General features: G+C 56.2%; 55 protein-coding genes, 1 tRNA gene and 1 other annotated feature (2 of these 57 running past the window's edge). Of the genes, 26 read left to right on the forward strand and 30 right to left on the reverse strand.

The annotated features are described in order from the left end of the window. From hisH to hisL, 6 genes are all read right to left on the reverse strand, one after another. A protein-coding gene (gene hisH, locus Q1L34_RS08295) for an imidazole glycerol phosphate synthase subunit HisH (protein WP_266280178.1) crosses the window boundary here: on the reverse strand, positions 1-482 show its 5' portion. Its footprint begins 109 nt before the window's first position; only the first 482 of its 591 coding nucleotides appear in the window; its start codon is at positions 480-482; the stop codon falls past the left edge of the window. Continuing rightward, on the reverse strand, positions 482-1,549 hold the full coding sequence (gene hisB / locus Q1L34_RS08300) for a bifunctional histidinol-phosphatase/imidazoleglycerol-phosphate dehydratase HisB (RefSeq protein WP_044348430.1): 1,068 nt from the start codon (positions 1,547-1,549) through the stop codon (positions 482-484). The genes hisH and hisB overlap by 1 nt, the downstream gene beginning before the upstream one ends. Beyond that, positions 1,546-2,607 carry a histidinol-phosphate transaminase gene (gene hisC, locus Q1L34_RS08305; RefSeq protein ID WP_032717877.1) on the reverse strand — a complete coding sequence of 354 codons (1,062 nt, stop codon included), beginning with the start codon at positions 2,605-2,607 and terminating at the stop codon, positions 1,546-1,548. The genes hisB and hisC overlap by 4 nt, the downstream gene beginning before the upstream one ends. Further along, positions 2,604-3,908, reverse strand: a complete 1,305-nt coding sequence (hisD, locus tag Q1L34_RS08310; protein WP_048023833.1) for a histidinol dehydrogenase — start codon at positions 3,906-3,908, stop codon at positions 2,604-2,606. Before hisD ends, hisC begins: the two co-directional genes overlap by 4 nt. A gap of 56 nt (positions 3,909-3,964) precedes the next feature. Next, the gene (gene hisG / locus Q1L34_RS08315; RefSeq protein WP_015583940.1) at positions 3,965-4,864 is read right to left on the reverse strand and encodes an ATP phosphoribosyltransferase; all 900 of its coding nucleotides are present in this window, start codon (positions 4,862-4,864) and stop codon (positions 3,965-3,967) included. Positions 4,865-4,910: 46 nt separating this feature from the next. After that, positions 4,911-5,033, reverse strand: a sequence feature (His leader region). Continuing rightward, complete coding sequence (gene hisL, locus Q1L34_RS08320) at positions 5,009-5,059, reverse strand: his operon leader peptide (RefSeq protein WP_099130698.1); 51 nt, start codon at positions 5,057-5,059, stop codon at positions 5,009-5,011. (Overlaps the previous feature by 25 nt.) Positions 5,060-5,234: 175 nt before the next feature. Between hisL and Q1L34_RS08325 the strand changes: the two genes are divergently transcribed. The 4 genes from Q1L34_RS08325 to Q1L34_RS08335 all read left to right on the forward strand — a co-directional run bounded on the left by Q1L34_RS08325 (position 5,235) and on the right by Q1L34_RS08335 (position 8,637). Then, a complete protein-coding gene (locus tag Q1L34_RS08325) occupies positions 5,235-6,059 on the forward strand; it encodes an SDR family oxidoreductase (RefSeq protein WP_044348434.1) in 825 nt (274 codons plus the stop codon). Between the two features lie 37 nt (positions 6,060-6,096). After that, positions 6,097-6,987 carry a LysR family transcriptional regulator gene (locus tag Q1L34_RS08330; protein WP_032717873.1) on the forward strand — a complete coding sequence of 297 codons (891 nt, stop codon included), beginning with the start codon at positions 6,097-6,099 and terminating at the stop codon, positions 6,985-6,987. Positions 6,988-7,223: 236 nt separating this feature from the next. Beyond that, positions 7,224-7,289, forward strand: a complete 66-nt coding sequence (yoeI, locus tag Q1L34_RS28410) for a membrane protein YoeI (protein ID WP_099002043.1) — start codon at positions 7,224-7,226, stop codon at positions 7,287-7,289. Continuing rightward, positions 7,279-8,637: an APC family permease gene (locus Q1L34_RS08335; protein ID WP_004864512.1), complete on the forward strand. Its 1,359-nt coding sequence runs from the start codon at positions 7,279-7,281 to the stop codon at positions 8,635-8,637. Before yoeI ends, Q1L34_RS08335 begins: the two co-directional genes overlap by 11 nt. A 108-nt stretch (positions 8,638-8,745) precedes the next feature. Here Q1L34_RS08335 and Q1L34_RS08340 read toward each other — a convergent pair whose 3' ends face one another. Further along, positions 8,746-9,045: an ArsR/SmtB family transcription factor gene (locus tag Q1L34_RS08340; protein ID WP_004864510.1), complete on the reverse strand. Its 300-nt coding sequence runs from the start codon at positions 9,043-9,045 to the stop codon at positions 8,746-8,748. Positions 9,046-9,285: 240 nt separating this feature from the next. On the opposite strand from Q1L34_RS08340, the gene fusA reads away from it, so the two are divergent. Continuing rightward, entirely contained in the window at positions 9,286-11,388 is a 2,103-nt protein-coding gene (gene fusA, locus Q1L34_RS08345) for an elongation factor G (protein WP_015583943.1), read from the forward strand. A gap of 114 nt (positions 11,389-11,502) precedes the next feature. Here the strand turns inward: fusA and sbcB are convergent, their stop codons facing one another. Further along, positions 11,503-12,927, reverse strand: coding sequence for an exodeoxyribonuclease I (sbcB, locus tag Q1L34_RS08350; RefSeq protein ID WP_306125076.1), 1,425 nt, complete (start codon positions 12,925-12,927; stop codon positions 11,503-11,505). A gap of 110 nt (positions 12,928-13,037) precedes the next feature. Further along, positions 13,038-13,208: a hypothetical protein gene (locus Q1L34_RS08355; RefSeq protein WP_223306675.1), complete on the reverse strand. Its 171-nt coding sequence runs from the start codon at positions 13,206-13,208 to the stop codon at positions 13,038-13,040. Between Q1L34_RS08355 and dacD the strand changes: the two genes are divergently transcribed. The 5 genes from dacD (at position 13,138) to cobT (ending at position 17,780) form a co-directional block, all read left to right on the forward strand. Further along, positions 13,138-14,274: a serine-type D-Ala-D-Ala carboxypeptidase DacD gene (dacD, locus tag Q1L34_RS08360; protein ID WP_225612343.1), complete on the forward strand. Its 1,137-nt coding sequence runs from the start codon at positions 13,138-13,140 to the stop codon at positions 14,272-14,274. The two genes, Q1L34_RS08355 and dacD, sit on opposite strands and share 71 nt — an antisense overlap. Positions 14,275-14,420: 146 nt before the next feature. Beyond that, entirely contained in the window at positions 14,421-14,894 is a 474-nt protein-coding gene (sbmC, locus tag Q1L34_RS08365) for a DNA gyrase inhibitor SbmC (RefSeq protein ID WP_015583945.1), read from the forward strand. Between the two features lie 112 nt (positions 14,895-15,006). Beyond that, positions 15,007-16,065 carry an FUSC family protein gene (locus Q1L34_RS08370; RefSeq protein WP_004864501.1) on the forward strand — a complete coding sequence of 353 codons (1,059 nt, stop codon included), beginning with the start codon at positions 15,007-15,009 and terminating at the stop codon, positions 16,063-16,065. A 168-nt stretch (positions 16,066-16,233) separates the two neighbouring features. Further along, complete coding sequence (locus Q1L34_RS08375; protein WP_004864499.1) at positions 16,234-16,557, forward strand: DUF496 family protein; 324 nt, start codon at positions 16,234-16,236, stop codon at positions 16,555-16,557. A gap of 164 nt (positions 16,558-16,721) precedes the next feature. Then, complete coding sequence (cobT, locus tag Q1L34_RS08380; RefSeq protein WP_032717871.1) at positions 16,722-17,780, forward strand: nicotinate-nucleotide--dimethylbenzimidazole phosphoribosyltransferase; 1,059 nt, start codon at positions 16,722-16,724, stop codon at positions 17,778-17,780. 43 nt (positions 17,781-17,823) lie between these two features. Here cobT and Q1L34_RS08385 read toward each other — a convergent pair whose 3' ends face one another. Further along, on the reverse strand, positions 17,824-18,933 hold the full coding sequence (locus Q1L34_RS08385) for an adenosylhomocysteinase (RefSeq protein WP_327204450.1): 1,110 nt from the start codon (positions 18,931-18,933) through the stop codon (positions 17,824-17,826). Positions 18,934-19,140: 207 nt separating this feature from the next. Between Q1L34_RS08385 and Q1L34_RS08390 the strand changes: the two genes are divergently transcribed. After that, positions 19,141-19,872: an HPP family protein gene (locus tag Q1L34_RS08390; RefSeq protein ID WP_004864493.1), complete on the forward strand. Its 732-nt coding sequence runs from the start codon at positions 19,141-19,143 to the stop codon at positions 19,870-19,872. Positions 19,873-19,892: 20 nt separating this feature from the next. On the opposite strand, the gene Q1L34_RS08395 is transcribed toward Q1L34_RS08390, so the two are convergent. Further along, positions 19,893-20,282, reverse strand: coding sequence for a tautomerase family protein (locus Q1L34_RS08395; RefSeq protein WP_004864491.1), 390 nt, complete (start codon positions 20,280-20,282; stop codon positions 19,893-19,895). Positions 20,283-20,398: 116 nt separating this feature from the next. On the opposite strand from Q1L34_RS08395, the gene Q1L34_RS08400 reads away from it, so the two are divergent. Then, a complete protein-coding gene (locus tag Q1L34_RS08400) occupies positions 20,399-21,322 on the forward strand; it encodes a LysR family transcriptional regulator (RefSeq protein ID WP_015583950.1) in 924 nt (307 codons plus the stop codon). Here Q1L34_RS08400 and Q1L34_RS08405 read toward each other — a convergent pair. Further along, positions 21,315-22,055: a lipoyl protein ligase domain-containing protein gene (locus Q1L34_RS08405; protein WP_004864487.1), complete on the reverse strand. Its 741-nt coding sequence runs from the start codon at positions 22,053-22,055 to the stop codon at positions 21,315-21,317. The two genes, Q1L34_RS08400 and Q1L34_RS08405, sit on opposite strands and share 8 nt — an antisense overlap. 44 nt (positions 22,056-22,099) lie before the next feature. After that, positions 22,100-23,422, reverse strand: a complete 1,323-nt coding sequence (gene shiA / locus Q1L34_RS08410) for a shikimate transporter (RefSeq protein WP_004864485.1) — start codon at positions 23,420-23,422, stop codon at positions 22,100-22,102. A gap of 291 nt (positions 23,423-23,713) precedes the next feature. Here shiA and Q1L34_RS08415 point away from each other — a divergent pair, with 291 nt between their 5' ends. The 5 genes from Q1L34_RS08415 to Q1L34_RS08435 all read left to right on the forward strand — a co-directional run bounded on the left by Q1L34_RS08415 (position 23,714) and on the right by Q1L34_RS08435 (position 28,224). Next, positions 23,714-24,211, forward strand: a complete 498-nt coding sequence (locus Q1L34_RS08415) for a putative pterin-binding protein (RefSeq protein ID WP_004864483.1) — start codon at positions 23,714-23,716, stop codon at positions 24,209-24,211. Between the two features lie 10 nt (positions 24,212-24,221). After that, positions 24,222-26,144, forward strand: coding sequence for a putative bifunctional diguanylate cyclase/phosphodiesterase (locus tag Q1L34_RS08420; protein ID WP_004864480.1), 1,923 nt, complete (start codon positions 24,222-24,224; stop codon positions 26,142-26,144). Between the two features lie 209 nt (positions 26,145-26,353). Beyond that, entirely contained in the window at positions 26,354-26,686 is a 333-nt protein-coding gene (locus Q1L34_RS08425; RefSeq protein ID WP_004864478.1) for a TehB family protein, read from the forward strand. A 10-nt stretch (positions 26,687-26,696) separates the two neighbouring features. After that, positions 26,697-27,035 carry a DUF1869 domain-containing protein gene (locus Q1L34_RS08430; protein WP_004864476.1) on the forward strand — a complete coding sequence of 113 codons (339 nt, stop codon included), beginning with the start codon at positions 26,697-26,699 and terminating at the stop codon, positions 27,033-27,035. Positions 27,036-27,390: 355 nt separating this feature from the next. Next, on the forward strand, positions 27,391-28,224 hold the full coding sequence (locus tag Q1L34_RS08435; RefSeq protein ID WP_004864474.1) for a sugar phosphate isomerase/epimerase family protein: 834 nt from the start codon (positions 27,391-27,393) through the stop codon (positions 28,222-28,224). Between the two features lie 56 nt (positions 28,225-28,280). Here Q1L34_RS08435 and Q1L34_RS08440 read toward each other — a convergent pair whose 3' ends face one another. Continuing rightward, positions 28,281-29,444 (reverse strand): dihydrodipicolinate synthase family protein, encoded by a 1,164-nt coding sequence (locus Q1L34_RS08440; protein ID WP_069475792.1) that lies wholly within the window; start codon positions 29,442-29,444, stop codon positions 28,281-28,283. A 277-nt stretch (positions 29,445-29,721) separates the two neighbouring features. On the opposite strand from Q1L34_RS08440, the gene Q1L34_RS08445 reads away from it, so the two are divergent. Continuing rightward, positions 29,722-30,855, forward strand: a complete 1,134-nt coding sequence (locus Q1L34_RS08445; protein ID WP_327204451.1) for an acyl-CoA dehydrogenase family protein — start codon at positions 29,722-29,724, stop codon at positions 30,853-30,855. 143 nt (positions 30,856-30,998) lie between these two features. On the opposite strand, the gene Q1L34_RS08450 is transcribed toward Q1L34_RS08445, so the two are convergent. The 5 genes from Q1L34_RS08450 to Q1L34_RS08470 all read right to left on the reverse strand — a co-directional run bounded on the left by Q1L34_RS08450 (position 30,999) and on the right by Q1L34_RS08470 (position 37,602). Continuing rightward, positions 30,999-32,660 (reverse strand): electron transfer flavoprotein-ubiquinone oxidoreductase, encoded by a 1,662-nt coding sequence (locus Q1L34_RS08450; protein WP_327204452.1) that lies wholly within the window; start codon positions 32,658-32,660, stop codon positions 30,999-31,001. A gap of 24 nt (positions 32,661-32,684) precedes the next feature. Next, a complete protein-coding gene (locus Q1L34_RS08455; RefSeq protein ID WP_015583955.1) occupies positions 32,685-33,614 on the reverse strand; it encodes an electron transfer flavoprotein subunit alpha/FixB family protein in 930 nt (309 codons plus the stop codon). A 1-nt stretch (position 33,615) separates the two neighbouring features. Then, positions 33,616-34,365: an electron transfer flavoprotein subunit beta/FixA family protein gene (locus Q1L34_RS08460; protein WP_004864465.1), complete on the reverse strand. Its 750-nt coding sequence runs from the start codon at positions 34,363-34,365 to the stop codon at positions 33,616-33,618. Between the two features lie 111 nt (positions 34,366-34,476). Continuing rightward, entirely contained in the window at positions 34,477-36,063 is a 1,587-nt protein-coding gene (locus Q1L34_RS08465) for a GMC family oxidoreductase (protein ID WP_032717866.1), read from the reverse strand. A 21-nt stretch (positions 36,064-36,084) separates the two neighbouring features. Continuing rightward, on the reverse strand, positions 36,085-37,602 hold the full coding sequence (locus tag Q1L34_RS08470) for an aldehyde dehydrogenase family protein (protein ID WP_015583957.1): 1,518 nt from the start codon (positions 37,600-37,602) through the stop codon (positions 36,085-36,087). 332 nt (positions 37,603-37,934) lie between these two features. Between Q1L34_RS08470 and Q1L34_RS08475 the strand changes: the two genes are divergently transcribed. Beyond that, complete coding sequence (locus Q1L34_RS08475; RefSeq protein ID WP_004864459.1) at positions 37,935-38,579, forward strand: TetR/AcrR family transcriptional regulator; 645 nt, start codon at positions 37,935-37,937, stop codon at positions 38,577-38,579. A 21-nt stretch (positions 38,580-38,600) separates the two neighbouring features. Here Q1L34_RS08475 and Q1L34_RS08480 read toward each other — a convergent pair whose 3' ends face one another. Then, a complete protein-coding gene (locus tag Q1L34_RS08480; RefSeq protein ID WP_004864457.1) occupies positions 38,601-40,109 on the reverse strand; it encodes an acyl CoA:acetate/3-ketoacid CoA transferase in 1,509 nt (502 codons plus the stop codon). Positions 40,110-40,291: 182 nt separating this feature from the next. Here Q1L34_RS08480 and Q1L34_RS08485 point away from each other — a divergent pair, with 182 nt between their 5' ends. Then, positions 40,292-41,320, forward strand: a complete 1,029-nt coding sequence (locus tag Q1L34_RS08485; protein WP_004864455.1) for an aldo/keto reductase — start codon at positions 40,292-40,294, stop codon at positions 41,318-41,320. A gap of 117 nt (positions 41,321-41,437) precedes the next feature. On the opposite strand, the gene Q1L34_RS08490 is transcribed toward Q1L34_RS08485, so the two are convergent. The 5 genes from Q1L34_RS08490 to Q1L34_RS08510 form a co-directional block, all read right to left on the reverse strand. Beyond that, positions 41,438-42,481, reverse strand: a complete 1,044-nt coding sequence (locus Q1L34_RS08490; RefSeq protein ID WP_327204453.1) for a zinc-dependent alcohol dehydrogenase — start codon at positions 42,479-42,481, stop codon at positions 41,438-41,440. A 12-nt stretch (positions 42,482-42,493) separates the two neighbouring features. Next, positions 42,494-43,510 carry an ABC transporter permease gene (locus tag Q1L34_RS08495; RefSeq protein ID WP_004864451.1) on the reverse strand — a complete coding sequence of 339 codons (1,017 nt, stop codon included), beginning with the start codon at positions 43,508-43,510 and terminating at the stop codon, positions 42,494-42,496. Positions 43,511-43,529: 19 nt separating this feature from the next. Beyond that, the gene (locus Q1L34_RS08500) at positions 43,530-45,035 is read right to left on the reverse strand and encodes a sugar ABC transporter ATP-binding protein (RefSeq protein ID WP_004864448.1); all 1,506 of its coding nucleotides are present in this window, start codon (positions 45,033-45,035) and stop codon (positions 43,530-43,532) included. A gap of 5 nt (positions 45,036-45,040) precedes the next feature. After that, the gene (locus Q1L34_RS08505) at positions 45,041-46,006 is read right to left on the reverse strand and encodes an ABC transporter permease (RefSeq protein WP_327204454.1); all 966 of its coding nucleotides are present in this window, start codon (positions 46,004-46,006) and stop codon (positions 45,041-45,043) included. Positions 46,007-46,073: 67 nt separating this feature from the next. After that, on the reverse strand, positions 46,074-47,189 hold the full coding sequence (locus Q1L34_RS08510; RefSeq protein ID WP_004864444.1) for a sugar ABC transporter substrate-binding protein: 1,116 nt from the start codon (positions 47,187-47,189) through the stop codon (positions 46,074-46,076). A gap of 485 nt (positions 47,190-47,674) precedes the next feature. On the opposite strand from Q1L34_RS08510, the gene Q1L34_RS08515 reads away from it, so the two are divergent. Genes Q1L34_RS08515 through Q1L34_RS08525 form a run of 3 tightly spaced genes read left to right on the forward strand, consistent with a single transcriptional unit; the run spans position 47,675 to position 50,433 of the window. Next, on the forward strand, positions 47,675-48,454 hold the full coding sequence (locus tag Q1L34_RS08515) for a 3-ketoacyl-ACP reductase (protein ID WP_004864443.1): 780 nt from the start codon (positions 47,675-47,677) through the stop codon (positions 48,452-48,454). A gap of 18 nt (positions 48,455-48,472) precedes the next feature. Continuing rightward, positions 48,473-49,651 carry a glycerate kinase gene (locus tag Q1L34_RS08520; RefSeq protein WP_004864441.1) on the forward strand — a complete coding sequence of 393 codons (1,179 nt, stop codon included), beginning with the start codon at positions 48,473-48,475 and terminating at the stop codon, positions 49,649-49,651. Next, a complete protein-coding gene (locus tag Q1L34_RS08525) occupies positions 49,648-50,433 on the forward strand; it encodes an aldo/keto reductase (protein WP_004864439.1) in 786 nt (261 codons plus the stop codon). The genes Q1L34_RS08520 and Q1L34_RS08525 overlap by 4 nt, the downstream gene beginning before the upstream one ends. A 58-nt stretch (positions 50,434-50,491) precedes the next feature. Here Q1L34_RS08525 and Q1L34_RS08530 read toward each other — a convergent pair whose 3' ends face one another. The 4 genes from Q1L34_RS08530 to Q1L34_RS08545 form a co-directional block, all read right to left on the reverse strand. Further along, on the reverse strand, positions 50,492-52,015 hold the full coding sequence (locus Q1L34_RS08530) for an MFS transporter (RefSeq protein WP_491546669.1): 1,524 nt from the start codon (positions 52,013-52,015) through the stop codon (positions 50,492-50,494). 155 nt (positions 52,016-52,170) lie between these two features. After that, positions 52,171-53,367 (reverse strand): MFS transporter, encoded by a 1,197-nt coding sequence (locus tag Q1L34_RS08535; RefSeq protein ID WP_004864434.1) that lies wholly within the window; start codon positions 53,365-53,367, stop codon positions 52,171-52,173. Next, the gene (locus tag Q1L34_RS08540) at positions 53,364-53,759 is read right to left on the reverse strand and encodes a GlcG/HbpS family heme-binding protein (protein ID WP_004864432.1); all 396 of its coding nucleotides are present in this window, start codon (positions 53,757-53,759) and stop codon (positions 53,364-53,366) included. Before Q1L34_RS08540 ends, Q1L34_RS08535 begins: the two co-directional genes overlap by 4 nt. Before the next feature lie 97 nt (positions 53,760-53,856). After that, positions 53,857-54,561, reverse strand: a complete 705-nt coding sequence (locus Q1L34_RS08545; RefSeq protein WP_183114566.1) for an IclR family transcriptional regulator — start codon at positions 54,559-54,561, stop codon at positions 53,857-53,859. 290 nt (positions 54,562-54,851) lie between these two features. Here Q1L34_RS08545 and Q1L34_RS08550 point away from each other — a divergent pair, with 290 nt between their 5' ends. Beyond that, positions 54,852-55,745 (forward strand): alpha/beta hydrolase, encoded by an 894-nt coding sequence (locus tag Q1L34_RS08550; protein ID WP_165458758.1) that lies wholly within the window; start codon positions 54,852-54,854, stop codon positions 55,743-55,745. Between the two features lie 187 nt (positions 55,746-55,932). Here the strand turns inward: Q1L34_RS08550 and Q1L34_RS08555 are convergent. After that, a tRNA-Asn gene (locus Q1L34_RS08555) sits at positions 55,933-56,008 on the reverse strand. 6 nt (positions 56,009-56,014) lie between these two features. On the opposite strand from Q1L34_RS08555, the gene Q1L34_RS28415 reads away from it, so the two are divergent. Next, positions 56,015-56,194: a DUF5951 family protein gene (locus Q1L34_RS28415; protein WP_219173556.1), complete on the forward strand. Its 180-nt coding sequence runs from the start codon at positions 56,015-56,017 to the stop codon at positions 56,192-56,194. A gap of 8 nt (positions 56,195-56,202) precedes the next feature. Further along, positions 56,203-56,775, forward strand: the start of a protein-coding gene (locus Q1L34_RS08560) for an EmmdR/YeeO family multidrug/toxin efflux MATE transporter (protein WP_064359032.1). The gene runs 864 nt beyond the window's last position; only the first 573 of its 1,437 coding nucleotides appear in the window; the start codon lies at positions 56,203-56,205; its stop codon lies off the right edge, out of view.

Genomic DNA, 56,775 nt, shown 5'->3' on the forward strand with positions numbered 1-56,775 from the left:
TCGCCGTAATGACACTGGGCGATGGTGTAAGGATTCACCGGCATGGCATAGCTGTGAACGAAATAAAAATAAGCGCCGTCATCGATACCGTGGAACAGACGATTCCCGGCTTTCGGATAGACCCGGTTCCAGCCCATATGCGGCAGCGGCAGCCCGTGGTCGGTCATTTTAGGCACGTCTTCTTCGATAATGCCCAGCAAATCCACGCCGTTGCTCTCTTCGCTACGCCGCCCCAGCAGCTGCATGCCGAGGCAGATGCCGAGCACCGGCTGGGTGCAGGCTTTCACCAGCTCAATCAGCTCGCGTTCGCGAATCTGGTCCATGGCCGCCTGCGCGGTACCGACGCCGGGTAAAAACAGTTTATCGGCGCGCAGCACCACATCCGGATCGCGGCTGACCGCCGGCTCATAGCCGTGGCGGCCGATTGCCGACTTTACCGAATTGAGGTTGGCGCAGCCGGTGTCGAGGATCACCACGTTCATCACAGGACTCCTTTCGACGAGGGCAGCGTATCGCCCTGCACGCGAATGGCCTGACGCAGCGTACGGCCAAAGGCCTTAAACAGGCTTTCGACGCGATGATGGTCGTTCTTGCCCTTCGTTTTCAGGTGCAGCGTGACCGCCATGGTGTAGGAGAGCGAGCGGAAGAAGTGCTCAACCATCTCGGTGCTCAGATCGCCGACGCGCTGATAGGCGAAGTCGGCTTTATATTCCAGGTGCGGGCGACCGGAAATATCCAGCGCGCAGCGGGCCAGACATTCGTCCATCGGCAGCACAAACCCAAAACGGTTGATCCCGCGCTTATCGCCCAGCGCCAGCCTCAACGCCTCGCCCAGCGCCAGACCGGTATCTTCCACGGTGTGGTGATCGTCAATATAGAGGTCGCCGCCAACGTTAATTTCAAGACGGAAGCCGCCGTGGGTGGCGATTTGATCGAGCATATGATCGAAGAAGCCGACGCCGGTGTGGATTTTGCTGCCGCCTTCGCGATCCAGCCAGACTTTGACATCCACCTGGGTCTCTTTGGTGTTGCGCTCAACGTGGGCATAGCGGTCGCGGCGAGTCAGCTGTTCGCAGATAGTCGGCCAGTTCAGCGTCTCGCGATCATAGCGCAGGCCAGTAATGCCCATGTTATCCGCCAGCTGGATGTCGGTGGCGCGATCGCCGATAACGTAGCTGTGGGCTTTATCCATGACGTCTTCTTCCAGCCACGGCAGCACCAGCTGGGTTTTCGGCTTACGGCATTCGCAGTTGTCAGCCGGCAGATGCGGACAAATCAGCACGTCGTCGAAACTGACGCCCTGGGAAGAGAACACCTGCATCATCAGATTGTGCGGGCCGTCAAACTCCGCCTGCGGCAGACTGTCGGTCCCCAGACCGTCCTGATTGGTGATCATCACCAGTTTGTAACCTTCCTGCTGCAGTTTCAGCAGGGCCGGGATCACCTGCGGCTCAAAGGCCAGTTTTTCAAAGCGGTCTACCTGAAAATCAACCGGTGGCTCGGAAATCAGCGTACCGTCACGGTCAATAAAGAGAAACTTCTGGGTCATACATTCTCCGCAGTCAAAGCGTCAATCACGCGCTGGCTCTCTGCACGGGTACCGATAGTGATACGCAAACAGCCGCTTAATGAGGGTTGTTTATTCTGGTCTCGTAAGATAATGCCCTGATCCCACAAAGATTTAAACACTGCGCTGGACGCTTTAAAGCGCACGAGGACATAGTTAGTCTCGGAGTCAAAGACCTGTTCAACGCACGGGATACCGCGCAGCTGGCCGATCAGATACTCGCGCTCGTCGAGAATCTGCGCCACGCGCGCGCGCATCGCGGCGATACCCTGCTCGTTGAGCGCCTGGGCGGCAATGTCGGCTACCGGCGTTGACAGCGGGTAGGGGGCGATGACCTTCATTAACAGGCTAATCACCTCGGCGTTCGCGAGGGTAAACCCACAGCGCAGCCCGGCGAGGGCAAAGGCTTTTGACAACGTGCGCAGCACCACCAGGTGCGGATAGTCGCTCAGCCAGCCGGCCAGCGTCGCCTGCGGGCAGAATTCGATATAGGCTTCATCGGCCACCACGATCGCCTTCCCGCGGGTCATCTCCAGCAGCTTACGCATGTCGTCGGGATTGATAATCTGTCCGGTCGGGTTATTGGGGCTGCAAACAAAAACCACCTTCACACCGTCGAGATTGGCGGCAATACCGGGCAGATCGAGCTGCCAGTCGCTCAGGGCCGGCACGGTACGACAGGCCACGCCGATGGTTTCGGCGCTGACGCTGTACATGCCGTAGGTTGGCGGGCAATAGAGCACCGCATCTTGTCCCGGTTCGCAGAAGGCGCGGATCAGCAGCTCGATACCTTCATCGGCGCCGCGGCTGACCAGAACCTGCTCCGGCTTAACGCCGGCATAGCGGGCATAATTCTCAATCACCGCCTTGGGCTGGCATTCCGGATAGCGGTTCAGCGTCTGCTGGGTCAGCTGAAATTCGACGGCGGTCGGGAATTCATTGGCGTTCAACCAGACATCGCCTTTGCCGCCCAGACGGCGAGCAGACTGATAAGGCGTCAGATCGCGCACGTTAGCGCGGGCTAAATCTTCGATGCTCATGCTTGCTCCTTAAGGGCTGCAACGCGCAGCGTAACGGCATTTTTGTGGGCGGTCAGGCGCTCTGCGGCGGCGAGGATCTCAATGGTCGAGGCGAGGGCGGCAAAACCTTCGCGCGACAGCTCCTGCACGGTCATTCGTTTCTGGAAGTCCGCCAGTCCCAGACTTGAACAGGTGGCGGTATAGCCATAGGTCGGCAGCACGTGGTTGGTGCCGGAGGCATAATCACCGGCGGACTCCGGCGACCAGTCGCCGAGGAACACCGAACCGGCGCTGGTAATGCTGTCAACCAGTTCACGGGCGTTACGGGTCTGGATAATCAGGTGTTCCGGACCGTACTGGTTGGAGATTTCTACGCACTGGGCGAGATCGCGGGCCACGATAATACGGCTGGCCGAGAGCGCTTCCCGGGCGGTCTCCGCCCGCGGCAGCTCCGCCAGCTGGCGCTCAACGGCGCGGGCGACCTGTTGCCCCATCGCCGCATCCGGCGTCAGCAGGATCACCTGAGAATCCGGGCCGTGCTCCGCCTGCGACAGCAGATCAGAGGCGACAAAGTCCGGCGTCGCGCCGCCGTCGGCAATCACCAGCACTTCCGACGGTCCCGCCGGCATATCGATCGCCGCGCCGTCCAGTCGCTGGCTGACCTGGCGCTTGGCTTCGGTGACGAAGGCGTTGCCCGGGCCAAAAATCTTATCAACTTTTGCCACCGACTCGGTGCCGAAAGCGAGGGCGGCAATCGCCTGAGCGCCGCCGACGTTGAAGATTGTGCGCACGCCGCAAAGCTGGGCCGCGTAAAGAATCTCATCGGCAATCGGCGGCGGCGAGCACAGAACCACCTGCTGACATCCCGCGATGCGCGCCGGCGTCGCCAGCATCAGTACCGTCGAGAACAGCGGCGCAGAACCGCCGGGAATATAGAGGCCGACGGAGGCGATAGGGCGAGTCACCTGCTGGCAACGTACGCCCGGCAGCGTCTCCACATCCACGCCCGGCAGTTTTTGCGCGTTGTGGAAGGTCTCGATATTGCTGACCGCGACCGCCATGGCTTGTTTCAGCTCATCGCTGAGGCGCGCGCCGGCGGCGGCAATCTCTTCTTCGCTGACTTGCAGCGTTTTGACGTCGGTTTTATCAAACTTTGCGCTGTATTCACGCAGCGCCGCGTCGCCATTGTTTTTGACGTTATCAAGAATGTCCGCCACCGTGCGGGTGATGCTGTCGGAGGCAGAAATCGCCGGGCGCATTAAGAGCTGCTGCTGCTGTTGTGCGCTACAGCTGTTCCAGTCGATGATGGTATTGAAGCTCATGGTCGTTTCCCCTGTCTAATCTCTGAGACAGACCCGTCGGGCCTGTTCCCCGTGGATTACTCCATCATTTTCTCGATGGGCAGTACCAGAATGGAGCTGGCACCCAGCGCTTTCAGTTTTTCCATGGTTTCCCAGAACAGGGTTTCGCTGCTGACCATGTGCATGGCAACGCGCTGTTTGTCACCTGCCAGCGGCAGAATGGTCGGGCGCTCAGCGCCAGGCAGCAGGGCCACCACTTCCTCCAGACGTTCGGTCGGGGCGTGCATCATGATGTATTTGGATTCGCGCGCCTGAATCACCCCCTGAATACGGGTCAGCAGGCGGTCGATTAGCTGCTGTTTGGCATCGGCCATTTCGCCATCGCGCTGAATCAGGCAGGCTTTAGAGCGGAACATCACTTCCACTTCGCGCAGACCGTTGGCCTCCAGGGTCGCGCCGGTGGAGACCAGGTCGCAAATGGCGTCGGCCAGGCCAGCGCGCGGGGCGACTTCAACGGAACCGTTCAGCAGACAGGATTTAAAGGAGATGCCTTTCTGATCGAGGTAGCGCTTCAGCAGGTGCGGGTAGGAGGTGGCAATACGTTTGCCGTCCAGCGACGCCGGGCCGTCCCAGCGTTCATCCGCCGGAGTGGCCAGCGACAGGCGGCAGCCGCCAAAATCAAGACGACGCAGAGTGAAATAGCGCGGGTCTTCACCCTGAGCGCGACGGCTCAGCAGCTCTTCTTCCAGCACGTTCTCGCCAATGATGCCCAGATCCACCACGCCGTCCATAATCAGGCCCGGGATATCGTCATCGCGGACACGCAGAATGTCGATCGGCATATTTTCCGCCAGCGCAATCAGACGCTGGGTGTGCAAATTCACTTTAATGCCACAACGGCTCAGTAATTCGCGTGAATCTTCACTCAGGCGGCCTGATTTTTGAATAGCTATGCGTAAACGGCTGTTGTCTAACATTCTTGTTTCCTCTTAATTCCTGTCTGAATCTGTCCGAATTTGGTTCAAAAAAAAGCCCCCGGAAGTAAATCTTCCGGGGGCTCTATTCGCGCTCATGCACCTCTGGAAGATCTAAACGTCTTCCAGCACACATCGCCTGAAAGACTAGTCAGGATGATGGTGATGATGATGGTGTTTAAATTGAACGCTGTTCATAAAATTCTCTTTGAATGACTATGCATTTGATGCCTTTTAACCTAAACCACTTCAAGCGCAGAAAGCAAGGGCTTTTTACCATCATTAATTCATTTCATCTTCACTGAAGAAATTGTCAGTTGCCGCTGGCTGGCGTAGCCTTAAGTCAGCACAGCGAAAGAGTCAGGAGCCAGGTATGAAAAAGGTCGCAATTGTCGGTTTAGGATGGCTGGGCATGCCGCTCGCTTTGTCATTGAGCGCGCGGGGATGGCAGGTTACCGGCAGCAAAACCACCCAGGACGGCGTGGAGGCGGCGAGGATGTGCGGTATCGACAGCTTTCCGTTACGCCTGGAGCCGCAGCTGGTCTGCGATGCCGAAGATCTGGATGCATTGATGAACGTGGATGCGCTGGTGATTACGCTGCCGGCTCGCCGCAGCGGGCCCGGGGAGGATTTTTATCTGCAGGCGGTACAGGAGCTCGTCGATACGGCGCTGGCCTACCATATCCCGCGGATCGTCTTCACCAGTTCCACTTCCGTATACGGCAATGCCAGCGGGACGTTAAAAGAAAATTCGCCGCGCGATCCGCAAACCGCCAGCGGCAGGGTGTTGAAGGAGCTGGAGGACTGGCTGCACAACCTTCCGGGTACCTCGGTGGATATTTTGCGTCTGGCCGGACTGGTAGGGCCCTCTCGTCATCCCGGGCGTTTCTTTGCCGGGAAGTCCGCGCCGGACGGTCAGCACGGCGTGAACCTGGTACACCTGCAGGATGTCATTTCAGCAATCGAGCTGCTGCTGCAGGCTCCGAAGGGCGGACACATCTATAATATATGTGCGCCCAAACATCCGGCGCGCGGCGTGTTCTATCCGCAAATGGCCCGTGAACTTGGCTTACCGGCCCCGGTGTTTGCCGATAGCCCAAACGGCGGCGCCGGAAAAATTATTGATGGTAACCGTATCTGCTATGAACTGGGGTTTGACTATCAGTACCCCGATCCGCTGGTGATGCCGATGGAGTAATCCGCCAGCGGGGAATCGCGAACCTAAGGGGGCGGCGATGAAACCACTGCTGGATGTCCTCGTCATTCTGGATGCGCTGGAAAAAGAGGGGAGCTTTGCCGCGGCGTCGGCAAAGCTGTACAAAACGCCTTCTGCGCTGAGCTATACCATTCATAAACTGGAAAGCGATCTCAATATTCAGCTGCTTGACCGCAGCGGCCATCGGGCGCGCTTTACCCCCACCGGACAGATGCTGCTGGAAAAGGGGCGCGAAGTTCTGCATACCGTCCGCGAGCTGGAAAAACAGGCGATTAAACTGCATCAGGGCTGGGAAAATGCGCTGGTGCTGGCGGTGGATAACACCTTTCCCTTCTTTTTACTGGCGCCTCTGGTGAGCCGCTTCTATCAGCAGCATACCGCTGCCCGACTGCGTTTTGTCCGCGATACGCCGGCCAGCGGCTGGAGTGCGCTGGTGGAAGGGCGGGCTGATATCGTCGTAGGGGTCTTAAGCGACCCGCCGGCGCTCGTCGGCTATGGTTTTAGCCCGCTGGGCGAGCTGGCGCACATCTTTGTTATCGCGCCGCAGCACCCGCTGGCAAAAATGGATGCGCCGTTAAGCTGGCGGGCGATGAAACACTATCGGGCTATCGTCAGCGGGGGAGAATGGCCGCCGGTTGACGATCAGGAAAGCCTCGTGACGTACGATTTTGCCGGCCAGCTGATGTTGATTAGCGCGGGGCTCGGATGGGGATATGTGCCCAGGTATCTGGTGCAGGATCAGCTGGAAAGCGGTGAGCTGATAGAGAAAGAGGTGGCCTCTCATTTACCCGCGCATCGGGCATGGCTTGGCTGGAATGAAGACGCCGCCGGACTCTCTTGCGCATGGTGGCGCAGCGAGATTTTAGCAAATAATGCTATCCATACGATCTATGATATTAAAATTGTATAAATATTAATCTGTTAAGTAATTGTGGCGACGATTTGCCGCTTCAACATCTTGTCATTTGGCCAGTAAGTGTTGCAAAATACGCGGCCTGAAAAAATAGAAACTAGCCGACGCTTTTTTAAAGTGTCGGTTATTTTTTTGCTTTAAAGACACATCATTCAATACCAAGAGGCCGGGCTTCGTACCGGATAGATATTTACTAAAAACCGACAGTCGTTGTCGCTGAGGAATACACTAAAATGGGGCAATTTTTTGCTTACGCGCTGGCCTTCGCCGTAAAAGGGGATAACCACCATGTCGCATAACGCTACTCCAAAAACCTCTCGCGTGGAATTACGTAAAACGCTTACGTTGATTCCGGTTGTAATGATGGGCCTGGCCTATATGCAGCCGATGACGCTGTTCGATACGTTTGGTATCGTCTCTGGTTTGACCGACGGTCACGTCGCGACGGCTTACGCCTTCGCGTTGATCGCCATTCTCTTTACGGCACTCAGCTACGGTAAACTGGTTCGTCGTTTCCCGTCAGCGGGTTCCGCTTACACCTACGCTCAGAAATCCATCAGCCCGGCCGTGGGCTTTATGGTGGGCTGGTCATCGCTGCTGGACTATCTGTTCATGCCGATGATCAACATTCTGCTGGCCAAAATTTACTTTGAAGCGCTGGTGCCTTCTATTCCTTCGTGGATCTTCGTTGTCGCGCTGGTGGCCTTTATGACCATCTCTAACCTGCGCAGCATCAAGACCGTAGCAAACTTCAACACCCTGATCGTTATCCTGCAGATGGGGATCGTGGCGGTGATTGTTGGGCTGATTATCTACGGCGTGATGCACGGCGAAGGCGCAGGCACACTGACCAGCACCCGTCCGTTCTGGTCTGAAGGGGCGCACGTGGTGCCGATGATTACCGGTGCGACCATTCTGTGCTTCTCGTTCCTGGGCTTCGATGGCATCTCTTCGCTGTCTGAAGAGACCAAGGACGCTGAGCGCGTGATTCCGAAGGCTATTTTCCTGACTGCGTTGATTGGCGGCCTGATTTTCATCGGTGCCTCTTACTTCCTGCAGCTCTATTTCCCGGATATCTCGCGCTTTAAAGATCCGGACGCATCGCAGCCTGAAATTATGCTGTACGTCGCGGGTAAAACCTTCCAGTGGGGCGTGCTGATCTTCTCCAGCGTGACCGTGCTGGCTTCCGGCATGGCCGCGCATGCAGGCGTTTCTCGTCTGATGTACGTCATGGGCCGCGATGGCGTGTTCCCGACCCGTTTCTTCGGCTACGTACACCCGAAATGGCGTACTCCGGCGTGGAACGTGCTGCTGGTTGGCGCGATTGCTCTGCTGGCGATTAAATTCGACCTGGTGACGGCGACGGCGCTGATTAACTTTGGTGCGCTGGTGGCATTTACCTTCGTTAACCTGTCGGTCATCTCCCAGTTCTGGATCCGTGAAAAGCGTAACAAGACGCTGAAAGATCACTTTAACTACCTGATCCTGCCGGTGTGCGGCGCCCTGACCGTGGGTGCGCTGTGGATTAACCTGGAAGAGAGCTCAATGATTCTGGGCCTGATCTGGGGCGGTATTGGTCTGGTGTACCTGGCCTGCGTGACCAAAAGCTTCCGCAACCCGGTACCGCAGTACGAAGACGTAGCGTAACCATCGCCCGTTGTGATTAAAAAAGCCGGAGGGAAACCTCCGGCTTTTTTGTTTTTGTCCTCTGCCGTTCCCGGCCTGACTGCGGCTGATAACCCGAATCACGCCTTCCTACATCACCTTCAGAAGCGCATCCAGCAGCCCGGGAAAGCGCGCGTCGAGATCCTCCCGGCGCAGGGAAATCATATTCTCCCGCCCCTGAGGGCGCTGCCAGATGACGCCGCTATCGCGCAGGACGCGCCAGTGGTGGGTCATCGTCGACTTGGCGATGTCTTCATGACGCAATGCGTTACAGCTCTGCTCGCTGCCGTCGGCCAGGATGCGAACGATCTCCAGGCGCATCGGGTTACCAAGGGCAAAAAGAACATTTTCCAGGCGAATGTGTTCACGTTCGGGGTGATTGGCGATCATAATAATCCTGTGTCGGCGGTTGCGCGGCTCCCGGGAGTCGCGGCCCGTATCGGCGGCTGGCAGCTAATATATCCAAACTGAGGGTCTAACGCCACGCGTGCAAGCCGTCGCTTCACCAATGACAGTAATAGCAAAAATAGTTCGAATATACTCGTACAGTTGTACTATGATGACGGCAGTTAACCACTCTGCGGCACCATTTGGCCGCTTACTGACAGTCAAAATGACTAAGGACGCATCATGCCCCGACCCATCCCTCTCGAACGTTATCGCAACATCGGTATCTCCGCGCATATCGATGCCGGTAAAACCACCACCACCGAGCGCATTCTGTTTTACACCGGAATGAGCCACAAACTGGGTGAAGTACACGATGGCGCGGCAACCACTGACTGGATGGCGCAGGAGCAAGAGCGCGGAATTACGATTACTTCCGCTGCGGTGAGCTGCTTCTGGCCCGGCATGGACCGTAGCTTCGAGCCGCATCGTATCAATATTATCGATACCCCGGGCCACGTGGATTTCACCATCGAAGTAGAGCGCTCGATGCGCGTGCTGGATGGTGCGGTGATGGTCTATGACTCCGTCGGCGGCGTGCAGCCGCAATCGGAAACCGTGTGGCGACAGGCGAATAAATATCACGTTCCGCGGCTGGCCTTCGTCAATAAAATGGACCGTCCGGGCGCCGACTTCTTCCGCGTCGTGCAGATGATGATTGACCGCCTGAAAGCGAATCCCGTGCCGATCGTAATCCCCGTTGGTGCCGAGGAGCATTTCACCGGCGTGGTGGATCTCATCAAAATGCGCGCCATTTTATGGGATGACGCAACCCAGGGGATGACTTTCAGCTATGCGCCGGTACCGGACGAGCTGCTGGCAACCGCCCGGCAGTGGCGAGAAAAAATGGTCTCCGCAGCGGCGGAAGCTAACGATGAGCTGATGGATAAATATCTCGAGAGCGGCGAGTTGAGCGAGGCCGATATTGTGGCCGGGCTGCGTAAACGTACCGTCGGCGGCGAAATTCAGCCGGTGCTGTGCGGCAGCGCCTTTAAAAATAAAGGCGTGCAGCGGATGCTGGATGCGGTTATCGAACTGATGCCTTCGCCGCAGGATGTGCCGGCGATTGACGGCGTTGATGAGAAAGGGCTGCCGGCGGAACGCCATCCTGGCGACGACGAACCGTTCTCGGCGCTGGCGTTTAAACTGATGACCGACCCGTACGTCGGCCAGCTGACCTTTATTCGTGTCTATTCCGGCACCCTGAAAAAAGGCGATGCGGTCTATAATCCGGTCAAAGGCAAGAAAGAACGCATCGGGCGTATTGTGCTGATGCATGCCAACGATCGCCATGAAGTAGATGAGCTGCATGCCGGGGATATTGCCGCCTGCGTCGGGTTGAAAGATGTCACCACCGGCGACACCCTGTGCGATCCGAATGCGATCATTACCCTGGAACGGATGGAGTTCCCGGAGCCGGTGATTTCGCTGGCGATTGAGCCGAAAACCAAAGCGGATCAGGAGAAAATGGGGATTGCCCTACAGCGCCTGGCCTCTGAGGATCCCTCTTTCCGTCTGCATACGGATGAAGAGTCCGGACAGACAATTATCTCCGGGATGGGCGAACTGCACCTGGAAATTATCGTCGACCGGATGAAGCGTGAGTTTGGCGTTGAGGCGAATATCGGCCGTCCACAGGTCACCTACCGCGAAACACTGCGTAAAACGGTGAAAGAGGTGGAAGGTAAATTTGTCCGTCAGTCCGGCGGGAAAGGGCAGTATGGTCATGTTGTGCTGACCCTCGAACCGCTGGCGCCGGGGAGCGGTTTTGTGTTTGAAGACGCAACGAAAGGCGGCGTGGTGCCACGCGAGTACATTCCTTCGGTGGAGAAAGGCTTGCGTGAAGCGATGGGCACCGGCGTGCTGGCGGGTTATCCGGTCGTCGATGTCAAAGCGACCCTGACATTTGGTTCGTATCATGATGTCGACTCATCGGAAATGGCCTTCCGCATGGCGGCGATTTTTGGCTTCAAGGAGGGGGCGCGCAGAGCCGATCCGGTGATTCTCGAACCGGTGATGCATGTGGAGGTGGAAACGCCGGAAGAGTATGCCGGGAATATTATGGGCGATCTCTCTTCTCGTCGTGGCATGGTGCAGGGGATGGAAGAGCGATTCGGCAGCCAGATTATCCGCGCGGATGTTCCGCTGGCTGAAATGTTTGGCTATTCCACTACGCTGCGCTCGATGTCGCAGGGACGAGCGACCTACAGTATGGAGTTCCATCACTACGCGGAAGCCCCGCGCAACGTGGCTGACGCGATTATCGCCAGCCGCGCCAAAGGCTAAATCACCGTTCCCGGGTCGTGGCTCTTGCCTCACCCGGGAGACGGGAGCGTGCTGTATTGGGTTTTATCGCCCGGACAGGGCGCAGCAAGCGCCGCCTCCGGGCGCTCCCGCAAATTAAACAATCTCCTGCGCGTATTGCCACAGCGCCTTCAGCTGCGCGAGCTTTTCACTGTCCTGTTCATGCTGTTGATACAGCATCTGCAACTCATCGGCATAGGCCTGCAAAAACGCCGGCGTAAACACCTCGCGACGATGTTCTAACCAGCGCTGCTGCTCGGCCTCGTCAAGGCTGCCGGGGAAGTTGCGGGCGCGGTAGTTAAACAGCAGACTCTCGATCCGTTTGTCGGCAAAAGTAATATCCAGCGCCGGCAGGTTGCGCGGCTCGGTTTCCAGCACAATTTTCATCGCCGCGCGGTCGGCATCGCTGAAAAAGCCGTTATAGAGCTGAGTATCGACGTTGTCGGAGGGAACAAACGGCTCCGCTTCAGCGAAAATAGCCACCGCTTTTTCCCGCACCTGCGGATGACTGCGCAACAGCTGCAGGTTATCCAGACAGCGCTGGCGGTTAATCCCCAGGCGGTCGGCATCCTGCGGGCGTAGCGTATTATCCTGCGCCAGCACCGGGCATTTGTTGAGATGAACCAGCTTAATCGGTACCGCCGCCAGTTCGCCCAGATCGGCTTTTGGCGTGTACAGACGCTCGCGTAGGGTATCGGCATCCAGTTCCAGCAGCGGCGTCATATCGCCGGCCAGATCGACCATGATCACCGCATTGCGGTTATCCGGATGCCAGGCCAGCGGTGCCACCAGGCTGGTGTTGCCGCGCGCCGCGCCGAACATGCCGGAAACATGGACCAGCGGCTTCATTTGCGGAACGTCGATCAGTGTCGCCAGCTTGCGCTTGTTGCGATGACTATAGAGATAGTCAAACAGACGCGGTTGCCGGGCTTTGACCAGTTTTGCCATGGCGATGGTGGCGTAAACGTCGGCCATCGCGTCGTGGGCGTTGCTGTGTTCAATATCATTAGCGACAGTCAGATGCTCAAGGCGAAAGCTTGGCAGTCCGTCGTCGTTCTCCGGCCAGTTGATCCCTTCCGGGCGCAGGGCGTAACAGGCGCGCATCACATCCAGCAGATCCCAGCGAGAGTTGTCGTGCTGCCAGCTCCAGGCGTAGGGATCGTAAAAGTTACGATAGAAAATATTCCGGCTGACCTCATCATCGAAGCGCACGTTGTTATAGCCGACGATGCAGGTTTTCGGCACCGTGAACAGATCGTGAATCCGGCGGGCAAAGGCGGCTTCATTATCGCCTTTGGCGTTCGCTTCCTGCGGGGTGATCCCGGTTATCATCACCGCCTGCGGCTGCGGCAGATAGTCGTCGGCCAGTTTGCAGTAGAAAACCTCCGGCTCACCGATGATATTCAGTTCGGCATCGGTGCGAATGGCGGCGAACTGGGCCGGCCGATCGAGCGCAGGGTGGGTACCGAAGGTTTCGTAATCGTGGAATAAAAATCCGGGCTGGTTGGCGCTATCTTGCATAATCTGTTCATTTTCCATGGTGGCTGGCACCCGTTATGGTAAACGATTTACCTGGGCATCAGAAGGGCGTTGGCTGCGCGGCGCTTTTGCCGTGTCATATTTTCTTGCAATTAAACCCTGATTTGAAAGGAGAACTTCCGTAAAAAGGACGGCGAATCTGTCAATTTAGAGGATATGCCGTTGAAAGGCCGTTTTTTTATTGCTGTAACTTTGCTCGCTTCGAGCGTTTCTTGCGCATTTGCTGCCAATGATTTCCCCGTCACCGTGCCGCCACCGTCCATTCAGGCGGGCTCCTGGGTACTGATGGATTACACGACCGGACAGATCCTGACTGCGGGTAATGAACACCAGCAGCGCAACCCTGCCAGCCTGACCAAACTCATGACCGGATACGTCGTCGATCGCGCCATCGACAGTCATCGTATCTCCTTTGACGATATTGTGACCGTCGGCCGCGACGCCTGGGCGAAAGGCAACCCTGTCTTTGACGGCTCGTCGTTGATGTTCCTTAAGGCCGGCGATCGGGTCAGCGTCCGGGATTTAAGCCGCGGCCTCATCGTCGACTCCGGCAATGATGCCTGCGTGGCGCTGGCTGATTATGTCGCAGGCGGCCAGCCGCAGTTCGTGGCCATGATGAATGAGTACGTAAAAAAACTGCATCTGCAGGATACCCACTTTGAAACCGTGCATGGCCTGGATGCGCCGGGTCAACACAGCTCGGCGTACGATCTTGCGGTGCTGTCGCGGGCGATCATTCACGGCGAGCCCGACGTTTATCACATGTACAGCCAAAAAAGCCTGACGTGGAACGGGATCACCCAGCAGAACCGGAACGGGCTGCTGTGGGATAAGACCATGAATGTTGATGGATTAAAGACCGGGCATACCTCCGGCGCCGGCTTTAACCTGATTGCCTCCGCGGTGGACGGCCAGCGGCGCCTGATTGCCGTAGTGATGGGTGCCGATAGCCCGAAAGGGCGCGAACAGCAGGCGGCAAAACTGCTGCACTGGGGCCAGCAAAATTTCGACACCGTTCAGGTGCTGCAAAAGGGCAAAAAGGTCGGCAGCGAACGTATCTGGTACGGTGATAAAGAACAAATCCAGCTGGGTACCGATCAGGATTTCTGGCTGGCGCTGCCGAAGTCGGAAGTGCCGCGTATTAAAGCCAAATATGTGCTGGATAAAAAAGATCTTGAGGCGCCAATTGCCGCAAATCAACGGGTCGGGGAAATCTCACTCTATGACGGCGACAAAGTGGTCGCTCACTGGCCGCTGGTGACGCTGGAAAGCGTCGGCAAGGGCGGGGTGTTCTCGCGGATGAGCGATTATCTGCATCACGCGCTGTAACCGCAACGCCCCGCACGGGGCGTTTTTTTTGCTCATTTTTCGCCCCCCTTCATTGGCCACTCTGTGAATCAGCGCACATACTGATGTGCATCACCTGGCTACAGTATATGTACATTTATACAGTTGTTATCACTGGTGGAGGCAATATGAACTACAGCGTGAAGTCCGTCGGCAAACGAACCATTGCCGGTTTTCATATGGTGGGGCCCTGGGAGCAGACCGTTAAACAGGGTTTTGAGCAGCTTATGGCGTGGGTCAGCGGCCGTCAGATTCCGGCACAGGAGTGGGTGGCCGTTTACTATGACAATCCCGATCAGGTTCCACCGGAGAAGCTGCGCTGCGATACGGTGGTCACCGTAGCAGACGATTTCGTCATTCCGCCCAATAGCGAAGGGGTTATTCTCACTGAGATTGCCGGGGGAGAGTATGCAGTCGCCAGCGCGCGGGTGGAAAATCACGACTTCTCGACGCCGTGGCTGGCGTTCTTCAATAGCCTGGTGCAGAGCAAGGCGTATCGGCTGGCGGAAAAACCCTGTTTTGAGGTCTATCTCAACGACGGCAATCAGGACGGTTACTGGGACATCGAAATGTATGTCGCGGTGGAACGGGTGGCGAAATAAGCGCTTACCCCTGCAGTGGACAAGGTTTTTTACATTAGCGTACTGCTTACATTGAAAAAGCAGTTACAATTGGCCTTTGCTTCCTGCCGCCGTTTGCTTGCTGGAGAGGTCTGTGCGCGCTGATAAATCACTTAAGCCTTTCGAAATCCGTCTGTATCGCCACTATCGCGTGGTGCATGGTATTCGAATTGCTCTGGCCTTTGTCCTTACCTTTTTGCTGGTTCGTTTGCTGAATGTACCGGAAGGAACGTGGCCTCTGATCACTCTGGTGGTGGTGATGGGGCCGATTTCGTTCTGGGGCAACGTGGTGCCGCGCGCCTTTGAGCGTATCGGCGGCACTATCCTGGGCTCGGCGCTCGGGCTGGTGGCGTTAAAGCTTGAGCTTATCTCCTTACCCGTCATGGTGCTGTGGTGCGCGGTGGCGATGTTCCTCTGCGGCTGGCTGGCGTTAGGGAAAAAACCGTATCAGGCGCTGCTCATCGGCATTACGCTGGCGGTGGTGGTGGGCGCGCCGCCAGGGGATATGCACACCGCGCTATGGCGAAGCGGCGATGTTATCTTTGGTTCCCTGCTGGCCATGCTGTTCACCGGCATCTGGCCGCAGCGGGCGTTCCTGCACTGGCGAATCCAGATGGCAAATTACGTCACCGCCTTCAACCGTCTTTATCAGGCCGGGTTCTCCCCCAATCTGGTGGAAAGACCGCGGCTGGAAAAACATCTGCAAAAAGTGCTTAACGATGTGGTGAAGATGCGCGGGCTGATTACCCCGGCGAGTAAAGAAACCCATATCCAGAAAGCCATCTTTGAAGCTATTCAAACCGTGAGTCGTAACCTGGTCTGCATGCTGGAACTGCAGATCAATGCATACTGGAGCTCGCGTCCCGGCCATTTTGTGATGCTGAACGCCCACACGCTGCGCGAGACCCAGCAGATGACCCAGCAAACGCTGCTGACGATTGCGCATGCGCTGTATGAAGGTAATCCGCAGCCGATTCGCGCCAACACGGAAAAACTCAATGATATCGTCGCCGAACTGCGCGAACTAATGAAAGAGCATCAGGGAGATAGCCTGGCGGAAACCCCGATCCACGGCTACGTCTGGCTGACGATAGAACTGGCGCGCCAGCTTGAACTGCTGTCGAATTTAATCTGCCGGGCTTTGCGTAAATAAAAACCAGATGCGCGCAATTTGCCCACAGGTTGCTTCGATTCAGCAGCATTTAGGGTTATGATAAACGTAAAGGAAAAAACATTGTCATCCGCGGCTGCTAACAGTTATGTTAGCCCTATATAGCAGTCGCTTTAGCGAATCCGAATCTCAAATATTAGGGGTGTAAAAATGGAAACAACTAAGCCTTCTTTCCAGGACGTACTGGAGTTTGTTCGTCTGTATCGTCGTAAGAACAAATTGCAGCGTGAAATTCAGGACGTTGAGAAAAAGATCCGTGATAACCAGAAGCGCGTACTGCTGCTGGACAACCTCAGTGACTACATCAAACCGGGCATGAGCGTTGAAGCTATTCAGGGCATCATCGCCAGCATGAAAAGCGATTACGAAGATCGTGTTGATGACTACATCATCAAAAATGCCGAACTGTCGAAAGAACGTCGTGACATTTCCAAAAAGCTGAAAGTCATGGGCGAAGCGAAGGTCGAAGAGTAATCGCATCGTACCTGCCCGGCGGCGGCTCTCGCCGTCGGGAATTATCCCCTCTCTGATTTATCTCCTTCTCCCGGTGGCGAACCGCTGCGTCACGCCAGCTTTCATGCGCGACGGCGTTCACGACGGGCTATGGCAAATCACCTGCAAGTGCTACGAGGAACATGATGGACAATCTTTCGGCCTTCATCGCCGACATTCCGCTGCCGGACCGCGCGGCGATGGCTCAGGCGCAACAACATCTGGATGGGTTATTGAAACCCCCGGGCAGTCTGGGACGACTGGAGGCGCTGGCAGTACAGCTGGCCGGAATGCCAGGGCTGCAGGGACAGCTGCAGCTGGCGGAAAAAGCCATTGTGGTGATGTGCGCCGATCACGGCGTCTGGCACGAAGGGGTGGCGATCTCGCCGCAGGCCGTTACGGCGATTCAGGCGATAAACATGACCCGCAAGAATACCGGCGTCTGCGTGCTGGCGGCCCAGGCGGGCGCGCAGGTGCATGTAGTCGATGCCGGTATCGACGCGGATCCGATCCCTGGTCTGGTGGATATGAGAGTGGCGCGCGGCAGCGGTAATATTGCCCGCACGGCGGCAATGAGCCGGGAACAGGCGACGGCGCTGCTACTGGCCAGCATTCGCTATACGCGAGAACTGGCGTCGCAGGGCGTACGCGTGTTCGGCGTTGGCGAACTGGGGATGGCGAACACCACGCCGGCGGCGGCGGTCGTCAGCGTTCTTACCGGGAACGACGCGCAGGATGTGGTGGGCATCGGCGCTAACCTGCCGGTCTCGCAGCTGGGTCACAAAGCCGATGTCGTCCGTCGGGCGATTGCTGTGAATCAGCCGCAGGCCGACGATGGTCTTGACGTGCTGGCGAAAGTCGGCGGATTTGATTTGGTGGGGATGACCGGCGTGATGCTGGGCGCCGCCTCCTGCGGACTGCCGGTTGTGCTGGACGGTTTCCTCTCCTATGCCTCCGCACTGGCAGCCTGCCGTCTGGCTCCAGGCGTGCATTCGTATCTGATCCCTTCACATCTGTCGGCGGAAAAAGGGGCGCGTATTGCGCTGGAACATCTGCAGCTGAAGCCCTATCTGGATATGGATATGCGGCTGGGAGAGGGGAGCGGTGCCGCGCTGGCGATGCATCTTGTGCAGGCGGCGTGCACCGTATTTAACGAAATGGGCACCCTGGCGGAGAGTAATATCGTGCTGCCGGAAAGCCGCTAAGCCAGATTCAGGGCGACGGCCGTCGCCCTGAATTTTTGCGGATTTACAGCGCTTTTTGCCATACGCTCTGCGGCAGCAGATAGACATTCGCTTCCGCGTTCATGCCGTCCGTGACGATGTGATGAATCCCGCTGGCCATGACGGCGAGGGTTACGTCAAAGGCGTTCAGGCTGTCACCAAATCCCGCAGTCAGGTTCAGCATTGAGCCGTTGGCCATCAGGTAGACGGTTTTATCGCTCACCCGGTACGCATTAATATACGGCATCACCTCATCGTGGCTGAACTGACGCAGGTAGCCGCAGTCGATCTCTTCCGCAACGTGGCCGACATTGAGAATAAAGACGCCATCTTTGGCGTTATCCAGCGCCGTACTATTGACCACTTTTTTCGCACCGGTTGCCGTAGCGACCACATCTGCCGAGGCGATGGCATCCTGTAAATCAACAACATGCCAGCCATCATAGGCCGCCTGCAGGCGACGGGCGGGATCGATCTCTGCCACCATCACCTGTCCGCCAAAGGCTTTTGCTGCGGCGGCAACGCCTTGTCCCACCAGACCGTAGCCAATGACCAGCACTTTCTTCTCATGCAGCGTCAGGTGAGTCGTCTGGAAGAAGGTGTGCCAGGCCGTGAGACCCACCATATGGCGGTTATGCAGTCCCTCTTTAACAGGGAGATCGTCCCAGTTAAAGATAGGGTAGCCGGGACGAATATCGCCCAGGCGGCTGACGCCGGAGCCGGTTGCTTCCAGACCGGCGACGATGTTGCCAAATTCCCCGCGCTGGTGCAGCAGGGTGGTGATATCGGCGCCCATTTCACACAGATGGGTCGGGCCCCAGGCGATCGCTTTTTCCCAGGACTGCTGCCAGTCGGCATCGCTCATATCGCGCCAGGCGCAGGCTTGTGCACCGCGCTCTACCAGCCAGGCGACAACGTCGTCCTGAACGGTGGTGGGGTTACAGGTGGTCAGAAAGACTTTCGCTCCTTTCTCCAGTATCCCCTGCACCAGCGGAATCATTTTCATATCCAGATGCATGCAGCAGGCCAGGCGGACATGGCTCAGATCGGGAAGGGCGGCGACCTGACGCAGCGTGCGCGGCATATTCTGGCTGGCCCATGCCACGTCTTTCACTAAATTTGTCTTATTATTCACTGTATTGTGACCTTCAATCCGTAGAGTGGGTTAAATCCCGGTGGGGAAATGATTCTAACGTAGTGTCCCGGGATCACATAACGGCGGCGCATCGCTAAATTCAGGGGGGGGGAGGGAAGTAGCCCTTCGAAAGATATGGTTGTTAAAATATGGTTAAAAAATGAAAATAAAATATAAGTAATTTATATGACGTGAGTGAGCCGTTCGATGTTAAGCGTTTTACCGACCGCACTGTTTTCGCGGGTCCGCATTTTTCTTGGCCGATTAAAGCCGCATGCTCTGCCCGTTGCCCGAAAACATATCCTCCTCGGCTCGATAGGTGCCGGTACGGGGCTGGCCGTCACCAGTATGTTCAGCCACTGGCTGCTGGGTGAGATGAATCTGTGGTTTATTGCGCCGATGGGGGCCTCTGCAGTGCTGCTGTTCGGCGTGCCGAGCAGTCCGCTGGCGCAGCCGTGGTCAATCGTCGGGGGGAATGTGGTTTCGGCGTTGATCGGTGTTACCGTCGGGATGTGGGTGCCTCAGCTTGCCCTGGCCTGTGGTCTGGCAGCCGGACTGGCTATCGCCGCCATGTACTTCCTCCGCTGTCTGCATCCGCCCGGCGGTGCCGTTGCGCTGACGGCTATCCTCGGCGGAGCGGGCGTACACAGCGCGGGATACCACTTTGTGCTGACGCCGGTACTGCTAAATTCGGCGATGCTGGCGCTACTGGCAATCATCTTCAACAACCTGGTCGGGCGCCGCTATCCCCACCCTCTGGCGGCTGAAGAGGTCAAACCCAAGGTTGTGCCGCTGGGGATCCCGGTGACTCGTGAAGATATTCATGCCGCATTACTCGACGGTCAGTTCCTGGATATTGATGAGGATGACGTGCAGGAACTGCTGGAAAACATCGAGCAAAAGGCACGTATGCGGATGGCCGCCGCGCCGAAAGCATAACGGCACGGGGCCCGGGAAGGTTAAAGCTCTCCGGTCATATATTGGGCGACGCCGCGGCCAAAACTCCAGTCGCCTTTCTGGTTACCGATCACGGAAATCATCAGGTCATCAGCGCTGAGTCCGCAATGTTCCTGCAGCTCAGCGAGCAGGGTGGCATAGAAGAGCTGCTTTTGTTCTTCGCTGCGCGGGCTGGTGTACACCCGCACGACCAGCAGCTTGTTGCTGCGCGTGAATCCCAGTCCGGTATCCTCAATCACCATATGGTGGGCCTTGTTTTCGTGAACAATCTGGTAGCGATCGCGCTCCGGCACTTTAAACGCATGAATAACCGCGCGATGTGCGGCATCCAGCAGAGTATTAAGTTCGCGTTCGCTACGGCCTTCAATCACATCAAATATCAGTAACGGCATGGCAGGTACTCCTTACTTCCGCGGTTGGTAAGCTGACTTCCGCGATGCTAATCCATGTTCTGCCGGGCAAAAACCGCTATAGTGGAATTCATTGTTTATACAGGTGAACAATCGAGATGAATGAGATTCGCCCGGAGAGTTACTGGACCCATCTGTACTGGCTGACGGTGCTGGAAGAGCAAAAAAGCTATACCCGCGCCGCGGAAAAACTGGCGGTCAGCAAATCGGCGATCAGTCAGAAAATTAGCGAGCTGGAACGGATCACCGGCAAAAAGCTGGTGCATCGCACGACGCGGAATGTGACGCTCAGCGAGGATGGCCTGCGGCTGGTGGCGGAGCTGAACGAACCTTTCGGACAGCTGCGCGATATTTTTGCCGGTACCTGTGATGAAGGCGGGCCGCTGCGGGGAACGCTACGGGTCACGGCGCCGGTCGCCTTTTCCCGTCAACAGCTGGTACCGGCGATTACGCCATTTTTGCACCAGCACCCGCAGCTGCAGCTGCAGCTGGAGGTGACCGACCGGCTGGTATCCCTGGCCAGCGAGGGATTTGACCTGGCGATACGTCACTGCCGCCGCGAAGCGTTGCCGGAGACCCACGTGGCCTGGCCGCTGTGCAGTACGGCGACGCTGATCGTCGCCTCGGCAGAGTATATCCGCCGTTTTGGCCGTCCGGATTCCCCGGAGACGTTGCGCCATCATCAGTGTCTGACCTATCCGCGCGGGGCGCAAAGCCCGCAGTGGACGTTCGAGTCCAGCGAGCAACCGGCCGAACGGGTGAGTGTCAAGGTTCATGGCCCCTTCGCGACCAACAATAGCGAATCGCTTCGTGATGCGGTGCTGGCGGGGCTGGGTATTGCGCTGCTGCCTGATTTCAGCGCCCGGGAGGCCATCGGCCGTGGGCTAGTGCAGGAGTTGCTTCCTGGCTGGCGGCCGGTCGAGGTTTTCGCGCCAAATCTGTACGTTATCCGCCCCTATGCACCGCGCGTATCACGCGCGGTAGAGACATTCAGCCACTATTTGAAGCACACCTTCAGCTGAACAGCGCCAGCTGTTCCGCCAACGCCTGGTGAAAGCGGGGAAGTAACTCTGTTTCGCCGGGCAGCAGCTGCGCCAGCGTCACGGTTTTATCAGCACGATAGACCCGGCCACTGTTGAGGCGGGCTTCAAAATCGTTCGCGGCCTGATGCGCGCCGATCAGATCGGTATCCACTAAAATCACCGCATGCGCCAGGACAACATGTCCTCGATCATCGGCCAGCGGTCGCCAGTACTGGGCAGTACCGACAATTTTGCGGGCATGGTCACCCTCGCCGCAGGCCAGGTTGTAGCGCCCGTCGCAAAATGATCCTGTCACCGCCTGATAGTGACTCCCGACGCCAAACGTTGCCAGCGTGCGCTGAAGTAGCCCGCAGAGCTGCTGATAGATAGGTTCTGCCGCTTCGCCCAGCGGTTGCGCGATAGGCCAGGCGAGGCTGAGATTGATAATCCCGGGGCCCTGCGGGACCAGTCCACCGCCGGAGCGGCGAAGCCACACCGGCCAGCCGCGGCGGGAAAAAAGCGCGCTGACGGCGCTGAGCTCACTGAATTTGCGATAGCTGCCAGGCACCACCAGTCCTTGCGGCGCCTGCCAGATCTGCGCCACCGCATCGCCGCGGCGGGCCTGTTCAAACAGCGGCTGCTCAGCCAGCGTCGGGTCAGGGCAGTAGAGCAGCGGTAGCGGCTGGGGATGAAACTGTGCGGGCCAGCAGGCCGGGCGGTTGTCCTGAATCATAAGGTCTCCATGTACGCGGCGGTTCCCCGCCGCGTACCGCGCAATCAGGGGTGAGGGGTCTTTTTCATCAACATGGCGGTGACGGCAGAGAGCAGACAGCCGCCGGTCAGGTAAATCGCCACGCTGTGCCAGGAGCCACCGGAGAAGGTGACCAATGCTGCGGCAATAAATGGCGTAAAGCCGCCGCCAATGACGCTGGCGACCTGATAGCCGACGCCGGCCCCGCTGTAACGATAGCTGGCGCCAAACATCTCGGTGAACATCGGTTGCTGAACGCAAACCACCATATCATGGGCGATATTGGCCAACATCAGGGCGAAAAAGAGGATCCAGAAGTACGACTGACTCTCCAGCGCCATAAAGAACGGGAACGCGCTGAGCGTGCCGATTAGCGCACCGGTAATGTAGATCCGCCGGCGGCCAAAGCGATCCGCAAGCCAGGCGAAGCAGGGGATTGTCAGACAGCTAATCCCACCGACCAGCAGGCCGATATTAAGGAACAGTTCACGCGGTAGGCCGAGGTTCTGCGTTGAGTAATTCAGGGCGAAGGCGGTGACAATATACATGGTCAGCAGTTCGCACAAACGCAGGGCGATAATCAGTAAAAACGCCCCGGGATGACGAAACAGGGCTTCGACGACCGGCAGGCGCTTTTTGGCCGTCTTCAGCTGCGCTTCCTGCTGCTGATTTTCAAATTCGGCGGATTCGGCCATGCCGTTGCGGATCCACAGCGCAACTAACACCAGCACCACGCTGAACAAGAACGGCAGGCGCCAGCCCCAGCTGAGAAACTGCTCGTTGGTGGTGTTGGCGCTGATCAGCGAGACCAGGCCGGTGGAAAGCAGCAGACCCACGCCGTAACCCACCTGAACTCCGCTGCTGTAGAAGGCTTTTTTATTTTTGGGCGCACTTTCTACTGCCAGCAGCGCCGCGCCGCCCCATTCTCCGCCGACGGCGAAGCCCTGAATAGCGCGTAGGGTGACAAGCAGCACGGGGGCCCACCAGCCGATTTGATTGAAAGAAGGGAGCAGACCAATGCAGGCGGTCGCAATCCCCATCATCCAGACGGTCATCATCAGCATCCGTTTGCGGCCGAGGCGATCGCCGAAATGACCGAAGATAATGCCGCCGAGGGGACGAAACAGGAAGCCGACGCCGAAAGTTGCAAAGGCGGCCAGCGTACCCATTGCCGGGCTAATCTGCGGGAAAAATTCGCGGTTAAAAACCAGCGCGGCGGTAATGCCGTAGAGTAAAAAATCGTACCAGTCAACCACCGCGCCGGCAAAGCTGCCCCAGGCCGCTCTTCTGGCGCGATTGAGTGAACATGTCTCCTTGCCGGGGCGGGAGGAAATAAGCGTTGAGTCCATACCTGTCCTGTCTGTTGCCGTGTTTATCATTATTGGAATGAGACGCAGTCTTAGCGGCGTCTGTACAAAGACTACCGCGCTCCAGGATGAGAGAAAAGATTTTTACCGAAAGTGCTGCCTTAATGGCAAAAAATGTGCTTTTTATCGTCAGGCGTAAACACAGGTTCAGAGTGTTCTGGAAAGAGAAAATATTTTTAATCGAGAACCTCACAACCCGCTGCTGACGTCTTTTAAGAATTGACCTTAATGGTTTACAATTAACTTATCTCCAATTCCGGAATGGTGAGCTAAATGCGTCTACTTTTCGCAGTTTTATTTTGTGTTATGGTTTTGCCTAATGCTTTTGCAGAAAAACTGCCTGCCCCTACGGGGAAGCCCGTTTTAACCATTTCCGGCTTGATTGGAAATACAAATGCAGGCGATACCGCGGTTTTTGACCTGGCGGCATTAGAAAAACTGGGGATGGAGACCATTGTCACCACCACGCCCTGGTACTCAGGAAAAGTGCGCTTTGAGGGCGTTTCCCTTAGCAAACTCATGGATTTAGTCGGTGCCAGGGGCAAGACGGCCAAGGTTATTGCCTTGAACGACTATACGACGATGGTCCCGCTCGATGATTTTCGCCAGTTCCCTGTTATCCTCGCGCTAAAATTAAATGGCGAATATATGCACATCCGTGATAAAGGCCCTTTATTTATTGTTTATCCGTACGATAGCAGCCCTGAACTGCAAAACCAGGTTTATTATTCCCGTTCAGCGTGGCAAGTTTCAAAAATTATCATTGAGTAAGGGTTTGATCTTGAATCGAATACTTACCGGGATTATTTTGTCGCTGTTCATCATCACCGGATACATTACCTATCTGGTGCATGAGCGGCAAAGTGAGTTACAGAAATTAACCCGCTATACGGACTCCTGGTCAGTCGCCCAGATAGTATCCGAGTATATGCGGCTGGAGTCGAGTTTAGGCGCATTCGCACTTGGCGTGGAGAGCGCTGACCGCGATCAGGTACGTCTGCGCCTGGATATTATGTTGAGCCAGATTGAACTGTTGCAGCAGGGCGAACTGAGGAATTTTATTCATAAAGATGCCGGGCGCCAGGCTACCGTCGATACGTTGTTCGCTATTTTGCAGCAGCTCGATAGCGGGCTGGATAAAATGACACCTGCTCAGATTAAGACGGTGTTAGGCAAAATGAGAGAGATTGACGGCCCGATGACCTCGCTCGCCTCCACCTCGCTGGTGCAGGGGATTGACGTTGTTAATCATACTCACGATAAAATTCAGAATCTGTATTACATCTATTCAATTATCTCCATCCTGTTGATTACAACCTGTATCACGTTGGGCCTGTTGATGCTGCGGCAGAATAACAATCTGCGGCGTGCCCATGTGCGAATGAAGCTGCTGGCCGACGATCTGCAGCTGTCGAAAGAGAAGCTGCAGGTGCAAAACCGCCGTCTGCAGTACGATGCTTACCATGACTCGCTGACCGGTATGCCGAATCGGCTCTCCTTCTGGCAAAAGTTGCAGGAAATTGTCAATCAGGTCAGGCCTTACGATGGCTGTGCCGTGGTGATGCTTTTCGACCTCGATAATTTTAAAGATGTAAACGATACGCTGGGCCACGATTCCGGCGATAAACTGCTGCAGGAACTGGCCAGCCGCCTGTCGTTTTTCCGTAAAACTGCGGAAACTCTCTATCGTCTGGGAGGCGATGAATTCGCCCTGATCTCCTGTGACCTGAGCGAAGAGATGGCGCTGGAACGGGCGATGGTGATCCGGGAAAAAATCATCCAGCCCTATCAAATCTATGACTCGATGATCAACATCGATGCCTGCATCGGCATCGTGCTTTCCGATCGTGAAACGCGCACCGATTATTTATATAAATGTGCCGATCTGGCGCTGTATGAGGCGAAAAAAGAGGGCGCAGGTACCGTCAAGGTCTTCCGCGCCGGCATGCTGCAACGTCTGCAGGAGAATAAATCGTTCGAGGATGATCTGCTGCAGGCGCTCGGTAATGGTGAATTCCGGGTGTATTACCAACCGATAGCCGACACGGTCAGCGGTGAAATTTACGGTTACGAAGCGCTGGTGCGCTGGTTCCATCCGGTACGCGGCGTGGTTCCGCCGAGCACCTTTATTCCGATTGCCGAGAAAACGGGCATGATAAACGCCCTCGGCGAGTGGGTGCTCAGCACCGCCTGCGAAGAGGCGGCGCGTTGGTCATCGCCGCTTAAGGTCTCGGTAAACGTGTCGCCTATTCAGTTGATTAACAGCTCGTTGACCGATGTGATTGTCAGCGTATTGAAAAAAACGGGCCTCGATCCGCATCGTCTGGATCTGGAGATTACCGAGTCGGATGTGTTCAATGAAAACACCCGCTCTTTAGAGATTCTCAGCCAGCTGCGTGAGCTGGGGATCCAGATTTCGATTGATGATTTTGGTACCGGCTACTCGTCATTGTCGCGGTTGAGCTATTTCCCGTTCGATAAGATAAAAATCGATCGCTCGTTTGTGATTAATATTCCGCTGCAAAAAGACGATCTTGATATTGTGCGTCTGATCATCAGCATGGGAAAAAGTTTACATATGCGTATTGTCGCCGAAGGCGTCGAAACAGAAGAACAACTCCATTCGCTGCAACAATTAGGTTGCGATCTGGTTCAGGGTTATCTAATTGGTAAACCCGGCCCCCTGAACACGCCGGTAAAATAAATCATCTTCTCTCCTGTCTTATCGCGGATCTGATTCACAGGTCCGTCCATTCTTATATTTCAGAAAAACTAACCCTTATTGAGTATTAACGGGGGTAGAAAATTCTCATCTTTAAAAATAATACCCTTAGTGATTAAAAGGGGTATATCATATGCAACATATTTCACCGTTCCCACCGCACGCAAGGGTGCGGAAAGCGAGGCCGAATCATGCAGCGAATTATTATTCCCACCCACTATGTTCATACGCGAACTACGCCCCTGTGGACGACAGAGACGGCGCCCGCCTCTATCTGGCAGCGGCATCTTGATGCCGGAACCCGGCAGGGAGTCTATCCCCGTCTGGCTGTGATGCAGGGGGCTATCCGCTATTACGGCTATGCCGATGAGACCAGCCCGCAGCCGGTGGAAACGCTGACCATTGAAGCCGGACAGTTTGGCGTATTTCCGCCGGAGAAATGGCACCGAATTGAAGCATTGACTGAAGACACCGTCTTCAACGTAGATTTTTATGTCGATCCTCAAATTCTGATAGAGGGATAAGGCTGCACGTATGAACAACGAAAATAGAGGTTATTCACTGGCTGTTGCTAATGGCAACAATAATGACAGACAAGAGAAAGTCTATTTGAAGCCGATGGCGCTATATATTCCCGCCATGGCCGAGCAGGCGCTGGCAGAACTTGTTGCCCCGCTGTCGTCTGACAATAGCCAGGGGAAGGGGTTCACGCTGTCGGTGACCAATAATAATAATGGTGTATCGGTGGATAAAGAGTTTGCCTCCCTGAATGAGCTGCAGGCGCCGGGGGTGGCTGCCGATGCCGTCAAAGATCTGATTAATATCGTGCGCGGTTATGAATCGGATGAAGAGACCAACGTCTGCGGCTGGTAGTTTACAAGCGAAATATCGGGCAGACACCCCGGGTGTCTGCTTTCTTCACCGGCCAGCCCATCTTAGCTGGCGGTATTGTCACTTCCGCTCTTTCCGCTGTCACCTGAAAAGCAGCATCTGACGCTCCTTCGGATCGATTTTCGTACGACAAGCTTATTGTCCCGGCACGGATCCGTCGCCTGCCGTTCCCTCGCTTTATGCGCGTTTTTATTTGTAAATATAACTAACTAGTTGGTTATGTGATTGCTGTCGTATTTACCCAACATATTAATTTCTATAATGCTTTGTTGAGAAAAATGATGCTCAACTTATCTGGTTTAACGTTTTTCAGGCACAAAACACTGAGGTCACACAGATGAGTCAACCCGACAGCCGTAAACTATCCCTCAATACCGCCACGGTGCGGGAGAAATGGACACTTGATCAGATCATTGAAGGCTGTGCCCGGCATGAGATTCGCGGCATTGCGCCCTGGCGCGATCAGGTCCAGGCGCTGGGGCTGAAAGAGTCCGCACGTCTTATCCGCCACCATGACCTGCTGCTGAGCGGCTATTGTCGCGGCGGTATGTTTCCCGGCAGCACCCCGGAGGAGCGTCGGGAGAAGGCTCTGGATAACCGGCGGGCAGTGGATGAAGCTCTGGAGCTTGGCGCACCTTGCCTGGTGCTGGTGGTCGGAGGGCTGCCTGCGGGATCGAAAGATTTACTCGCCGCCAGGCAGCAGGTGCGTGATGGGCTGAGTGAACTGCTGGACTACGCGCGCCCGCTCGGCATGCCGCTGGCGATTGAGCCCCTGCATCCGATGTACGCCGCCGAGCGCGCCTGCGTAAATACGCTGGCCCAGGCCAACGATCTTTGCGACGAACTAGGCGACGAGGGGCTGGGTATCGCCGTGGATCTCTATCACACCTGGTGGGATCCGCAGTTTCAGCAGCAGATTGAACGGGCAGGCGTCGATCGGCTGTTGGCTTTCCATATTTGCGACTGGTTAGTGCCCACTACGGATATGCTGCTGGATCGCGGCATGATGGGGGACGGAGTTATCGACATTCGTAGCCATCGCCAGGCTATCGAGGCGCTGGGCTACAGCGGTCTGCACGAAGTGGAGATATTCTCCCGTAACAACTGGTGGCAGCGGGACCCGGATGAGGTGCTTGCTATCTGCAAGCAGCGGCACCGCGAATTTGGCTAGGGGAGGGGGTTCCCAGAGCGGTGACTCTGGGAAATAAACGCCTCGTCGCATAATACTCAGAGGCCATAAACCGTCAGCAGATTTTTCATTCGCCGGGTAGCCAGCTGCGGATCTTGCAACAGACCTGCCTGGTCCGCCAGGCGGAAAATTTCGGCATAGTGGCTAATCTCGCGTGCCGCCTGCATGCCGCCGGCCATCGAGAAATGACTCTGGTGACCGTTGAGCCAGGCCAGAAATACAATGCCCGCTTTGTAATACTGCGTCGGCGCTTTAAAGATTTCCCGCGACAGGGCGACAGTGGGGTTCATCAGCCGATAGTATTCCCCGCTATTGCCCAGCGCCAGTTCGTTGAGTGCGGCGGCGGCTACCGGGGCGATAGCGTCGAAAATACCTAACAGCGCATGCGAGTAATGGCCATCCTCTCCGGCAATCAGTTCGGGATAGTTGAAATCGTCGCCGGTGTACATTTTCACCTGTGAAGGCAGGCGCTTACGGAAGGCGACCTCTTTTTCTTTACTCAGCAGCGAAATCTTAATGCCTTCCACTTTATCAACGTTGTTGGCGATGATCTCCAGCACGGTATCCGCGGCGGCGGCAAAATCCGTCGACCCCCAGTAGCCGGCTAACGCCGGGTCAAACATCTCTCCCAGCCAGTGGAGGATAATTTTATCCTGGCTTTGTTCCAGCAGACGGTTATAGACGGCAAGATAATCCTGCGGCGTTTTTGCCACTTTGGCTAAGGCCCGGCTGGCCATCAAAATGATTTTGCCGTTATGTTGTTCGACCAGTTCCATCTGCTCTTCATAGGCCGCGATAACCTGTTCCAGCGTGGTGGCGTGGGCCGCCTCCAGCTGATCGGTCCCCACGCCGGCAGCAAGATCGGCACCGGGTACGGTTTGCGCCTCTTGCAGCGAACGGATAATCAGCTCTTTGGCGATCTCCCAGCTGACTCCCATGCCGCGCTGGGCGGTATCCATTGCTTCGGCAATATTAAACCCAAGTCGCCAGAGATGGTGGCGATAGGCCAGCGTCGCGTCCCAGTCTATGCGCGGATTGTTCAGCCAGTCCGCTCCCTGATGCTGCGGGTCGATCACCACGTGGGCGGCGGCATAGGCGATACGGTTAAACGCGGGGATGATAACCGTCGGACGTTCTTCTGTGGTCACGAGCGGATAATTCGTCATGATCCCTTGTGGGGTTGGCAGGTGAATGCTAAGCATATTGACTCCTCAGTTAAGTATCTATTTAGTTACTTTTAGGTGTACTTTTTGCCCGCGGAAAAGTCAAGATACTCACGACTAAAGTGATAAGCCGGGCAGCGAATGGTGAGCTGACCGCTGCCTGTGATTGCAATATTTGTCGATTGGTTAACAACAATTATTTAACTGGATTGACAACCATATTTATCCAATGTAGTAACTATCTGGTTATTTAATTAATGTGTTCGAATGTCGTGAGAAACAGACGGCATGACTAATAGCTGGCAGGAGGATGACCATGTATTTGACTGAAACCCATCAACAGATCCGCGAGATGACCCGTAAGTTTGCCGACGAAGTGATTCGGCCTCAGGCGGAAGAGCTGGACAGAGAAGAGCGCTTTGCCGCGGAGATCTACCAACAAATGGGGGAGCTGGGGCTGTTCGGTATCACCGTTCCGGAAGAGTATGGCGGCGTCGGACTGGATGCGGTGGCCTATGCCGTGGTGATGGAAGAACTGTCGCGCGGTTACGCCTCGATTGCCGATCAGTGCGGCCTGGTCGAGCTGCTGGGAACGCTGTTATCAAAATACGGGGATGATGCGCAACGCGCCCAGTGGCTGCCGGGCCTGCTGAATGCCTCGCTGAAAGGGGCCTATTGCATCACCGAAGCCGGGGCCGGTTCCGATGTCTCAGGAATTAAAACCACCGCGACCCGTACTGCGGATGGCTGGGTGCTGAACGGGAGTAAGCTGTGGATCCATAATGCGCCGGTGGCCGATGTGGCCTTTGTGCTGGCGCGCACGGATAAAGACGCTGGTCACCGCGGCATGAGCATCTTTATTGTCGATTGCTCCCGCGATGGCGTCTCCCGTGGCCCGAAAGAGCACAAAATGGGTCAGCGTTCATCGCAGGTGGGCGAACTGCATTTCAACCAGGTCAGACTGCCGGAACACGCGCTGCTGGGGCCGGAAAACCGCGGCTTTCACATTATGATGAGCGTGCTGAATAAAGGTCGGGTGGGCATCGGCGCGCTGGCAGTCGGTATTGCCCGCGCCGGGCTGGAAGCGGCGATTGAGTATGCGAAACAGCGCGAACAGTTCGGCAAACCGATTGCTGATTTCCAGGGCGTGCAGTTTATGCTGGCGGATATCGCCAAAGATACCGAAGCCGCTCGCCTGCTGGTGCACAGCGCGGCCTATAAAATTGACACTGACGCCGCGGATACTTCGATTGCCTGCTCGATGGCGAAATGCTTTGCCGGCGATGTTGCGGTGCAGCACAGCGGCAATGCGGTGCAAATTTTTGGCGGCGGCGGCTATATTCGCGGCGTGGAGGTGGAACGCCTGTACCGCGACGCCAAGATAACTCAGATCTATGAAGGGACTAACCAGATTCAGCGCATGATTATCGGTCGCAATTTACTGGCGTAATCCTCTGTTACCCGGAAGAACAGGCACTCCAGACGGGGTGCTTTTTTTTTGCCTGTCACCGGCATATGGCGGGAAGGGGGCAGAACGCAGGCAAAGCAAACCCCGATAAAGAAAACCCCGGCGCTGCCGGGGTAAAGAACTGATCACATATTCGGGTAGTTGGGGCCGCTGCCCCCTTCGGGCACCGTCCAGACGATATTCTGCAGAGGATCTTTGATATCGCAGGTTTTACAGTGCACGCAGTTTTGCGCATTAATCTGCAATTTAGGCTTTCCGGCAAGGGTGATGATTTCATAAACCCCCGCCGGGCAATAACGCTGGGCCGGTTCAGCAAAACGCGGCAGCGTTTCCCGTACCGACAGCTCAGGATCTTTTAACCTGAGATGGCAGGGCTGATCTTCATCGTGCGACGTGTTCGCCAGATAGACGGAGGAGGGCTTATCAAAACTCAGCTGGTTATCCGGTTTGGGATAGTTAATGGGGGGGCTTTGTTCCGCTGTCTGCAGCTGCAAGTGATCCGCTTGACGGTCATGCAGCGTGAACGGTAGCTTACCTTTAAACCAGTTCTGATCGATATAGTTAAGCGCCCCGCCTGTCAGCGTACCAAAGCGGTGCAGCAGCGGGCCAAAGTTACGTGACTGGCGTAGCTCTTCCCCGAGCCATGATTGATGAAACGCCTGCGCAAAATCAGCAAGGTCCCGTTTGTCATCGGGGGTTTGTATCAGCGCCCGATAGACCGATTCAGCGGCCAGCATCCCGCTTTTCATCGCCGTGTGGCTTCCTTTAATTTTGGCGAAATTGAGCGTGCCCGCGTCGCAGCCAATCAGCAGCCCGCCGGGAAAATGCATTTTGGGCAGCGCGTTGATGCCCCCTTTGGTGATGGCGCGCGCGCCGTAGGAGAGACGTTTTCCGCCGCTGAGGGTTTCGCTAAAGGCCGGGTGATGCTTCATACGCTGAAACTCATCGAACGGGCTTAAATAAGGGTTACGGTAGTTGAGATCGACAATCAGCCCGACGACCACCTGATTATTCCCGGCGTGGTAGAGAAAACTCCCCCCCGATGCGCCGTTGCTCAGCGGCCAGCCGGAAGCGTGGATAACCTCTCCGGGGCGGCTTTTTTCCGCTGGGATCTCCCACAGCTCTTTAATACCCAGCGCGTAGTGCTGCGGATCCCGGCCGGCATCAAGTTGATAATTCGCGATCAGCTGTTTGCCCAGATGACCGCGGCAGCCTTCGGCGAACAGCGTATATTTCGCCAGCAGGTTCATACCCGGGGTAAAACCGGGTTTTTCTTCCCCCCGGGCATTAATCCCCATATCGCCGGTGGTGATGCCGGCGACGGCGCCGGCATCGTCATACAGGATGCTGGCGGCGGCAAAACCGGGGAAAATATCTACTCCCATCGCTTCTGCCTGGCGGGCCAGCCAGCGGCAAAAATCCCCCAGGCTAATGACGTAATTACCCGCGTTATGCATTGGGGCAGGGATAAAAGCCGCCGGGATCTTCCACGCTTTTTCACCATCGCGCAGCAACAAGAGTTCATCTTGCGTCACCGGCGTGTTCAGCGGTGCGCCGAGCGACGGCCAGTCGGGGAAGAGTTCGTTGAGCGCCCGGGGTTCGAACAGTGCTCCGGAAAGAATATGCGCGCCAACCTCAGCCCCTTTTTCAATGACGCAAACGCTCAGCTGACGTTGTTCCTGCTGCGCCATTTGCATCAATCGGCAGGCTGCCGATAGCCCGGCGGGTCCTCCACCGACAATGAGGACGTCAAATTCCATCGTTTCACGTTCCACCATAACCTCCATCTTTTGTTGCCTGCCCCATGCTCATCACAGTTTCGCGACCAGCTGCGGCACAATCTCAAACAGATCGCCTACCAGGCTGTAGTCGGCGATTTTGAAAATTGGCGCTTCTTCGTCGCTGTTGATCGCCACGATGACTTTGGCATTGCTCATCCCGGCCAGGTGCTGAATGGCCCCGGAAATACCCACTGCGATATACAGCTCCGGCGCGACAATTTTTCCGGTCTGCCCGACCTGCAGATCGTTGGCGACCATCCCGGCATCGACCGCCGCGCGGGATGCGCCGACGGCGCCGTGCAGTTTGTCGGCAAGCTGTTCGATCAGAGCAAAGTTTTCGCGGCTGCCCAGCGCGCGACCGCCGGAAACCACCACGCGGGCGGTAGCAAGCTGCGGGCGATCGGATTGCGCCAGCTCTTCATGAATAAAACGGGATAGCGGCTGGTGAGCGACGCCGGCGACCTGCTCAATGGGCGCGGCAGACTCGCTTTCTTGCGCTGCCGGGAAGCTGGAGGCGCGCAGGGTCATGACCACCTGCGGGTCGAGACTCTCAACGGTGGCGATTGCGCTGCCCGCATAAACCGGACGTTTGAAGACCCTGGGGCCGACCACTGCAATCACGTCGGAGATTTGCGCGACGTCGGCGAGGGCCGCAACGCGCGGCAGGATGTTTTTCCCGTTTGCGCTGGCGACGGCGAGCAGATGGCTGTAATCCCCGCGGAGCGAAAGCATCAGCGCGGCGACGTTTTCGGCCAGCTGATGTTTAAAGGCGCTATCGTCAGCGAGCAGCACTTTCGCCACCCCGGCAATGCGCGCAGCCTGTTCCGCCACCGCGCGGCAGTTTTCGCCCGCCACCAGCAGGGTCACCTCGCCACCCAGCTCCCGGGCGGCGCTGACCGCATTTTTGGTCACTGCGTTGAGCTGGTTATTGTCATGTTCGACAAGGAGTAAAGTAGCCATATCAAATCACCTTCGCTTCGTTTTTCAGCTTGTTCAACAGTTCATCCACGCTATCGACGCGTACGCCGGCTTCGCGCACTGGCGGGGTTTCGACTTTTAACAGGGTCGTGTGCGGGCGTAGCTCAAGACCAAACTCCTCCACCGGCAGGATGCTGAGCGGTTTCTTTTTCGCTTTCATCATGTTGGGCAGGGAGGTATAGCGCGGCTGGTTAAGGCGCAGGTCGGTGGTGACCACTGCCGGCAGCGTCAACGACACGGTCTGCAGGCCGCCGTCTATTTCACGGGTGACCAGCGCCTGGCCATTCTCAATACGCAGCTCGGCGGCAAAAGTTCCCTGCGGATAACCGCACAACGCGGCAAGCATTTGCCCGGTCTGGTTATTGTCGCCATCGATGGACTGTTTCCCCATCAGGATTAACGACGGCTGCTCCCGTTCGACCACTTTCGCCAGCAGCTTTGCCAGGTTGAGCGGTTCGAGGGACGAAGGGGTAGCGATGAGCAACCCGCGGTCGGCTCCCATCGCCAGCGCGCTGCGCAGCTGCTCCTGGGCCACTTCTTCACCGATGGTGACCACCACGATCTCGCTGGCGATGCCGAGCTCTTTCAGGCGAATGGCTTCTTCAACCGCAATTTCGCAGAACGGGTTGAGCGCCATTTTCGCGTTGCTCAGATCAACCTGGCTGCCATCGTTTTGTACGCGGATCTTAACGTTATGATCGACAACGCGTTTTACGGGGACGAGAACTTTCATCGTTACCTCTCGGGATGTTGACATGTCTTTCTGGTTTTAAGTAAATAACTATTTAGTTATTTATTCAACCGGTTTTTGCCCATGAAAACGAACATGGGCGACAATTTGTGATCAGTGCGACGCGATAATCAGATCGCTGGCTTTCTCGGCGATCATAATGGTGGGGGCATTGGTGTTGGAGCTGACCAGATCGGGCATCACCGACGAGTCCACCACGCGCAGCCCTTCAATGCCGCGAACGCGTAATTGGGTATCGACCACCGACATTTCGTCGACGCCCATTTTGCAGGTGCCCACCGGGTGATAGCAGGTGCGCGCAAACTGGCGGATGTAGTTTTCCAGATCTTTATCGCTTTGCGCGTCCTGTCCCGGCATATGTTCGCGGCGAATATAGGACGAGAAGGCGCTTTGTTGCATGATATCGCGCATCAGCTTGCAGCCTTCGACACTCATTTTGAGATCGTACGGATCGCTGAGATAGTTCGGGTCGATCAGCGGAGCATCGCTGGCGTTAGCCGAGCGTAATGTGACCCGACCGCGGCTGCGCGGTCGCAGGAAGTAGCTGTTAATCGTCACCCCGGAGCCGGAAGGCACCGGTTCGATACCGGCTTCCACCCCGGCACCCGCCAGGAAGTGAATTTGCGTATCGGGAGTGACGGACTGTTTATCGACATACCAGAACGCGCCGCCTTCGACGATGTTCGAACATACCGGCCCTTTGCGGAACAGCAGATATTCCAGCCCGGCCCACAGCATCCAGTGCGTCTTTTTGTACTTGTCATAGCTCAGCGCGTTACTGAGCTCAAAGATCAGGTCGATGCCCAGATGGTCCTGCAGGTTTTCCCCGACCCCCGGGAGATCGGCAACCACCGGAATGCCTTTTTTACTCAGCTCATCGGCCGCGCCAATTCCCGAAAGCTGCAGCAGTTTAGGAGAACCAATGGCTCCGGCGCTGACGATGACTTCACGGCTGGCATGCAGTCGTTGCGGTGTGCCATCCTGATAGATCTCCACGCCGACGGCGCGCTGGTTATCGATAAGCAGCCGGGAAATATGGCAGCCGGTCTTAATCGTGAGATTGCTCCGCTGGCGCGCGTCTTTCAGATAGCCCACCGCCGCGGAACAGCGACGGGCGTTGCGGGTGGTGGTCTGATACAGACCGCAGCCGGCCTGGGTCGCGCCGTTGAAGTCGGGATTGTAGGGCAGTCCCGCCTGCTGGCAGGCTTGACTGAAGGTTTTGCTCATCAGATTAGCGCCGATCGGACTGGAGACGCCGAGCGGGCCGCCGACGCCGTGCCAGGCGTCAGAAAAGGTGTCGTTATCTTCGGATTTAATAAAATAGCGCTGAATATCGGCAAATGACCAACCGTCACAGCCCTTTTCCGCCGCCCAGCGGTCATAGTCCGCCGGCGTACCGCGGGTGAATACTTCGGCGTTGATAGAACTCCCGCCGCCCAGCACCCGCCCCTGGGCAAACAGCAGCTCACGATTGCCGAGCTGGGGCTGCGGTACCGTTTTATAACCCCATGTCAGCGGCCCGGCGGTGAGTTTGCTAAAGCCAACCGGTAAATGGATGTAGGGGTTGCTGTCCTTCGGACCGGCCTCAACCAGCAGCACTTTGCAGTCGGCGTTTTCGCTTAAGCGCGACGCAAGGACGCTGCCCGCCGAACCGCCGCCAATAATAATGTAGTCGTACATGTCTGATCCTCTGCCCCAAAATCACTCAGCGAGCCATTTAGCGCGCTTGCCCAACTGGATATGTACGGATTTAATCTCGGTATATTCATCCAGACCATAGCTGCCGCTTTCGCGCCCGATACCGGACTGTTTAAAGCCGCCGGAAGGGAGCTCGGGGCCGCCGGCGATAGTGGTATTCACCCACAGTCTGCCCGCCTTCAGATCGCGGAAGCCCTGCACCGCCTTATCCAGATTCGACGTCCAGATGCTGGCCGCCAGCCCGTAGCAGGTGTCATTGGCAATGCCGATCGCCTCTTCATAGCTGTCGAACGGGGTAACGCAGAGCACCGGGCCGAAAATCTCTTCGCGGAAAATAGTCATTTCCGGGGTCACATCATCGAAAATGGTCGGTTCGATAAACAGCCCATTCCCGGTGGGAACCGCCTTGCCGCCGGTGAGCAGGGTCGCCCCCTCATTTTTCCCCTGCTCGATATAGCCGAGCACGGTCTGGTAGTGTTTCTCCGTAACGATCGCGCCAATCTGGGTGCTTTCATTCAGCGGATCGCCGCTGCGCACTTTCTGCGCGCGTTTAACCAGCTTCTGGCAGAAATCTTTATGGATAGAACGTTCAACCAGTAAACGACTGCCGCTGACGCAGCACTGCCCGGTATTGAACAGGAAGCCAAACAGCGTACCGTCCAGCGCGGCGTCAATATCGGCATCGGCAAAAACCACCTGCGGATTTTTACCGCCCAGCTCCAGACCAAGGCGTTTGATGTTTTTTGCCGACGCGTGCAGCGCCATCTGTCCGACGGCGGTGGATCCGGTGAAAGAGACCATATCGATATCGACATGTTCGGTGATCCGCTGGCCGACGACCGAACCGCTGCCGGTGACGACGTTAAATACGCCGTCGGGCAGCCCCGCCTCTTTAAGAATACCGGCCAACAGCAGAGTCGTACCGGATGTGATCTCGGCGGCTTTCGCCACCAGCGTACAGCCGGCGGCCAGAATATAGGGGTAGCGTTCTGCGCCAATAAAGAAAGGGAAGTTCCACGGCGTGATGACGCCGACGACGCCGATGGGTTCGCGAGTCACCAGACCCAGCATGTTGTCGCCGAGATTATTAAAGCTGTCGCCATTGATGCTGCGCGCCAGGCCGGCGGCATATTCCCAGATATCGGCCGCGCCCTGGATCTCGCCGCGCGACTGGGCGATAGGTTTACCGGTTTCCAGCGTTTCCAGCAGCGCCAGTTCCGCAAGGTTCTCGCGAATGAGCTGGGCGGTTTTCAGCAATACCGCCGCACGCGCTGCGCCGCTAATGCGCGACCATTTTCCGCAGTCAAAGGCGTCTCTGGCTGCCTTTACCGCCTCATCAACGTCTTCAACGGTTCCCGCCGGATAGGTGCTAACGACAATATCGTGGGCCGGGCTTTTACGGACAAAACTTTCGCTGCTGTGGCCCGTGGTCCATTTGCCATTGATGAACATCTGAAATTCACGCGCTTTTTCAGGCAGCAAAGGGTGGTTAACGTCTACAGGGTGAAATGTATTACTCATCGTCCTCTTCCCATCGTTCATAGCCTTCCTTACCGCTCGGTAAGAGCCAGCGAGTGATCGTTGTCATCCTGTCCATCGCATTTTTAGATGGGGACAAGATGGGTTGATTGTGTTTGTGTTTAACTTTATGTTTTATAAGTATAATGTTATTTATATATAACTATATGGTTACATATATTAGCATGCTGTTTTTGGATTGAATAAGGAAACGCCAGCCCTTGTAATGAAATTGTTAAGCGGCTAGCAGAAAGGAGATTAGCGAAAAATTTTTCTTGATTTCCGCCAATGAGTAAGGGTTAATCATCAGCCAGATCCGCAACCAAAACGATGTAATGACTAAATCAGCTACGGAAAAAACAGTACAGGTCCGTGACCCTGTTGCGACACAAAATCGGATCCTGAAAGCCGCGAAACGAGAGTTCGCGCAAAAGGGACTCGGCGGCGCACGCATTGACGTTGTCGCTGAAAAAGCAAAATCAAATAAGCGTATGATTTATCACTATTTTGGTAGCAAGGAGCAGCTTTTCCAGAAAGTGGTCGAAGATTCCTACCTTGATATTCGTGCCGCGGAAAAAAAATTAAATCTCGACAGTCTGGAGCCGAAAGAAGCGGTTGAAGCGCTGGTCAGGTTTACCTGGAACTACTACCTGAAAAACCCGGAGTTTCTGACGCTGGTGAACAGCGAAAACCTGCATCGCGCCGTACATCTGAAAAAATCAGTGGCGATCAAGTCGGCACAGAAATCAATGGTTACCCTGATGGAGGGGATTCTGCAGCGCGGTGTGGAGCAGGGTGTTTTCCGGGCGGGCGTTGATGCTGAACAGCTGGTAATCACCATTGCGGCGGTCAACTATTATTACTTCAATAATAAATATACCGGCGCCATTCTGTTCGATCGCAATTTCATGGATGCTGATTCCCTTCAGCAGCGCCTTGATTTTAACGTCGAAACGATAATGCGGATATTACAGCCCTGATATCCGCATCGCTTTGCTCATTCAGAGAGAGACGACCGCGGGGCTGTCGACTTTCGGGCAGAATTGCATACGCTGCAATACATCCTGCTCGAGGTTAACCCCGCTGACGATTGCCGCCAGCTCCACGCCTTCTTCCGTCAGCCGGAAAATGGCGCGCTCCGTAACGTACAACACTTCCTGTCCGCGTTTTATGGCTTCCGGCCCGCTGAAAGTGATATGGCGAACTTTCCGCACCAGTTTGGGAATTTGCCCATGGGACTCGATCTGTAAACGCGCACCCTGCTGGCACACCTGTAGGCCTTTTGCTTCGAAGGTGCCGCAGAAAACGACCTTTTTGGCACCGCAGGTAATATCGATAAAGCCGCCCGGTCCGACGATAGTGTCGCCCAGCTGCGAAACGTTGACATTCCCTTCAGCGTCCATCTCGCCCATGCCGAGGAAGGTGATATCCAGCCCGCCGCCGCTAAACAGATCGAACTGATCGAGCGAGCTGACAATGGCATGCGGATATTTTGCCGCGCCGAACAGCGCGCCGTCGAGAAGCTGGCCGTTGTGAATGCCTTGTTCCACCATTTGCCAGCAGGAGTCGACCAGCGATTTGTCCGCCATGGCTGAGATCCCGCCGGGGATGCCGAACCCATAATTGACCCGCATATTTGGCTTCAGCTCCCGTACCGCCAGACCCGAGATCAGGCGGCGAATGCCCTCTGCCGGCGCGTCGAGCGGGTGTTCATCCGGCGGGGCGACCTGTCCGGAGATGGCCGGATCGTATTCGGCAAGATAGCTCTGCCACTGCGCCGGGCATTCAACGATATGGTCGATCATCACGCCGGGAACGGTGACCTTACGGGCCGGGACAAAGTGCTGATCGGCGGTGGATTTCACCTGGGCGATAACCATCCCACCGTTGTTGTGTGCTGCTAAGGCGACGGCATAAGTATCCAGCTCCGCGGGCTCTTCGCTGGTGGATATGTTCGCCACGACGTCCGCCTGCGATCCGTGAATCACCGCAACATCCACTTTAAACGGTTTGTAATGCAGCCAGGTTTTACCGTCGAGTTCAATACGCGAAACGATATCCTCGCAGGTGATGTCATTGCATTTGCCACCGCTTATCAACGGGTCGACAAAAGTGCCCAGCCCGACGCTGGAAATGACGCCCGGTCGCCCGGCGCCGCTTTCGCGATACAGCGTCATGATGATGCCGGTGGGCAGACAGTAGGCCTCGATCTCATTGTCGCGGGCCATTTTTTGTAGCTCGGAAGACCATGACCAGTGGCCGCCGATGATCCGTTTCACCAGTCCCGGTATAGCGAGGCGGCCAAGACCGGATCCTTTGCCATTGCCAATCCCTAAAGCATGAATCAGGGTGAGATTCCGCGGATGTCCGGTTTCGCGGTAGCGCGTCGCGATGGCCGCCATGACGTAGTCAGACTCCAGCAGGCCGCCGCCGGAGCCGGTGAAGGCAACGGTGGAGTTATCTTTAATCAAAGCAACCGCTTCTTCGACGCTTTTTAGTTTGCCATGCATGCTCGTTATCCTCGTTGAACTCAGCACAAAATAAACTAACTAGTTAGTTACAATTGCAGAAAGTAAAAGCCGGATCAACGTCATTAATGCCGCTTTGTTATCCAGGTAACATTTTCACAACATTCGTTTTGATATAACTATCTTGTTAGTTAATTAAACTCTAAACCTGCAGGAGCACAGACATGGATCCATCACAGAAGAATGCGTTTGGCCGTACCGCTGTTCAGGTTACGGCAATGGGTTACGGTGCCGCGCCAATTGGCAATATTTTCCGTCCCATCAGTGAACAAGAATCGCAGAACATGATTCGCCAGGCGTGGGACAACGGTCTGCGCTATTTTGATACCGCGCCGCTGTATGGCCATGGTCTGAGCGAAGCGAGGATTGGCCACGGTTTGCGCTGGTATCCACGCGATGAGTATGTGTTGTCCACTAAGGTCGGTCGTCTGCTGAAGCCGAAAAAACGTAGCGAAATTGATTCCGGGGTGTGGGTCAACCCGCTGCCGTTTGAGGCGGTCTTTGATTACTCCTATTCGGCAACGATGCGATCCATCGAAGACAGTCTGCAGCGCATGGCGCTGGAGCATATCGATATCGCGTTTATTCACGACTGCGATTTTTATACTCACGGGGATAAACAGCCGCACTACTTTCGTCAGGCGATGGATGGCGCATGGCGCGCGCTGGCGCAGCTGCGCGATGAAGGCGTGATTAAGGCGGTAGGGATGGGCGTCAATGAATGGCAGGTGTGCCATGCTGCGCTGCAGGAAGCCGACTTTGACTGTTTCCTGCTGGCCGGGCGCTATACGCTGCTGGAACAGGAGGCGTTAAAAGCGTTCCTGCCGCTGTGCGAAGAGCGTAATGCGGCGGTGGTGATTGGCGGGGGATTCAACAGCGGGATACTGGCGACCGGGGCGGTTGAGAACGCGAAATATAACTATGGCCCGGCCAGCCCGGCGATTCTGCAAAAAGTCAGCAAAATTGAAAACGTCTGCCGCGATTATCACGTCAGTCTGCCAGCGGCCGCGCTGCAGTTTGTCCTGGCTCACCCGGCGGTGCCCACGATTATTCCCGGCACCCGCACGGTAGCGCAGCTGGAAAACTGCCTGGAGTGGATTGCCGCGCCGATCCCGGATGATTTCTGGCGTACGCTGCAACAACAGGGCCTGCTGGATGAAGGGGCGCCGACGCCAGCCGACCGCAAAGCCTGAGTGACCCGGGAAGGCAAAAAAGGTGCTCATCAGGAGCACCTTTTTTATTGTCATCCCTACACCACCTCCTGGGGAGGTGGTGATTGATTCTGCCGTCTTATCCGTGCGGCGAAAATCTTACTCCTCGGCAATACGTAGCTGAATTTTCAGGTGCTGCGGATGAGCGAGCAGGGTGGAGAAAACCTGCTGAATATCCTCCAGCGGGTGAACGGACTCGCGGAACGGGGCGGTAATAAAACGTTGATGGCTCAGCAGATGCAGCGCCTGGTGCATATCTTCCCCCATCCCGGCCACGCTGCCCTGAATCCTTTGCTCCTTTAAAATTATCTCCAGCGGTTTAATGGCTATCTCGGTTTCCGCATCGGTTAAACCGAAGGCCAGCAGCCGTCCGCCTGGGCGCATAAACGTTAGCGCCTGTTGATACAATTCCGGATGGCCGACGCTTTCGATGACCACGTCGGCGCCGCGTCCCTCCGTAAGCGCCTTGATCTGCTCCAGCGCGCGTTCGGGGTCGGTGATGACGCTATCCGCACCGCACTGTCTGGCGAGCTCGGCCCGCTGCGGATTCAGCTCCACGGCAATAATCGGCGCGGCGCCCAGCAAACGCGCCATCTGAATATGCATGTTGCCCACCGGGCCCGCGCCAATCACCACCACGGACTCTGCCACGCTGAGGCCGATTTTTTTACTGGCGCGCACCACGCAAGAGAAGGGTTCGGTCAGGCAGGCAACGCTATCCGCAATCTCATCGCCGATCGGGATCACCAGACGGGCTGGAATCGCCACATACTGCGCAAACGCGCCGTGGGTGTGAATGCCGAGCTGGCGGATCTCCGGGCAGTTCAGCAGTTCGTCGCGCCGACAATAATAACAGTGGCCGCAGCCGATATTGATATCGGCGACCACCCGCTGGCCCGGCGTCAGAGTCGAGACCTGGCGACCAATGGCAACAATTTCCCCGCTGAACTCGTGGCCGGGAATTAACGGCAGCTTATCCTGGGAGTAATGGCCATTATAGATATGAATATCGGTTCCGCAGATTGAACAGCGGGTGACGCGAATCAGTACCTCGTCGTCGCCGTAGGCGGGGACCGCAACCTGGCGTATTTCGAACGTTTTAGGTGCCGTCAGCACCGCGGCCTTCATTAATTTGGGGATCATCGCCTGCTCCGGTTATTTAACGGTGGAAATTTTGGCGCGATCGATGGTCATCGCGATCGCCGCAATCATCAGCACGCCGAAGAAGATCTGCTGCGCCTGCGCTTCGACGTTCAGGTAAGTCATACTGGTACGAATAACGGCCACGATGAGGGTGCCGATAAGCGTGCTCAATACGCCGCCCACGCCCCCGGTCAGCGGCGTGCCGCCCAGCAGCACCGCAACGATGGCCGGTAGCAGGAACTGGTCGGCCATGGTCGGCGATGCGCCGGAAAGACGCGTCGCCAGCAGCACCCCGGCGGCGGCGGAGAACGCGCCGGCAATGGCGAAGGTGATAATCTTCACCTTGATAACCTTCACGCCGCTGGCGAGCGCCGCGGACTCGCCGGCGCCAATCGCCTTCATGTGGCGTCCCAGCGCGGTGCGTCTTTCCATCAGCAGGGCCAGCAGCAGCAGTACCGCCGCGATAATGATTTCCATCGGCAGCGTAAAGACAGTGGAGGTCATCCAGCCAACCGTCTGGCTGCGAATATCCCCTGGAATATAAAACGCGCGTTGTCCGGAAATGACCTGTCCGCTGGCATAGGCAATTCCGCCGACGGCGAGCGTGGTTATGAATGACGATATTTTGAAGCGGGTATGCACCCAGCCGGAGATCGCGCCGAACAGCGCGCCGACCGCCAGGGTGAGCGGAATCGCCAGCACGCCGGTTTGCGACAACAGAATGACCAGCACCACCGTTGACATACTGGCAATCGACTGGGCGGATAAATCTATGCCGCCGATATAAATCACAAAAGTCATGCCAATCGCCATAATAAACAGCGTCGACGCATCCTGCAGGAGCTGGAATATATTGTCGGGTTTAAGAAAATCCGGGTTATAGAGGCTGACGAGGGCGACTAATACCACCAGGGTCAGAATGGGTAAATAACGGGTGATTTTTTCACGCCCGGTTAACGGCGGCCGGGTCGGGCTGCCGGTATTATTTTTTGTCGGCACTGCTAATAAATCAGAACGGGTGATTTTCATGGAGATTTGCCTTAATAACCTAGACGAAGTGCTGCAATAATTCATATTGCTCCGGACGCTTTTCTTCACAGCCGGTGAACTGATATCTCAGCTGGCCGTCCTTAAAAATAGCGATGGTATGGGCGAGACCGATGGCCTCCTCCAGAGAATCGGCGATCAAAATGACGCCGCATTGTTCATCGGTGAAGTCGCGGACTAAGTCGTAGACATCCTCTTTGGCGCCGATATCGAGGCCGCGGGTAGGGTGGTCGAGCAGGATGATTTTCGCCTCGGCGGTTCGCCATTTAGACAGCACCACCTTTTGCTGATTGCCGCCGGAGAGCTTGCCGCACTGTGTATCAATGCTGGCGGTTTTAATCGACAGCTTTTTAACCCACTCATTGGCCAGCTGGCGCTCGTGATGCACCTGCAGCAGTCCGGCGCGGGAATAGTCCTGCAGGTTGGCGAGAGTGATGTTTTCCACCACCGACATTCCTTCGACGATACCCTCGATTTTGCGCTCGCGCGGGATATATCCCACCCCTTCAGCGATGCTGTGCGTGGGGCTGAATTTACGTACCGCTCTACCGTTGAGGAGCACTTCTCCCTGCTCGGGCTGCAGCAAACCGAAGATGGTGCGGATAATCTCTTCGGTACCTGCCCCTTCGGTGCCAACCAGCGCCAGCACTTCGCCGGCGTGCAGCGACAGCGAGACATTCTGATAATGGCCCGGTAATGAGATATTTTTTAACTCTACGAGGGTGGTCGCTTTATGAATGCCATGCTTGCGATGCTCGCGATAATAGCGTTCATCAATATCCCGACCGACCATCTGGCGCTGAATATTCACCACATCAAAACGGTCGCGGGTGAGCATATCCATGACCTGCCCGTCCTTCATCACGTAGATGCGGTCGGAAAGGGTCATCACTTCGTCAAGACGATGCGAAACAAAAATGAAAGAGGCCCGGCTTTTTAGCTCTCTGACCAGCGCAAACAGCAGCTCTATCTCCTGGGCAGGTAACACCGAGGTCGGCTCATCGAGCAGGATAATTAAATGGCCGCTGCTCCTCTCCTCGAGAGTTAAAACCTTCGCCAGCTCTACCAGCTGACGTTGGGTAAACGAAAGCTCTGAGGTGATTGTTTTCGGGTCGATATCCAGTTTGACTTTCGCCAGCTGCTTTCTGGCGGCCGCCGCCATTTTTTTCCAGTTAATCACCCCAAGTTTTTTAAACGGTTGTTCAAAGCCGAGGAAAATATTTTCCATTACGCTCAGATTGGAAATTAGCGACTGCTCCTGAAACACCATCCCGATACCTTGCATCATGGCATCGCGCGGTGAGCGAAATACCACCGGCTGGCCATTAATCAGCACTTCACCTTTATCGTGCTGATAGGCGCCATATATGATTTTCATCAGCGTAGATTTTCCGGCGCCGTTTTCACCGACTAATCCAACAATTTCTCCGGGATTAATTTGCAGATTAATATTTTGCAAAGCCAGAACGCCCGGAAACGATTTACCAACATTTTTGAATTCAAGCATAATCGTCACTTCACTATTTGCAGACGTTTACGATTAGTGACTAATGCCACCGAGATAATAACTAACGCGCCTAAAACGCCCTGCTGGATATAGGTCGGGAAACCGACCAGCACCATGCCATTGTTAATCACGTTGATAATCAGCACGCCGATCAGGCCTTGCCATACGCCGCCGTTGCCGCCCATTAAGGAGGTACCGCCGACGACCACGGAAGTGATGGCGATAAAGGTGTAACCATCGCCCAGGTTGCTGGCGACCGACCCCAGGCGGGCCACCGCAAAGACGGCGCCCAGGCCGTAAAAGACCCCGGCCAGCGCAAAGCCGAGCACGCGAATACGTTTTACCGACAGACCGGACGCGTAGGCCAGGTGCTCGCCGCCGCCGACCGCATAAAAATTACGTCCCAGCGCGGTATAGCGTTGAATAAACCAGGCGCACAGCAGGGCCGCGCCGGCGAGATAGACCATCAGCGGGAAATCAAAAATGCGTTCGGTCAGCAGGAGCCGGAATGTCCGGTCGGGCAGGGGAATGCGTTCGCCGCCGGTAATCACCATGGTGACACCAATTAAGCTGAAACCAATTCCCAGGCTGACCAGGAACGAGGGGATTTTTAGCGTGACGTGAATCAGACCATTAATGAGCCCACAGGCGGCCGAAATAAGAATCGCTGCGGGGATCGCTAAATAACCGAGTTCGCTAAAGCCGCCCAGCTTCACCATAATAATGGCCAGCATCGAACCGCAGAAAGCCATAATGCCTTCAATTGACAGGTCGATCGAACCCATAATGATGATAAACGTCACGCCAATCGCGATCATTAACGGCGCGGCGCTGGCGGTCAGTAAACGCGAGAAATTACGCACCGATAAAAATCCGGGATAAATCACGCTGATGATGGTGCACAGGAGCAGCAGCACCATCAGCGGCGCCCATTTGCGCAAAAACTCTTTATAGCTTGAATGTGATGACATGTTCGACCTTCACTCATTGAATGTATAACGTCTTCATTGAGAATAAATATTCGCAGAAGGGGGAATACTATAATTTGCGATACTGAATGGGGCCTTTCGACGCCTGCCAGAAATTGTTCCAGTCGACCACCGGCGTATTCACGATATTCTCCTGATACCATTTCTGCGCGTCATCTTTGGTTATCATGATCGTCGGGCCATAAAATTCGCGATGCTCATGCGGTTCGGCGGATGGTTTGAAGCTGCCGATAGCCGCATGGTGAGCCAGGGAAAGCGCGATGCCGCCGGCCCAGTAGGGGTCAGTGCTCACGGTGCAGAGTATTTCACCGCTGATGCACAGCTTGACGGCGTCCGGGGTACCGTCGTAGGAGACAATGGGTATCTGCCCCGCGAGGCCTTCAGCGCGCAGCGCTTCAATAATGCCGAGAGTCATGCTGTCGTTGGAGGAGAAAATACCTTTGATATCATCCCCGAAGCGGGTGAGCATCGTTGACATCATGTCGTTGGCTTTTGACGTACTCCAGTCCGCATCCTGCCAGTCCAGCAGCTTGATATCCGGATTCTCCTTCAGCTTGTGCATCAACCCCGCTTTGCGTTCAATCGCCGGGACGTTAGAGGCGATACCGCCCAGCCCGACAATCCCGCCCTTTTTGCCCATCGCGTCAAACAGCAGCTGCGCGCACTGCTGGGCCGGTTCGAAATCAGACCAGCTGATATGGGCGACGTAGTTGTCGCCAAAATCCCACGGATGCAGATCGTCGGTTTTGTTCCAGATAGTGGTAATAAATGCGCCGCGCTGCTGACAGGCCGTCACCACCGCCCGGGCGTTAGGGGCATCGTTCGGATCGCAGCCGATCGCCAGCTTCCCTTCGGTTTTCGAGAGCAGGGCTTTGATATCAGAGAGCACCTTCTCGTTATTACCGCCGTTAATCAGACTCACCATCGGCGAGTTTTGCGTCTTCGCATAAGATTGCCCCCCGGCGGCAATCGCGTTCCAGTAGGAGTTATCAGGATCGCGGTAGCCCCAGGCCAGAGTGAAATTCCCCCCTTCGGCAGCCATGGCTTTCGACAGTGGGCTGATAAGCGGGAGCGCAGCCATGCCGCCGATGCCAAGGGCGCTTTTCAGCAGGAATTCACGTCGGCTAATCACGCTTTTTTCAACGAATTTTTTAATAAATGACATAGCGATATTTCCTGTCTTTTCGGTTCACATGGAGGATCGTTTCTGGTGATAAAACGCGTAACATGTAAATAACTAATTACTTACAAGTTGAGGGTATATCATCCAGGAAAGTAATTGGCAATGAAGGGGGAGAGAGACAGTTTGCCTGGCGTTTTCATCTGATTGGGAATTATCTAGTTATTTGTTTTTACTGATAATTTATGAATGTACCGTTGGCAAATGCGTCAGCGCCGGTGTGACGGTTCTTTGCCAGCGAATTACTCTTATCGCTATGATTTATATTGTTTTTATTGTTATTTTTCTGCGGGTGGTGTTTTGCTTGCGTTTGGGAGATCAGTCACAAAGATTTTGCTGACGATCTTGCCCTCAACTCCGCTATCTACCTGGATCGCATATTTGACATTTGTAAGTAACTATTTATTTACAAGTGGCGAGGGCCGTCGCTATGATTTCGGCGTATGCTCAACCAACAATGGGACGAAAAAATGACGGTTAAAACACGACAGGTTGCGTTTATCACCGGCGGGGCTCGCGGCATTGGTTTTGAGATTGCTGCGAAGCTGGCGCAGGCCGGTTTTGATATTGCGCTGAATGATTATCAGGATTCCGCCACGCTACAGGCATCCGTAGCGCGGCTGGAAGGTTGGGGGGTGAATGCGGTTGCGATCCCCGGGGATGTGGCGGATATCAGCCTGCACGACAGGATGCTGGCGCGGGCGGAAAATGCGCTAGGACCGTTGACGACGTTCGTGAATAACGCCGGCGTCTCGGTGACCAGCCGCGGCGATCTCCTCGACGTGACGCCGGAAAGCTACGATCGCTGTCAGGCGGTTAACGCCCGCGCCACGTTCTTCCTCTGTCAGGCTTTTGCCAGACGCCTGCTGGCGCGCACCTGCCAGCCAGAACTGCACTACAGCCTGATCGTGGTCTCTTCTTCGAACGCCTCCGCGGCCTCCATCAATCGCGGAGAGTACTGCGTGTCGAAAGCCGGGGCGGCGATGGTGGCGAAACTGTTTGCCGCGCGACTGGCGCAGGCCGGAGTGCAGGTTTTTGATATCCAGCCGGGGCTGATTGTCACCGAAATGACCCAGCCCTCGCTGGCCATGTATCAACAGCGCGTCGATGAAGGCTTAACGCTGTTGCCGGAACTGGGGACTCCCGCTCAGATAGGCACGATCGTGACCACCCTCGCCAGCGGGGGAATGCCCTATTTAACCGGTCAGGTGATTAGCGCCGATGGCGGAATGCTGGTTCCCCGTTTCTGATTTAAGCAGGTAAATGCGATGAAAATAATTATTGCCCCGGACTCCTTCAAGGAGAGCCTCTCCGCCAGCGCGGTGGCTGATGCTATCGAACGCGGCCTGCGCAGAGCGCTGCCAGATGCGGAATACGTGAAACTGCCGATCGCCGATGGCGGCGAAGGCACGGTTGACGCGCTGATTAATGCCACCGCCGGACAGCTGATTTTCGTCCCGGTTACCGGGCCGATGGGAAGGCCGGTGAACGGCTTTTTTGGCCTGCTGGGGGATGGGAAAACGGCGGTCATTGAAGTGGCCGCCGCCTGCGGTTTGCAGTGGGTGGCGCCGCAGGAGAGGGACCCGCTGATAGCGACCAGTTATGGGGTCGGGGAGCTCATTCGCGCGGCGCTGGATCGCGAGGTCGACAAAATCATTATTGGTCTGGGCGGCAGCGCCACCAATGAGGGTGGGATTGGCATGCTGCAGGCGTTGGGCTGTCGCTGTACCACCGCCGGCGGAGACGAGGTCTCGTGGGGCGCCGGAGGACTTGATCAACTGGCTGAGATTGATTGCTCCGGTCTCGATCCGCGATTAGCCGGGGTAACGTTCCAGCTGGCCTGCGATGTGAACAATACGTTGCTCGGCGAGCAGGGCGCTACGGCCGTTTTTGGTCCGCAAAAAGGGGTGACCGCGCACACGGCGCTGAGAATTGAAAACAACCTCGCCCGGGTCGCCAGCGTTCTCAGGGGCCGCTCCGGAACGGATATCGCCAGCCTCAAGGGCGGCGGTGCGGCCGGCGGAATGGGCGCTACGCTGCAGGGGATACTGGGAGCCGATATCTCCAGCGGCATCGATCTTGTGCTCAACACGCTTAACTTTGATGAGCAGGTGCGCGGGGCCGATCTGGTGATTACCGGTGAAGGACGCCTTGACGCCCAGACCAGTCGCGGCAAAGGGCCTGCCGGCGTGATCAGCCGTGCGCATGCCCACGGTTGCCCCAGTATTGCGCTGGCCGGGTCGCTCGGCAGTGGTTATGAAGCGCTGTACGCGCTCGGGCTCCGTTCGGCATTTTCGCTGGTTCCCGGCATTATCTCCTATGAACGCGCGCTGCGCGAAGCCGCCGCTCTGCTGGAATCGACGGCGTTCAATATTGCCTCGTTGTGGCATCTGGCTGCGAGCCAGGCGGTTTGTCGCCAGCGCCCTCCGTTGAGGGAAAAAGCATGAATATTCTTTATCAGCCCGAGTTTATCCGCGGTTTTGGCACCTATAAACTGCGCGCAGAGAGATTAATGACGGCCCTGGAACAGGCTCTGAACGTGGGCTATCGGGCGATTGATACCGCGCAGATGTACGAAAATGAACAGGAGATTGGGCAAGTCCTGCGTCATCATCCCGTCGCTCGCAGCGAACTTTGTATTACCACCAAAGTGCTGCCGGCGAATTACTCCGCTGAGCGGTTTATGGCTTCGGTGGCGCAAAGCCTGGCGGCATTGAATGTTGAACAGGTGGATGTGTTGTTGCTGCATAGTCCGCCAAAGCAGGATTTCAGCGCCACGTTGCGTTTGCTGGAACAGGCGCAGCGGCAAGGGCTGACGAAATATATCGGCTTAAGTAATTTCTCTCCGCAGCAGATGGTAAGGGCACGTGAAGCCATTGCCGCGCCGCTGGTTGTCAATCAGGTGGAGTTCCATCCGCTGCTGGATCAAAGCGACTTATTGCAGGCCGCCGTCGCTACGCAAATCCCGCTCTCCTCATACTGTTCAATAGCCCGGGGGGAAGTGCTTAAATACCGGCTTATTCAGAGTCTGGCGGAATATTATGCCCGCACGCCAGCGCAAATTATTTTGCGCTGGATTTTACAGTCGGGCGTGCAGTCAAATACCATGTCCTCCGATCCGCAGAGAATGGCTGAGAACTTCGCGATCCTCGATTTTACGCTGTCCCATATCCACATGCAGCAGATAGCCGAATTAAAAAGTGCCAATTATCGCGTTGTGATGGTGTAAGCCGCGTTATGCGGCGGTGTCTGACGGGGAAGGCGAGTATCGCCTTCCCCGTTATTGTTTATTTTGACGCTGTGACCGTGTCAGCGTCTGGCTGGCGGCTAAGACGTGAAACCGAGTTGTTCCCCCACAGTTCCTGATAACGCAGACCGGTAATCTCCTCGAGAATACGCTGGTTTTGCGGACTTGCGGGGGCGAGTGGCCCGCCGGCGAGGCGCATTCTGTCGCACTCCTCGCGCAGTACCGCATGCGTTTTGATATTCAGCGTAAAGCGACGTGACGCCAGGTAACCGCCAATCAGAAGCAGAGTGGTGCCGAGACTGAGTACGGCCAGGATAATGTAATGCACCGACGCCGGTTGCTGTGGCTGGCCGGGATTAAAATGCGCCAGCTGCAGCAGAACGCCGACGAGCATCACCGCGACCGCCTGCGATGCCTTACGCGTCATGGTCATGACGCCGGCGAAAATACCTTCGCGCCGCAGACCGGTGATCGCTTCGTCGACGTCGGCCATATAGGTGTAGGTATTCCACGGGATATAGTTAATACCGCCGCGACCGAAGCCCGCTACCGCCGAGACCAGCATCAATACGGCAAGATGGGTAAAATCCCCGAGCCATAAAAAACCGTAGGTCAGGCAGGCAAGCGCAAAAAAGGCCACCGCCAGACGATAGGCCGGGGCGGGGCCCCAATGAATACACAGTGGGATCATGCAGAGTACGGCGATCAGCTGCATGATGGACATGATGCCGAGCAATTCGGAGGAGACGGTGGCGGTCTGGAACAGGACGTAGATGACGTAGTAGGTGAAAACGGCATTAAATACATCCTGGGCGATAAACCCACCGAGATACATCCCAAGATGGGTGCGGAAGGCCTTCACTTTCAGGGTGGAGAGTGCGTCGCTGAAAAAACGCTTGAGTAAAGATCCGGACGCCGCAGGCGGCACCTGCTGGTCAACGCTGCGCTCTCGTTCCCACGTATTGCAATACACCAACGTCAGGGCGATGGCGCAGATGATGGCAATCACCAGCCCGGCATAAAAGAAGGCGTGGGGGTTATCTTTTCCATACCAGCTAAAAAACAGGGCCGGCAGGTAGGCCGTGATGATGTACGACAGCTGGGCGAAAGAGATTCTGGCCCCTGAGAAGCGGGTTTTCTTTTTGAAGTCATCGGTCATTTCCGGAACCAGGGTTTCATACGGCACCAGAACCATGCTGTAGACCAGTTCGAAGACAAGGTAGGTCAACAGATAATAGAGGTAACCCATATCGCTGACCCAGATAAAACAGTAGGAAAAGACGGCGGGGATACCCGACAGAATAAAGAATTTGCGGCGACCAAACTTTTTCCCCAGAAAAGTATGGCCGAAGTTATCGGTAATATAGCCCATTAACGGACTGGCGATGGCATCGAAGACTCGCGCAATGGCGAAAATGGATGCCGCTTCAACCGCGCTCAGGTGACAGAAATTGGTATAAAAGAACAGCAGCCAGGCACCGGTGAGTGCCGTCGTTCCCATACCAAAAAAATCCCCTGAGCCGTAGCTGAGATAGTGTTTTAACGTGATTTTTCTTGCCATGATATACGCCTGTTATCTGAGTAACGAGTTCGCAGTACCATAGTTCACTGATATCTAAAAGTAACCAACTTGTTAGTTACTTTTGATCGTGGATCACATTTCATTAACCACCAGTCACGCCGTTACCGGCAGCAGGGGAACGTGAAAAAAGCAGCGGTCTACGCCCGATGGGCGCGGCGTGCATCCCGGGTAAATCGGCTGCTTAACCAAAACAGCGGGAGCTGAGCTATCGTTACCAGGAGTACACCGGCTAAGGGGGTCATCGCCATCAGCCCCTTCGCCACGACAGCACTGCCCAGCGTTTCACCGAGGGTTATCCCCAAATTAAACGCCGCAATATTTAAGGCTGAAGCAAAATCGACGGCTTTTGGCGTCCAGCGTTCAGCGGTGCTCAGCATGCCGGCCTGAAAAGCCGGTGACATCCCGAACGCCAGCAGTCCCCACAGGAATAACAGGACCATCACAGGCAGGCGCCAGGGTAATGCCACGGCCAGTAAAATGAGGGTAACTGCCAGCAGCAACAGCATCCGGCGTAATGCGGATGTCCAGCCCCGGGTCACCGTCAGTTTGCCGCCGAGTTGATTCCCGATTAGCGTGGCGATGCCAAAAATAATCAGCAGCAAACTCGCGGTCTGCGATGAAAAGCCGCTGATGTCGGTCAGGATCGGCGTAATAAACGTGAACGCGGCAAAGCTGGCGCCAAAGCCGGTGACGGTTATCGCCATCATGGCCAGAATTTCCGGCCGCAGTAACGCCGCGAGTTGCGTGACGGTTTTACCGGCCTCAGGTACGGCCAGCCGGGGCACCCAGATTGCCGTGGCGACCCACGCTATCACCGCCAGCCCGGCGACGGCGTAAAACGGTAGCCGCCACCCGACGCTATTTCCGATCAGGCTGCCCAGCGGGACGCCGATCACCATGGCTAACGTCAGGCCGGAAAACATCAGGGCAATCGCTCGTCCGCCTTGCCCAGGTGGCGCGAGGCGGCTGGCCACGGTCGCGCCGATGGCAAAGAAACTGCCGTGCGCCACCGCGGTGATGGCCCGGCCTGCCAGCAGCAGCGGGTAGCTGTCCGCCAGCGAGGAGAGGATATTGCCGGCCAGGAATAGCGTTATCAGGCTCAACAACACCGTTTTACGCGCTAACCGCGCCAGACCCAGTACCGCCAGCGGCGTGCCAATCGCCAGTGCGAGCGCATAGAGTCCGACCAGTTTACCCGCCGCGGCCAACGAGACGTGGAGATCTTGCGCGATGGCCGGAAGAACCCCGACAACAATGAACTCAGCTACGCCAATGGCAAAAGAGGTCACCGCCAGGGCCCAAATCCCCGGATGTATTGGCGTTTTCTGACTCATCGTTCACCTGCAGCGGCCTGGGCGATAGACTGATCCTGTTCAACCGTGGCGCCCGCGACACCGACGGCGCCCAGTATGTCGCCATTCGTATCATGTAGTACCACGCCGCCGCCAAAGCTGATTAATCCGCCGTTGGTGTATTCCAGGCTATAGATGGCCCCGCCGGGCTGGGCGTGTTCGCCAAGGTCAATGCTGTCGACGCCAAATAAGGCGGCGGTGCGCGCTTTCTTGATCGATACGTCAATGGTTCCGGCAACCGCACCGTCCATACGCAGGAACTGACGCAGCAGGCCTGAATCGTCGACGACGCAAATTGAAACCGAAAAACCTCGCTCACGGGCCAGGGTTGAGGCACGTAAAATAACATCCCGGGAAAGCTGCTCTAATTTCATTTTCAAAACTCCTCGTGTTAACAGGTGTTTTGATGATTCCAGAACGGCCGGGATGAAGAAACAGGGGAGGGAGATATCCGCTTATTGTTTGATAATGTCAAACTTTCCACCGCATCAAGTGTGTGACGAGGTGGTTGATTCGCTCTGCGCTCAGGCGCTGAGAGGGGCCGGAAATACCCAGCGCGGCAACAATTTTCCCGTGTTGACGTAGCGGGAGCGCCAGGCAGTGCAATCCGCATTCAGCTTCTTCGAGATCAACGGCATAGCCCTGACGGATAATCGCCTGCAGCTCTTTTTCCAGCTCTGCGGACATCCCGTCCGCCCGGCGCAGGCTGCGAATAATTTCCGCTTTATCGGCGAGGAGCACTTTGCCGATGGCTGAGGTGGTCATGCCTTCTCTGCGGCCACGCGCGCTGAATACCGGCAGCGGGCCGTTAGCATCGATGGCATCCAGGTAGAGGTATTCGCGCGTTCCGCACGGCACCGCCAGATAACACACCTCGCCGCTGATTTCCGCCGCATATTGCAGCAACGGGGCGAAAAAGGATTTCACCTCCTGGTCGGCATCAATCAGCGTCTGGGCAATGGTTCTTAAGCGCAGACCCAGCGAGTAGCGGGTGCCGTTACGGGTGATATACCCCATTGACGCTAAAGTATTCAGCAACCCGTATATCGTACTTTTATGCAGTGCCGACCGGCGGGCCAGATCGACTAATCGGGCATCGCCACCCTGCTCAGCGATGATCTCAAGGAGATTCATCGCCCGTTCTACGGACTGAATTTTACGACTTTCATCGATCATCGATGTTTCTCTCTGTTGTCGATCCCGACGCTCAATGGCGGGGCAGATAATGGGGCGAATAATGAATAAAAAAGACCGGTGATACAATACGGCGTGTCGATTGCCGCGCGCTCCTGTGCCGTCACTTTTTTGCGTAATTGAAAATGATATTGCTAACCATTATCATCATGGCGCTACGTGAATAAGGCTTATCCGTCAGAGTGATACGGGAAAAACAGGTGAAGAGAGAGTATCAACAGGGGAAGGATCATCCGTCCCGAAACAGGGTCCAGCGCATCGCGGTATCTTGCATGCTCTCCTGTATGGCGCTGCTGTACGCCGGAAAAAGCGCGGCGAAACCGGATATGAAACCGCTGGGGCCGAATATTGCCGATCGCGGGTCTGCGGTATATCACTTCAGCGTTCATCAGTTTGACTCTGCGGATGGCAAAAGGCACTACCGGGTCTGGACCGGCGTACCTGACACATCGCCGCCGCCATCGGGCTACCCGGTCCTGTATATGCTGGACGGTAATGCGCTGATGGACCGCTTGTCTGATGAGCTACTGAAACAGCTGACCCAAAAAACGCCGCCGGTGATTGTGGCGATTGGCTACCAGACGCCGCTGCCTTTCGACACCCGCGCCAGAGCCTACGACTATACGCCTGCGGTGCAGCAGGGGGCCGTTGCCGTCGGCCATTATACGCGCGAGGGCGGCGGCAGCGCGACGTTCCGCCGGCTGCTGGAAGGGCGCATCGCCCCGACGGTAGAAAAAAATATTAACATCGACCCCAATAAACGAGGCCTCTGGGGACACTCCTTTGGCGGGCTGTTCGTACTGGACAGCTGGTTAAGCTCCTCTTTCTTCCACTTTTATTATGCGGCCAGCCCCTCTCTGGGCAGAGATAATTTCGCCCTGCTGACGAGAATGGAATCGCTTAATAAGCAAGAGGCCTGCCACAAGCAGCTCTATTTACTGGAGGGCGACGACCCGTCGGGAAGCAGCGCCGCCGCCGGTGCGGCCGGTGTGCTGAGCAGAGTGCGTAACACGGTTTCCCTCCTGAAGGAGGAGGGGCTGGCAGCCACCTACTGGCATTATCCGGGGCTGACGCACGGGCCGATGTTTAATGCCTCCTTCCGGAGTGCTTTGCTGCATATCGCTACGGCTGGCGAGAGCGGTGAGCAACGGTGCGAACACCGCTAGCCCGAACGGTGTGCTCGGCGAGGCATCTCTCCTGACGCGCTGTCACTGAGAGGGCGCGAGGTGATAATTTAAGCGAGCCGCCGGCGCGGTCTGTCGCATCGGGGGGCATCTTCCTCCCGATGGCAGGGGCTGTTTCGCTGAGCGCAGAAAAGCAAAAAGCCTGCTCGAAAGCAGGCTTTTCTATGTATGGCTCCTCTGACTGGACTCGAACCAGTGACATACGGATTAACAGTCCGCCGTTCTACCGACTGAACTACAGAGGAATCGTTGTGGAGTCGTATCTTAGCGGCGAAAAAAATTTTGTCAAACATCAATTTGCCCGTAAATGTTCAACTGCCGCTTCCATCAACAATTTGTTGCTATTACCGACAATTAATAAGGAAAAATGTTTTGCAGGATCCCTCATTCTCTATCATTATTTGAAATGTAGTTTCAACTTTTCTCACTAAGGTCTCCTTTGAACGTCACCTCCGCAGTAAGCCAGGTCCTGGGACGCACCACCTGGTTCAAAAAGCGTAAAAGTTATCGTGTACTTTACTGGCGTGAAATCAGCCCTCTTGCGGTGCCGATTTTCCTCGAAAACACCTGCGTTTTGCTGATGGGCGTCCTGAGTACGTTCCTCGTCAGCTGGCTGGGAAAAGAGGCCATGGCCGGGGTGGGGCTGGCCGACAGTTTTAATATGGTGATTATGTCGTTCTTCGCCGCCATCGATCTCGGCACCACGGTGGTGGTCGCCTTTAGCCTCGGCAAACGCGACCGGCGGCGGGCGAGAGCGGCGGCAAGACAATCGCTGGCGATTATGACGCTGTTCTCGGTTCTGCTGGCGGTCGCGATCCATGCATTTGGCCGCGAGATCATTAATTTTGTCGCCGGCGATGCCTCGGCGCAGGTGAAGGCCATGGCGCTGACCTATCTGGAGCTGACGGTCTTGAGCTACCCGGCGGCGGCCATTGCTCTTATTGGCAGCGGAGCGCTGCGCGGGGCGGGGAATACCAAAATTCCCCTGCTGATCAATGGCGGGATGAACATC

This window comes from Klebsiella ornithinolytica, assembly GCF_030505655.1.
Taxonomy (GTDB): Bacteria; Pseudomonadota; Gammaproteobacteria; order Enterobacterales; family Enterobacteriaceae; genus Klebsiella; species Klebsiella ornithinolytica.

Bases quoted from the DNA above. Each gene is read 5' to 3' on its own strand.
- Q1L34_RS08550 (WP_165458758.1), top strand. From the start codon at position 54,852: ATGCTCTCCTGTATGGCGCTGCTGTACGCCGGAAAAAGCGCGGCGAAA.
- sbmC (WP_015583945.1), top strand. From the start codon at position 14,421: ATGAACTACAGCGTGAAGTCCGTCGGCAAACGAACCATTGCCGGTTTT.
- Q1L34_RS08340 (WP_004864510.1), bottom strand. From the start codon at position 9,045: ATGATCGCCAATCACCCCGAACGTGAACACATTCGCCTGGAAAATGTT.
- Q1L34_RS08405 (WP_004864487.1), bottom strand. From the start codon at position 22,055: ATGATTCAGGACAACCGCCCGGCCTGCTGGCCCGCACAGTTTCATCCC.
- Q1L34_RS08500 (WP_004864448.1), bottom strand. From the start codon at position 45,035: ATGCTTGAATTCAAAAATGTTGGTAAATCGTTTCCGGGCGTTCTGGCT.
- Q1L34_RS08440 (WP_069475792.1), bottom strand. From the start codon at position 29,444: ATGCTTAGCATTCACCTGCCAACCCCACAAGGGATCATGACGAATTAT.
- Q1L34_RS08475 (WP_004864459.1), top strand. From the start codon at position 37,935: ATGACTAAATCAGCTACGGAAAAAACAGTACAGGTCCGTGACCCTGTT.
- cobT (WP_032717871.1), top strand. From the start codon at position 16,722: ATGGACAATCTTTCGGCCTTCATCGCCGACATTCCGCTGCCGGACCGC.
- hisD (WP_048023833.1), bottom strand. From the start codon at position 3,908: ATGAGCTTCAATACCATCATCGACTGGAACAGCTGTAGCGCACAACAG.
- Q1L34_RS08355 (WP_223306675.1), bottom strand. From the start codon at position 13,208: ATGGACGGTGGCGGCACGGTGACGGGGAAATCATTGGCAGCAAATGCG.
- Q1L34_RS08495 (WP_004864451.1), bottom strand. From the start codon at position 43,510: ATGAAAATCACCCGTTCTGATTTATTAGCAGTGCCGACAAAAAATAAT.
- Q1L34_RS08395 (WP_004864491.1), bottom strand. From the start codon at position 20,282: ATGCCGTTACTGATATTTGATGTGATTGAAGGCCGTAGCGAACGCGAA.
- Q1L34_RS08375 (WP_004864499.1), top strand. From the start codon at position 16,234: ATGGAAACAACTAAGCCTTCTTTCCAGGACGTACTGGAGTTTGTTCGT.
- Q1L34_RS08325 (WP_044348434.1), top strand. From the start codon at position 5,235: ATGAAAAAGGTCGCAATTGTCGGTTTAGGATGGCTGGGCATGCCGCTC.
- shiA (WP_004864485.1), bottom strand. From the start codon at position 23,422: ATGGACTCAACGCTTATTTCCTCCCGCCCCGGCAAGGAGACATGTTCA.
- Q1L34_RS08540 (WP_004864432.1), bottom strand. From the start codon at position 53,759: ATGAAATTAGAGCAGCTTTCCCGGGATGTTATTTTACGTGCCTCAACC.
- Q1L34_RS08520 (WP_004864441.1), top strand. From the start codon at position 48,473: ATGAAAATAATTATTGCCCCGGACTCCTTCAAGGAGAGCCTCTCCGCC.
- Q1L34_RS08505 (WP_327204454.1), bottom strand. From the start codon at position 46,006: ATGTCATCACATTCAAGCTATAAAGAGTTTTTGCGCAAATGGGCGCCG.
- Q1L34_RS08535 (WP_004864434.1), bottom strand. From the start codon at position 53,367: ATGAGTCAGAAAACGCCAATACATCCGGGGATTTGGGCCCTGGCGGTG.
- Q1L34_RS08525 (WP_004864439.1), top strand. From the start codon at position 49,648: ATGAATATTCTTTATCAGCCCGAGTTTATCCGCGGTTTTGGCACCTAT.
- Q1L34_RS08435 (WP_004864474.1), top strand. From the start codon at position 27,391: ATGAGTCAACCCGACAGCCGTAAACTATCCCTCAATACCGCCACGGTG.
- Q1L34_RS08400 (WP_015583950.1), top strand. From the start codon at position 20,399: ATGAATGAGATTCGCCCGGAGAGTTACTGGACCCATCTGTACTGGCTG.
- hisB (WP_044348430.1), bottom strand. From the start codon at position 1,549: ATGACCCAGAAGTTTCTCTTTATTGACCGTGACGGTACGCTGATTTCC.
- Q1L34_RS08465 (WP_032717866.1), bottom strand. From the start codon at position 36,063: ATGTACGACTACATTATTATTGGCGGCGGTTCGGCGGGCAGCGTCCTT.
- Q1L34_RS08515 (WP_004864443.1), top strand. From the start codon at position 47,675: ATGACGGTTAAAACACGACAGGTTGCGTTTATCACCGGCGGGGCTCGC.
- hisG (WP_015583940.1), bottom strand. From the start codon at position 4,864: ATGTTAGACAACAGCCGTTTACGCATAGCTATTCAAAAATCAGGCCGC.
- Q1L34_RS08425 (WP_004864478.1), top strand. From the start codon at position 26,354: ATGCAGCGAATTATTATTCCCACCCACTATGTTCATACGCGAACTACG.
- Q1L34_RS08390 (WP_004864493.1), top strand. From the start codon at position 19,141: ATGTTAAGCGTTTTACCGACCGCACTGTTTTCGCGGGTCCGCATTTTT.
- sbcB (WP_306125076.1), bottom strand. From the start codon at position 12,927: ATGCAAGATAGCGCCAACCAGCCCGGATTTTTATTCCACGATTACGAA.
- Q1L34_RS08335 (WP_004864512.1), top strand. From the start codon at position 7,279: ATGTCGCATAACGCTACTCCAAAAACCTCTCGCGTGGAATTACGTAAA.
- fusA (WP_015583943.1), top strand. From the start codon at position 9,286: ATGCCCCGACCCATCCCTCTCGAACGTTATCGCAACATCGGTATCTCC.
- Q1L34_RS08330 (WP_032717873.1), top strand. From the start codon at position 6,097: ATGAAACCACTGCTGGATGTCCTCGTCATTCTGGATGCGCTGGAAAAA.
- Q1L34_RS08415 (WP_004864483.1), top strand. From the start codon at position 23,714: ATGCGTCTACTTTTCGCAGTTTTATTTTGTGTTATGGTTTTGCCTAAT.
- Q1L34_RS08455 (WP_015583955.1), bottom strand. From the start codon at position 33,614: ATGGCTACTTTACTCCTTGTCGAACATGACAATAACCAGCTCAACGCA.
- Q1L34_RS08485 (WP_004864455.1), top strand. From the start codon at position 40,292: ATGGATCCATCACAGAAGAATGCGTTTGGCCGTACCGCTGTTCAGGTT.
- Q1L34_RS08490 (WP_327204453.1), bottom strand. From the start codon at position 42,481: ATGATCCCCAAATTAATGAAGGCCGCGGTGCTGACGGCACCTAAAACG.
- Q1L34_RS08450 (WP_327204452.1), bottom strand. From the start codon at position 32,660: ATGGAGGTTATGGTGGAACGTGAAACGATGGAATTTGACGTCCTCATT.
- hisC (WP_032717877.1), bottom strand. From the start codon at position 2,607: ATGAGCATCGAAGATTTAGCCCGCGCTAACGTGCGCGATCTGACGCCT.
- Q1L34_RS08430 (WP_004864476.1), top strand. From the start codon at position 26,697: ATGAACAACGAAAATAGAGGTTATTCACTGGCTGTTGCTAATGGCAAC.
- Q1L34_RS08470 (WP_015583957.1), bottom strand. From the start codon at position 37,602: ATGAGTAATACATTTCACCCTGTAGACGTTAACCACCCTTTGCTGCCT.
- Q1L34_RS08460 (WP_004864465.1), bottom strand. From the start codon at position 34,365: ATGAAAGTTCTCGTCCCCGTAAAACGCGTTGTCGATCATAACGTTAAG.
- Q1L34_RS08545 (WP_183114566.1), bottom strand. From the start codon at position 54,561: ATGATCGATGAAAGTCGTAAAATTCAGTCCGTAGAACGGGCGATGAAT.
- Q1L34_RS08510 (WP_004864444.1), bottom strand. From the start codon at position 47,189: ATGTCATTTATTAAAAAATTCGTTGAAAAAAGCGTGATTAGCCGACGT.
- Q1L34_RS08480 (WP_004864457.1), bottom strand. From the start codon at position 40,109: ATGCATGGCAAACTAAAAAGCGTCGAAGAAGCGGTTGCTTTGATTAAA.
- Q1L34_RS08445 (WP_327204451.1), top strand. From the start codon at position 29,722: ATGTATTTGACTGAAACCCATCAACAGATCCGCGAGATGACCCGTAAG.